General features: G+C 49.1%; 44 protein-coding genes and 3 pseudogenes (1 of these 47 only partly in view). 24 read left to right on the top strand and 23 right to left on the bottom strand.

Annotation, left to right across the window (positions count from 1 at the left end):
• From nusG to rpoC, 7 genes are all read left to right on the top strand, one after another.
• A protein-coding gene (gene nusG, locus ACFPK9_RS05370; RefSeq protein WP_377093789.1) for a transcription termination/antitermination protein NusG crosses the window boundary here: on the top strand, positions 1 to 413 show its 3' portion. It extends 160 nt beyond the left edge of the window; the window shows 413 of its 573 coding nt (coding positions 161–573); its start codon lies beyond the left edge, outside the window; its stop codon occupies positions 411 to 413.
• An 83-nt stretch (positions 414 to 496) separates the two neighbouring features.
• The gene (gene rplK, locus ACFPK9_RS05365; protein WP_377093787.1) at positions 497 to 925 is read left to right on the top strand and encodes a 50S ribosomal protein L11; all 429 of its coding nucleotides are present in this window, start codon (positions 497 to 499) and stop codon (positions 923 to 925) included.
• A 169-nt stretch (positions 926 to 1,094) separates the two neighbouring features.
• Positions 1,095 to 1,799, top strand: a complete 705-nt coding sequence (gene rplA / locus ACFPK9_RS05360) for a 50S ribosomal protein L1 (protein WP_377093784.1) — start codon at positions 1,095 to 1,097, stop codon at positions 1,797 to 1,799.
• A 23-nt stretch (positions 1,800 to 1,822) separates the two neighbouring features.
• The gene (rplJ, locus tag ACFPK9_RS05355) at positions 1,823 to 2,347 is read left to right on the top strand and encodes a 50S ribosomal protein L10 (protein ID WP_377093782.1); all 525 of its coding nucleotides are present in this window, start codon (positions 1,823 to 1,825) and stop codon (positions 2,345 to 2,347) included.
• A gap of 143 nt (positions 2,348 to 2,490) precedes the next feature.
• Positions 2,491 to 2,862 (top strand): 50S ribosomal protein L7/L12, encoded by a 372-nt coding sequence (rplL, locus tag ACFPK9_RS05350; RefSeq protein ID WP_377093780.1) that lies wholly within the window; start codon positions 2,491 to 2,493, stop codon positions 2,860 to 2,862.
• A 237-nt stretch (positions 2,863 to 3,099) separates the two neighbouring features.
• Positions 3,100 to 6,990 (top strand): DNA-directed RNA polymerase subunit beta, encoded by a 3,891-nt coding sequence (gene rpoB, locus ACFPK9_RS05345; protein ID WP_377093778.1) that lies wholly within the window; start codon positions 3,100 to 3,102, stop codon positions 6,988 to 6,990.
• Between the two features lie 76 nt (positions 6,991 to 7,066).
• On the top strand, positions 7,067 to 11,212 hold the full coding sequence (gene rpoC, locus ACFPK9_RS05340) for a DNA-directed RNA polymerase subunit beta' (protein ID WP_377093776.1): 4,146 nt from the start codon (positions 7,067 to 7,069) through the stop codon (positions 11,210 to 11,212).
• 242 nt (positions 11,213 to 11,454) lie between these two features.
• Here rpoC and ACFPK9_RS05335 read toward each other — a convergent pair.
• The 7 genes and pseudogenes from ACFPK9_RS05335 to gspG all read right to left on the bottom strand — a co-directional run bounded on the left by ACFPK9_RS05335 (position 11,455) and on the right by gspG (position 17,598).
• Positions 11,455 to 13,024: pseudogene (locus tag ACFPK9_RS05335) on the bottom strand (arylsulfatase).
• A gap of 315 nt (positions 13,025 to 13,339) precedes the next feature.
• A complete protein-coding gene (locus ACFPK9_RS05330; protein WP_377093774.1) occupies positions 13,340 to 14,173 on the bottom strand; it encodes a patatin-like phospholipase family protein in 834 nt (277 codons plus the stop codon).
• 19 nt (positions 14,174 to 14,192) lie between these two features.
• The gene (locus ACFPK9_RS05325) at positions 14,193 to 15,029 is read right to left on the bottom strand and encodes a transporter family protein (protein WP_377093772.1); all 837 of its coding nucleotides are present in this window, start codon (positions 15,027 to 15,029) and stop codon (positions 14,193 to 14,195) included.
• 542 nt (positions 15,030 to 15,571) lie between these two features.
• A complete protein-coding gene (locus tag ACFPK9_RS05320) occupies positions 15,572 to 16,231 on the bottom strand; it encodes a prepilin-type N-terminal cleavage/methylation domain-containing protein (RefSeq protein ID WP_377093769.1) in 660 nt (219 codons plus the stop codon).
• Positions 16,232 to 16,234: 3 nt separating this feature from the next.
• Entirely contained in the window at positions 16,235 to 16,651 is a 417-nt protein-coding gene (locus ACFPK9_RS05315; RefSeq protein WP_377093767.1) for a type IV pilus modification PilV family protein, read from the bottom strand.
• Complete coding sequence (locus ACFPK9_RS05310; protein ID WP_377096555.1) at positions 16,641 to 17,168, bottom strand: type II secretion system protein; 528 nt, start codon at positions 17,166 to 17,168, stop codon at positions 16,641 to 16,643. Before ACFPK9_RS05310 ends, ACFPK9_RS05315 begins: the two co-directional genes overlap by 11 nt.
• On the bottom strand, positions 17,137 to 17,598 hold the full coding sequence (gspG, locus tag ACFPK9_RS05305; protein ID WP_377093766.1) for a type II secretion system major pseudopilin GspG: 462 nt from the start codon (positions 17,596 to 17,598) through the stop codon (positions 17,137 to 17,139). The genes ACFPK9_RS05310 and gspG overlap by 32 nt, the downstream gene beginning before the upstream one ends.
• Before the next feature lie 195 nt (positions 17,599 to 17,793).
• Here gspG and ACFPK9_RS05300 point away from each other — a divergent pair, with 195 nt between their 5' ends.
• The 7 genes from ACFPK9_RS05300 to ACFPK9_RS05270 are packed head-to-tail and all read left to right on the top strand — an operon-like array spanning position 17,794 to position 26,445.
• Positions 17,794 to 19,536 (top strand): GspE/PulE family protein, encoded by a 1,743-nt coding sequence (locus ACFPK9_RS05300; protein ID WP_377093764.1) that lies wholly within the window; start codon positions 17,794 to 17,796, stop codon positions 19,534 to 19,536.
• Positions 19,536 to 20,771, top strand: a complete 1,236-nt coding sequence (locus ACFPK9_RS05295) for a type II secretion system F family protein (RefSeq protein ID WP_377093762.1) — start codon at positions 19,536 to 19,538, stop codon at positions 20,769 to 20,771. The genes ACFPK9_RS05300 and ACFPK9_RS05295 overlap by 1 nt, the downstream gene beginning before the upstream one ends.
• Positions 20,771 to 21,718 (top strand): type II secretion system minor pseudopilin, encoded by a 948-nt coding sequence (locus tag ACFPK9_RS05290; RefSeq protein ID WP_377093760.1) that lies wholly within the window; start codon positions 20,771 to 20,773, stop codon positions 21,716 to 21,718. The genes ACFPK9_RS05295 and ACFPK9_RS05290 overlap by 1 nt, the downstream gene beginning before the upstream one ends.
• Positions 21,711 to 22,940, top strand: a complete 1,230-nt coding sequence (locus tag ACFPK9_RS05285) for a hypothetical protein (protein ID WP_377093758.1) — start codon at positions 21,711 to 21,713, stop codon at positions 22,938 to 22,940. The genes ACFPK9_RS05290 and ACFPK9_RS05285 overlap by 8 nt, the downstream gene beginning before the upstream one ends.
• Positions 22,940 to 23,473, top strand: a complete 534-nt coding sequence (locus ACFPK9_RS05280; protein WP_377093756.1) for a hypothetical protein — start codon at positions 22,940 to 22,942, stop codon at positions 23,471 to 23,473. The genes ACFPK9_RS05285 and ACFPK9_RS05280 overlap by 1 nt, the downstream gene beginning before the upstream one ends.
• A 47-nt stretch (positions 23,474 to 23,520) precedes the next feature.
• Entirely contained in the window at positions 23,521 to 24,054 is a 534-nt protein-coding gene (locus ACFPK9_RS05275) for a hypothetical protein (protein ID WP_377093754.1), read from the top strand.
• Between the two features lie 12 nt (positions 24,055 to 24,066).
• Positions 24,067 to 26,445 carry a secretin N-terminal domain-containing protein gene (locus tag ACFPK9_RS05270; RefSeq protein WP_377093752.1) on the top strand — a complete coding sequence of 793 codons (2,379 nt, stop codon included), beginning with the start codon at positions 24,067 to 24,069 and terminating at the stop codon, positions 26,443 to 26,445.
• A gap of 82 nt (positions 26,446 to 26,527) precedes the next feature.
• Here the strand turns inward: ACFPK9_RS05270 and ACFPK9_RS05265 are convergent, their stop codons facing one another.
• Together ACFPK9_RS05265 and ACFPK9_RS05260 are read right to left on the bottom strand one after the other, a co-directional pair.
• A complete protein-coding gene (locus ACFPK9_RS05265; RefSeq protein WP_377093750.1) occupies positions 26,528 to 27,826 on the bottom strand; it encodes an argininosuccinate synthase in 1,299 nt (432 codons plus the stop codon).
• 229 nt (positions 27,827 to 28,055) lie between these two features.
• The gene (locus ACFPK9_RS05260; protein ID WP_377093748.1) at positions 28,056 to 28,955 is read right to left on the bottom strand and encodes a nucleotidyltransferase family protein; all 900 of its coding nucleotides are present in this window, start codon (positions 28,953 to 28,955) and stop codon (positions 28,056 to 28,058) included.
• A 194-nt stretch (positions 28,956 to 29,149) separates the two neighbouring features.
• Between ACFPK9_RS05260 and ACFPK9_RS05255 the strand changes: the two genes are divergently transcribed.
• The 4 genes from ACFPK9_RS05255 (at position 29,150) to ACFPK9_RS05240 (ending at position 32,946) form a co-directional block, all read left to right on the top strand.
• On the top strand, positions 29,150 to 30,163 hold the full coding sequence (locus tag ACFPK9_RS05255) for a thiamine pyrophosphate-dependent dehydrogenase E1 component subunit alpha (protein WP_377093746.1): 1,014 nt from the start codon (positions 29,150 to 29,152) through the stop codon (positions 30,161 to 30,163).
• A gap of 14 nt (positions 30,164 to 30,177) precedes the next feature.
• Positions 30,178 to 31,146, top strand: a complete 969-nt coding sequence (locus ACFPK9_RS05250) for an alpha-ketoacid dehydrogenase subunit beta (RefSeq protein ID WP_377093744.1) — start codon at positions 30,178 to 30,180, stop codon at positions 31,144 to 31,146.
• 18 nt (positions 31,147 to 31,164) lie between these two features.
• Positions 31,165 to 32,394 carry a dihydrolipoamide acetyltransferase family protein gene (locus ACFPK9_RS05245; protein WP_377093742.1) on the top strand — a complete coding sequence of 410 codons (1,230 nt, stop codon included), beginning with the start codon at positions 31,165 to 31,167 and terminating at the stop codon, positions 32,392 to 32,394.
• A gap of 165 nt (positions 32,395 to 32,559) precedes the next feature.
• Positions 32,560 to 32,946, top strand: coding sequence for a helix-turn-helix domain-containing protein (locus ACFPK9_RS05240; protein ID WP_377093740.1), 387 nt, complete (start codon positions 32,560 to 32,562; stop codon positions 32,944 to 32,946).
• On the opposite strand, the gene ACFPK9_RS05235 is transcribed toward ACFPK9_RS05240, so the two are convergent.
• From ACFPK9_RS05235 to ACFPK9_RS05225, 3 genes are read right to left on the bottom strand one after another with little or no spacing between them, the layout of a single operon-like run.
• Positions 32,943 to 33,398, bottom strand: a complete 456-nt coding sequence (locus tag ACFPK9_RS05235; RefSeq protein WP_377093738.1) for a hypothetical protein — start codon at positions 33,396 to 33,398, stop codon at positions 32,943 to 32,945. The two genes, ACFPK9_RS05240 and ACFPK9_RS05235, sit on opposite strands and share 4 nt — an antisense overlap.
• Complete coding sequence (gene dtd / locus ACFPK9_RS05230; protein ID WP_377093736.1) at positions 33,391 to 33,843, bottom strand: D-aminoacyl-tRNA deacylase; 453 nt, start codon at positions 33,841 to 33,843, stop codon at positions 33,391 to 33,393. The genes ACFPK9_RS05235 and dtd overlap by 8 nt, the downstream gene beginning before the upstream one ends.
• Positions 33,844 to 33,854: 11 nt before the next feature.
• The gene (locus ACFPK9_RS05225; protein ID WP_377093734.1) at positions 33,855 to 34,418 is read right to left on the bottom strand and encodes a YqgE/AlgH family protein; all 564 of its coding nucleotides are present in this window, start codon (positions 34,416 to 34,418) and stop codon (positions 33,855 to 33,857) included.
• Between the two features lie 111 nt (positions 34,419 to 34,529).
• Between ACFPK9_RS05225 and ACFPK9_RS05220 the strand changes: the two genes are divergently transcribed.
• Positions 34,530 to 35,990, top strand: coding sequence for an MATE family efflux transporter (locus ACFPK9_RS05220; RefSeq protein ID WP_377093733.1), 1,461 nt, complete (start codon positions 34,530 to 34,532; stop codon positions 35,988 to 35,990).
• Positions 35,991 to 35,993: 3 nt separating this feature from the next.
• Here the strand turns inward: ACFPK9_RS05220 and ACFPK9_RS05215 are convergent, their stop codons facing one another.
• The 6 genes from ACFPK9_RS05215 to gltB all read right to left on the bottom strand — a co-directional run bounded on the left by ACFPK9_RS05215 (position 35,994) and on the right by gltB (position 46,419).
• Positions 35,994 to 36,440 (bottom strand): hypothetical protein, encoded by a 447-nt coding sequence (locus ACFPK9_RS05215; protein WP_377093731.1) that lies wholly within the window; start codon positions 36,438 to 36,440, stop codon positions 35,994 to 35,996.
• A gap of 112 nt (positions 36,441 to 36,552) precedes the next feature.
• A complete protein-coding gene (locus ACFPK9_RS05210; protein WP_377093730.1) occupies positions 36,553 to 37,251 on the bottom strand; it encodes a hypothetical protein in 699 nt (232 codons plus the stop codon).
• A gap of 47 nt (positions 37,252 to 37,298) precedes the next feature.
• Positions 37,299 to 38,447 (bottom strand): MalY/PatB family protein, encoded by a 1,149-nt coding sequence (locus ACFPK9_RS05205; protein WP_377093729.1) that lies wholly within the window; start codon positions 38,445 to 38,447, stop codon positions 37,299 to 37,301.
• A gap of 53 nt (positions 38,448 to 38,500) precedes the next feature.
• Positions 38,501 to 38,890, bottom strand: a complete 390-nt coding sequence (locus tag ACFPK9_RS05200) for a DUF4870 domain-containing protein (protein WP_377093727.1) — start codon at positions 38,888 to 38,890, stop codon at positions 38,501 to 38,503.
• A 147-nt stretch (positions 38,891 to 39,037) separates the two neighbouring features.
• Positions 39,038 to 41,542 (bottom strand): protein translocase subunit SecD, encoded by a 2,505-nt coding sequence (gene secD, locus ACFPK9_RS05195; RefSeq protein ID WP_377093726.1) that lies wholly within the window; start codon positions 41,540 to 41,542, stop codon positions 39,038 to 39,040.
• Between the two features lie 266 nt (positions 41,543 to 41,808).
• On the bottom strand, positions 41,809 to 46,419 hold the full coding sequence (gene gltB, locus ACFPK9_RS05190; protein WP_377093725.1) for a glutamate synthase large subunit: 4,611 nt from the start codon (positions 46,417 to 46,419) through the stop codon (positions 41,809 to 41,811).
• 297 nt (positions 46,420 to 46,716) lie between these two features.
• Here gltB and ACFPK9_RS05185 point away from each other — a divergent pair, with 297 nt between their 5' ends.
• The 4 genes and pseudogenes from ACFPK9_RS05185 (at position 46,717) to ACFPK9_RS05170 (ending at position 51,025) form a co-directional block, all read left to right on the top strand.
• Positions 46,717 to 47,412 carry a YggS family pyridoxal phosphate-dependent enzyme gene (locus ACFPK9_RS05185; protein ID WP_377093724.1) on the top strand — a complete coding sequence of 232 codons (696 nt, stop codon included), beginning with the start codon at positions 46,717 to 46,719 and terminating at the stop codon, positions 47,410 to 47,412.
• A gap of 114 nt (positions 47,413 to 47,526) precedes the next feature.
• Positions 47,527 to 48,180: pseudogene (locus tag ACFPK9_RS05180) on the top strand (IS1595 family transposase).
• A gap of 24 nt (positions 48,181 to 48,204) precedes the next feature.
• Positions 48,205 to 49,293 carry a Gfo/Idh/MocA family protein gene (locus ACFPK9_RS05175; RefSeq protein ID WP_377096552.1) on the top strand — a complete coding sequence of 363 codons (1,089 nt, stop codon included), beginning with the start codon at positions 48,205 to 48,207 and terminating at the stop codon, positions 49,291 to 49,293.
• A 211-nt stretch (positions 49,294 to 49,504) separates the two neighbouring features.
• Positions 49,505 to 51,025: a sulfatase family protein gene (locus tag ACFPK9_RS05170; protein ID WP_377093723.1), complete on the top strand. Its 1,521-nt coding sequence runs from the start codon at positions 49,505 to 49,507 to the stop codon at positions 51,023 to 51,025.
• Positions 51,026 to 51,120: 95 nt separating this feature from the next.
• Here the strand turns inward: ACFPK9_RS05170 and ACFPK9_RS05165 are convergent.
• Together ACFPK9_RS05165 and ACFPK9_RS05160 are read right to left on the bottom strand one after the other, a co-directional pair.
• Positions 51,121 to 51,252, bottom strand: a pseudogene (locus ACFPK9_RS05165) (hypothetical protein); the annotation flags it as partial.
• 500 nt (positions 51,253 to 51,752) lie between these two features.
• Entirely contained in the window at positions 51,753 to 53,945 is a 2,193-nt protein-coding gene (locus ACFPK9_RS05160) for an NADP-dependent isocitrate dehydrogenase (RefSeq protein WP_377093722.1), read from the bottom strand.
• Positions 53,946 to 54,128: 183 nt separating this feature from the next.
• On the opposite strand from ACFPK9_RS05160, the gene ACFPK9_RS05155 reads away from it, so the two are divergent.
• Entirely contained in the window at positions 54,129 to 54,869 is a 741-nt protein-coding gene (locus tag ACFPK9_RS05155) for a hypothetical protein (RefSeq protein ID WP_377093721.1), read from the top strand.
• Positions 54,870 to 55,417: 548 nt separating this feature from the next.
• Here ACFPK9_RS05155 and ACFPK9_RS05150 read toward each other — a convergent pair.
• The 3 genes from ACFPK9_RS05150 to tal all read right to left on the bottom strand — a co-directional run bounded on the left by ACFPK9_RS05150 (position 55,418) and on the right by tal (position 57,571).
• The gene (locus ACFPK9_RS05150; protein ID WP_377093719.1) at positions 55,418 to 55,768 is read right to left on the bottom strand and encodes a DUF2288 family protein; all 351 of its coding nucleotides are present in this window, start codon (positions 55,766 to 55,768) and stop codon (positions 55,418 to 55,420) included.
• A 71-nt stretch (positions 55,769 to 55,839) separates the two neighbouring features.
• The gene (locus ACFPK9_RS05145) at positions 55,840 to 56,586 is read right to left on the bottom strand and encodes a metallophosphoesterase (RefSeq protein ID WP_377093717.1); all 747 of its coding nucleotides are present in this window, start codon (positions 56,584 to 56,586) and stop codon (positions 55,840 to 55,842) included.
• A gap of 28 nt (positions 56,587 to 56,614) precedes the next feature.
• Positions 56,615 to 57,571, bottom strand: a complete 957-nt coding sequence (tal, locus tag ACFPK9_RS05140; protein WP_377093715.1) for a transaldolase — start codon at positions 57,569 to 57,571, stop codon at positions 56,615 to 56,617.
• Between the last annotated feature and the right edge of the window lie 100 nt (positions 57,572 to 57,671).

Raw genomic sequence — 57,671 nt, 5'->3', positions numbered from 1 at the left:
TTAAAAAGGGTAAAAAAACAGAGAGAAAACGTAAGTTCTACCCTGGCTACATTCTCATCAATATGGATCTTCTTACTGAAGACGGCGGCCTTGTTGAGGATACATGGTACTTCATCAAAGAGATGGAGGGGGTCATTGGTTTCGCTGGTACGAAGGTGCGTCCCATCCCAATGCGTCAACGTGAAGTTGAGGCAATGCTCGGGCAAATTAAGGAGCGCGAAGAAAGTGTGCGTCCAGCAGTTGCATTCGAGGTTGGTGATACGGTTCTCGTTAATGATGGTCCATTCCAGAGCCAGAACGGCGTGGTGGAGGAAATCGATGCAGAACGTGGTAAGCTCCGCGTGGCTGTAACTATCTTTGGTCGCTCTACTCCGGTTGAGCTTGAATTTTGGCAGGTCGAACAAGGCGAGTAAGTCCTGCATTTGCAGAGTAGGGGAGGACCCTTTCTGCCGCATATATCGCAACTAATCACTAACTACTAACCCTATAGCAAATTATGGCTAAGGAAATTAAACAAGTTCTCAAGCTCCAGATTCAAGCTGGACAAGCAAATCCATCCCCACCAGTGGGTCCTGCACTCGGTCAAGCAGGTGTAAATATCATGGCTTTCTGTAAGGATTTCAACGCTGCTACACAAAAGCAAGCGGGTGATCTTCTTCCAGTAGTAATCACAGTTTACAAGGATGCTTCTTTCGAATTCATTACCAAGCAGCCACCAGCAGCAGTTCTTATCAAGAAGGCAGCAGGTATCGCTTCTGGTTCAGGTGAGCCAAACAAGAAGAAAGTAGCACACCTTACAAAAGAGCAGCTTATGTCAGTTGTTGAGCAGAAGATGCCAGATCTTAATGCTAACGACCCAGAAGCAGCAGCGAATATTATTGCTGGTACAGCTCGTCAGATGGGTATCACTGTTGAGGGTTACTAAGTTGCTCTGAGTGATTTCTCACTAAAAATACAAATTTAGCACAGCAAGTGCTTGACAAAGGGGGCTCCTTCTGCGAGTCCCCTTTCCCGCCTTTGCATCTAATGTGTAAAGGCGAAATTAACGCAGGAGAGTCAGAAGGCTCATTTGCACTGCAAACTAAGATAAAACAATGGCAAAACGTAGTAATCGTTACAATAAAGCCGCAGAATTGGTGGATCGCACCAAGACATACGGCCTCGACGAAGCTGTGAATATTCTCAAGAAGTTCCCAGCTCCTAAATTTGACTCCACAGTCACTCTTTCTTTCGCTCTCGGAGTTGATCCGCGTAAGAGCGATCAAATGGTTCGTGGTTCTGTAGCTCTTCCACACGGTACTGGTAAGAAAGTACGCGTAGTTGTGTTCGCAACTGGTGATGCAGCAAAAGCAGCTGAGGCAGCTGGCGCTGACAAAGTGGGTATGGCTGATCTTATCAAAGAAGTTCAAGGTGGTTTTACTGACTTCGACGTAGCTATCGCAACACCGGATGCAATGGCTGAAGTTCGTAAGATTGCACGTGTTCTCGGACCGCGTGGTCTTATGCCTAACCCGAAGACAGGTACAGTAACTGACGATACAGCTAAGGCGATTGACGCAGTGAAAGCTGGTCGTATTGACTACAAGATCGACAAGAACGGTAACGTTTCTGCTGCGATCGGTAAAGGTTCATTCGATGAAGCTAAGCTTGTTGAGAACGCTCAGGCGCTCGTTGATAGCATCGTTAAGGCGAAGCCAGCATCCGCTAAGGGTAACTACATCAAGGCTGCTACCGTAGCATCTTCAATGAACCCAGGCGTGAAGCTCGACTCTTCAGTGTACACCGCAGCTACTGCATAATTTAACGAAAGGAACCATCTATTATGAATCCTAATAAATCTTTCATCATCGACGAACTTTATGAGCGTGTGAACAGCTCTCCGTTCGTTATCGTAGTTGACTACACAGGCACAACTGTTCCTCAGTTTGCTGGACTTCGTGATAAGCTTCGCGAATCTGGTGCTGAGTGTCACGTTGCTAAAAATACATACATGCGCGCTGCTCTTAACAAAGCAGGTCTTCCAGATATCGGTTCTGAGCTTAAGGGTCAGACAGCATTCATTACTGGTGAGAACGACGTGTGTGCAGCAGCTGGTGCTGTTAAGGCATTTGCTAAAGACGCGGACAAGAAGGACGTGTTCAAGGCAGGTATCCTCGACGGTGAAGCGCTCGACGTTGCTAAGCTCACTACTCTTGCAAGTCTTCCATCCCGCGAAGTACTCCTCGCTCAACTCCTCGGAGTTATCAACGAGCCAGGTACACAGATCGCGCGTGTGCTTAACGAAAAAGTTAAAGCAGACGGTGGCGAAGGTGCATCCGCTCCAGCAGAAGAAGTATCTGCTGAATAAACAATCTGAACTGATAGCGGCGTAGGGTAACTTGCGCTGCTTGATAACCAACCTTGGTTCCTCGTCGGACCTCCGGTCTGGAGACTGAAATGCCCCTGATGCTCAGGGCGCGACGAAACCTAACAAATAGAAAATATATAAAAATGGCTGATTTAGAAAAAATCGCAGAAGAACTCGGTAAGCTTACAGTAATTGAAGCTGCTGAACTCGTTAAGAATCTCGAAGAAGCATGGGGCGTATCCGCTGCTGCTGCTGTTGCTGTTGCTGGCCCTGCTGCTGGTGGCGAAGCTGCTGAAGAGAAAACTGACTTTGACGTAGAGCTCACTGAAGCTGGTGGTAACAAGATTGCTGTTATTAAGGCAGTACGTGGCGTTGCATCCGGTCTTGGTCTTGCTGAAGCTAAGAAGCTCGTTGAAAGCGCTCCAGTGGTTATCGCTGAAGCTCTTGACAAAGACGCAGCTGAAGAAGCTAAGAAGGCTCTCGAAGAAGCAGGTGCTAAAATTACTCTTAAGTAATTTGAGACTTTCCTTACGAGGTGACTCCGTTTTGACGGAGTCACCTTTTTGCGCCTAATTTGACTAGACTTCAGATTTGTGTTAGAGACACGCCAAGTCTGAAGTCTGATCAAAGAAAAGAGAGCTGAAGACGTTCTAGCTCTCCGCTTGGAAATCAGAAACAGGATCCTAAACAACGTACGCCCGAACCGGTAACGGTATCGGGTTTAACCGCCTAATAAATACTAGAAATCTACCATGGCCGAAAGACGCTACTTCGGAACGATTGATGAGGTGATTGAACCACCAAACCTTATTGAAGTTCAATCCAAGTCCTACGAAGACTTCCTACAAAAAGATGTGCCTGCTACGCAGCGTATTGAGACTGGCTTACAAGCCGTCCTCAAGGAAGTTTTCCCGATCAAAAGCTACGACGAAACAATCGAGCTCGATTTCAACGCATATGATATCGAAGACCCGAAGGCAACCGCCCTCGAATCACTCCAGACTGGAGAAAGCTTTAGTGCTGCCCTATATGTCACCTTCAAATTGAAGGATGAAACAGGCACCAAAAAAGAGCGTGTCTACATGGGTGAACTCCCAATGATGACTCGCCGTGGTACTTTCGTGATAAACGGAGCTGAGCGCGTGATCGTATCTCAGCTTCACCGTTCACCAGGTATTTGCTTTGAAAAATCTCTTCACCTCAACGGTAAGGAGCTTTTCAGTTTCCGCATCATTCCTGACCGCGGTTCTTGGCTCGAGACTCAGTTCGATACGAACGACCTTCTTTACGTTTACCTCGACCGTCGTCGTCGTCGTCGTAAGTTTCTAGCAACTACATTCCTTCGCGCACTTGGTTACCCAAGCAACCGCGAACTCTGTGAGCAATTCTACGCAATCAAAGAGCTCAAGCTCGCTGACGAAATGGACGAGGAAGAACTTTCTTCCATGGTTCCTTTCGAAGATATCATGGATGGTGAAGTTGTCGTAGCTAAACGCTATGAGCCACTCACAATCGGTGTTGTACGTCAGCTGCTCGCTCTCGACCTCAAGAAGATCGAAGTAATCGATTCTCGCGAAGACGAAATCCTTCTCAAGTCACTTAAGAAAGACCCATCTCACGATGAAGAGTCTGCGCTTAAGGACATTTACAAAAAGCTTCGCCCTGGTGATCCTCCAACTGCAGCGAATGCTAAGGCTCTACTCAAGCGTCTCTTCTTTGATCCTAAGAAGTACGACCTCACTCGTGTAGGCCGTTACAAGATTAACCAGAAGCTAGGTATCGATGTCGATTCCCACGAGCGCACAATGGTTGGTCAAGATTTCCTTCACGCTACTAAGTACCTTCTTAAGCTTAAGAAGGGCGAGGGAGTTCTCGATGACATCGATCACCTTGGTTCACGCCGAGTGCGTGCTGTAGGTGAGCTTCTCGCGAACCAGTGCCGCGTAGGTCTTGCCCGTACCGAGCGTCTCGTGAAAGAGCGCATGACTCTCTTTGATGTGAACATCGAAGGCATGACTCCACAGAAGTTGATCAACCCTAAGGCTCTCTCAGCGGTTGTTCGTGACTTCTTCGGGCGTTCCCAGCTTTCCCAGTTCATGGATCAGACCAACCCACTTGCAGAGCTTACGCACAAGCGTCGTCTCTCCGCGCTTGGACCTGGTGGTTTGAACCGTGACCGTGCAGGTTTCGAAGTTCGTGACGTTCATCCATCTCACTACGGTCGTATTTGTCCGATTGAGACTCCGGAAGGTCCGAACATTGGTCTTATTAACTCCATGTGTACTTATGCGCGTATTAACGAGTTCGGTTTCATCGAGACTCCATACCGCAAAGTAGTAGATGGTAAGGTAACAAATCAAATTGAGTACGTCACTGCTGACCAAGAAGAAAGCTTCCTCATTGCTCAGGCGAATAACCCGATCGACGGATCTGGTACCTTCCTCAATGAGCGTGTGACTGCTCGTGAGAGCGGTGGTGAGTTCATCGAAGTTGACCCAAGTACCGTCGACTACATGGACGTTTCTCCTAAGCAGCTCGTTTCTGTTGCAGCTGGTCTCATTCCATTCCTTGAGCACGATGATGCCAACCGCGCATTGATGGGCTCAAACATGCAACGCCAGGGTGTGCCACTTCTCGTGTCTGAAGCTCCATTCGTCGGTACTGGTCTCGAGGCAAAAGCAGCTCAGGATTCCCGCGCTGTTATCGTTTCTGAATCCGAAGGTATTGTCGCTGCATCTACAGGTGAAGTGATCATCGTCACTAAAGACGGTGAGCTTCCAGTCAGTGATGAGAAATTCCTTTCTGACTCTAGCGCAGTAACTACTGATTTCGACAAGGGCGTATTCGTATACCCACTTCGTAAGTTCATGCGTTCCAATGCTGGTACTTGTATGAACCAGAAGCCTGTTGTCCATCGCGGCGACAAGGTGAAGATCGGTTCTGTACTCGCAGACGGACCTAACACCCAAGGTGGTGAGCTGGCACTTGGACGTAACGTTCTCGTAGCATTCATGCCTTGGAACGGATACAACTTCGAGGATGCTATCGTCATTTCCGAGCGAGTAGTGAAAGAAGATGTTTATACATCCATTCACATCTCTGAGTACGAATGTGCTGCTCGTGATACTAAGCTTGGGCCAGAAGAGATCACTCGTGATATTCCGAATATCGGTGAAGAGGCACTTAAGAACCTCGACCATGATGGTATCGTACGTATCGGTGCGGAAGTGAAGCCTGGCGACATCCTAGTCGGTAAAATCACTCCTAAGTCCGAGACTGAACTGGCTCCTGAAGAGCGCCTTCTTCGCGCAATCTTCGGTGAGAAAGCTGCAGACGTGAAGGATACTTCACTCCGTGTACCATCCGGTACTATTGGTATCGTTCAGGATATTCGTATTTCTACTCATGGTGTTGCTCGTCGTAAGGGGGATGTAGACCCTGCGGAAATGAAGAAGCAGCTCAAGAAAATCAACGACGACTACAAGAAGAAGGTCGATGCTCTCACTGACCAGCTCACTGAGAAGCTCTCTGATATCCTTCTTGGTGAGAAGATTCCACTCGACGTAGTGAATGCACAGTCTGGTGAGATCATCATCCCTGCGAACCGTAAGATTACGAAGACACTTCTTCGCAAGCTTGCTGCGATCCACGACCACATTGAAATCGATCCATCACCGATCCGTAACAAGATCCTTGAAATCATTTCATCTTTCGAGAGCCGCTTCCAGGAGCTCGACACTGACCGTGAACGCCGCCTCGACCAAATGGAGTCAGGCGACGAGATCGACCCAGGTGTGATCAAGGAAGTAAAAGTCTATGTCGCCAAGAAGCGTAAGCTTTCTGTCGGTGATAAGATGGCTGGTCGTCACGGTAACAAAGGTGTTGTCGCGACAATCGTTCCTGAAGAAGATATGCCATTCCTTGACGACGGTACTCCAGTTGACATTTGTCTTAACCCACTCGGTGTTCCATCTCGTATGAACGTCGGACAGGTTCTCGAAACCCACCTCGGTGTGGCAGCGAAGGCACTTGGCTTCAATGTAGCAACTCCAATTTTCGACGGTATTCCGGAAGATAAAGTTTGGGAGTTCATGTCTGAAGCGAAGAAGGTCGACGGTTATACATGGATCGGTGACGGCAAAGACGGCTCCACTGGTGGTAAGTCTACTCTCTATGATGGACGTACCGGTGAAGCATTCCACCAGCCAGTGGTTGTTGGTCAAATCTACATGCTGAAACTCGGTCACCTAGTGGCTGATAAGATTCACGCTCGTGCTGTGGGACCATACTCACTTGTTACTCAGCAGCCACTCGGTGGTAAAGCTCAGTATGGTGGTCAGCGCTTCGGTGAGATGGAAGTTTGGGCACTCGAAGCATACGGTGCTGCATACACACTCCAGGAAATGCTCACAGTGAAGTCTGATGATGTTCAAGGCCGTACTCGCATCTACGAGGCTATCGTCAAAGGCGATAACAACCTCGAAGCTGGTACTCCTGAATCCTTCAACGTTCTCATGAAAGAAATGCAGTCACTCGGCCTCGATGTGCGTCCTGGTAAAGGACATGCAGCCGTGCCAGATCCTGACGCAACTCCAGGTGACATCGGTTCTGATGATTTCTCACTCGACGATCTCACACTGTAATCAACACGAAACAATCGGCGCTACTTCGGTAGCGCCATCTCTTAACTAAAAACTAAAAAACGATTTACTTTAAAATATGAGTGTTGAAACAAATCTGCGCGAGCTTTTCGGAGTCGACGAAAAGCCAGATTCCTTCGATCACGTCGCTATCACTGTTGCTAACCCGGAAACAATCCGTAGTTGGTCAAAAGGTGAGGTGAAGAATCCTGAAACCATTAACTACCGTACTTTCAAACCAGAGAAAGGCGGTCTCTTCTGTGAGCGTATCTTCGGTCCTACTCGTGACTGGGAATGTGCTTGTGGTAAGTACAAACGTATCAAGCACAAAGGCGTAGTCTGTGACCGCTGTGGTGTTGAAGTGACTCTTTCTCGCGTACGTCGCGAGCGCATGGGCCACATCGAGCTTGCTGTACCAGTGACACACATCTGGTTCTACAAGTGCATGCCATCACGTATCGGTCTTATGCTCGATATGTCTGCGCGTCACCTCGAGCGTGTTATTTACTACGAAGATTTCATCGTAACTGAGCCGGGTGATACACCACTCGAGCGCGGTCAGCTTCTTACTGAAGTTGAGCTTCGCGATGCAGAAGACGATTACGGCGAAGAATCATTCCGTGCGGCAATGGGTGCAGAAGCTCTTCAAGATCTTCTTTCCCAGTGCAAACTTGCTGAGCTCATCGAGCAGCTTCAGGAAGAAATGGAGAACACACGTTCTAAGCAAACCATGAAGAAGCTCGCTAAGCGTCTCAAGCTTGCGCAAGGCTTCCTTACATCAAACACTCGTCCAGAGTGGATGATCATGAGCGTGCTTCCAGTGATTCCACCAGACCTTCGTCCTCTCGTTCCACTTGAAGGTGGACGTTTCGCGACATCTGACCTTAACGACCTTTACCGTCGTGTGATTAACCGTAACAACCGCTTGATGAACCTCCTTCAGCTGAAGACTCCAGAGGTGATCATTCGAAACGAGAAGCGTATGCTACAGGAAGCTGTAGATGCTCTCTTCGATAACGGCCGTCACGGTCGTGCTGTTACGGGTGCTGGCAACCGCGCACTCAAGTCGCTTTCTGATATGCTCAAGGGTAAAGGTGGACGTTTCCGTCAGAACCTTCTTGGTAAGCGTGTGGATTACTCCGGCCGTTCTGTGATCGTTGTCGGGCCTGAGCTCAAGCTCGGTCAGTGTGGTCTTCCTAAGAAGATGGCACTCACACTTTTCGAACCATTCATTATCCGTCGACTCAAAGAACTCGGTTACTGTCACACAGTGCGTTCTGCGAAGAAGATGATCGATCGCAAGACTACAGAAGTGTGGGACATCCTCGCTGAAGTGACCAAAGGTCATCCAGTGATGTTGAACCGTGCTCCGACTCTTCACAGACTTTCCATTCAGGCATTCGAGCCTGTGTTGATTGAGGGTTCTGCGATCCGTGTTCACCCACTCGTATGTACAGCATACAATGCTGACTTTGATGGTGACCAAATGGCGGTTCACGTTCCACTTTCTGTGGAAGCTCAGATGGAAACTCGCCAGCTCATGCTTGCGCCGAATAACATCTTCTCGCCTTCCTCTGGTAAGCCGATCACGACTCCGTCACAGGATATTATTCTCGGTAACTATTACCTCACATATAGCCGTACACGTACTGCTGTAGAAGTAGAAGCAAACAGAGAAGTTCACTTCCCACTCTTCGAGAACACTACTGAGGTAGAATTCGCAATCGCTTCTCGTAAGCTTCGTTACCACGACTTGATTCGCCTCCGTAACCCAGATTACGGTAAGAAATCAGTCTTCGGTAACCCTGAGCTAAAAATCATTGAAACCACACCTGGTCGTGTGCGCTTCAACGAGATCTGGCCAGAAGGCGTTGGCTTCATTAACTTCAACGTTGGTAAGAAGCAGATCGGAGACATCATTTGGCGTTGTTACCAGGTTGCTGGTAAAAATGGCACTGTCGAAGCTCTTGATAGCCTTAAGACACTCGGGTTCACCGAAGCGACTCGCTCCGGTACTTCTATTGGTCTTGTCGATATGGTGATTCCTAAGGAAAAACCTGCTGAACTTAAGAAGGCGTACGATGAAATTGAAAAAGTAGACAAGCTCTACCGCAACGGTGTCATCACCAACAACGAACGCTATCAGAAGGTTGTTGATATCTGGACACATGCTACCGACAACATTGCGAATGCGGTTTACCGCCAGATGGAGCATAAAGGTGGTGATTACCTCCCGAACCCGCTCTTCATGATGGTTGACTCTGGTGCTCGTGGTAACAAGGCACAGATTAAGCAGCTTGCAGGTATGCGTGGTTTGATGGCTAAGCCGTCCGGTGAAATTATCGAACGCCCAATTACTTCAAACTTCCGTGAAGGTCTTTCAGTACTCGAGTACTTCATTTCTACTCACGGTGCGCGTAAAGGTCTCGCTGATACAGCGCTGAAGACTGCTGACTCCGGTTACATGACTCGTAAGCTCGTTGACGTATCACAGGACGTGATCATTAACGAAAGCGACTGTGGAACAGTAAACGGCATCACAGTAGCTCCTATCTATGATGGTGACGAAGAAGTTGCGACACTTCCAATGCGTATATACGGCCGTACTTCCTGTGAGGAAGTGAAAGACCCTGTATCTGGTGAAGTGATCGTGAGAGTTAACGACATCGTTAGCGAAGAGCAAGCTAACAAGATCGAAAACATCGGTCGTCAGACTCTTAAGATTCGTTCCGTCCTTACTTGTGAAGCTGAGCGTGGTTGCTGTGCACACTGTTACGGTCTCAACCTTGCTACTGGCAAGATTGGTCAAGCCGGTGAAGCTGTTGGTATCATTGCCGCACAGTCCATTGGTGAGCCAGGTACACAGCTTACAATGCGTACATTCCACGTTGGTGGTGTGGCGACAGCATCCTTCAAACAGCCTGAAATCAAAGCGAAAGCTAGCGGACGTATCGTCTACAAAGACCTTCGTACTGTTAAAGACGCTGAAGGAAACTATGTTGTTCTGAACAAGAAAGGCTCTGTATCGATCCAAGATAAGAATGGTCTCGAAGTCGAAGATCACAATGTAATCATCGGTTCTGTTATCTCTGTCCAAGATGGAGACAATGTGAAGAAAGGTGAAACCTTCGTAACTTGGGATCCATATAACGTACCAATTCTCACTGAGAAGCCTGGTAAGATCGAATTCCGCGACATGATCACTGGTATTACAGTTGCCAATGAGACTGACAAGGAAACAGGTAAGAAGGGTATGGTCATTACTGAGCACAAAGAAGATCTTCACCCAGCGGTAGTAATCGTTGATGAATCTACTTCTGAAGTTCTCGCGTCCTACCCAATTCCAGTCGGTGCTCACCTTTCTGTAAAAGAAGGAGCAAAAGTCGGCGGTGGTACTCAGCTTGCACGTACACCACGTAAAGCTGAGAAAACTAAGGATATTACTGGTGGTCTTCCACGTATCGCGGAACTCTTCGAAGCTCGTCGCCCGAAAGACGCTTGTACGATCGCTAAGATCGACGGTGAAGTTTCCTTCGGTCCTAACGTTCGCGGTAAGAAGAAGGTGATCGTTTCTAACCTTGAGACTGGTGAGTCAGCTGACCATCTCGTCCCAATGGGTAAACACGTCATCGTTGCAGAAGGTGATATTCTGAAGTCTGGTGACCAGATCACAGAAGGCCCAGTAGCTCCTGAAGATCTTCTTGAAGCTTGTGGTGCTCAGCAACTCCAGGAACACCTCGTGAACGAAGTTCAAGAAGTTTACCGAGTCCAAGGTGTTGAGATTAACGACAAGCACATCGAGATCATCATCCGTCAGATGCTTCGCAAGGTGAAAATCACTGAGCCAGGCGACAGTGATTTCCTCTGGGGTGACCAAGTTGATCGCACAGCGTTCAACATTGCCAACCGCAAGGTGGCTGAGCAAGGTGGTAAGCCAGCAGAAGGCGAAGCTGTTCTTCTCGGTATCACCAAAGCATCTCTTGAGACTGATTCCTTCATCTCTGCAGCATCCTTCCAGGACACCACACGTGTTCTTACAGAAGCTGCAACACTTGGCCGCGTAGATACGCTCCAAGGCTTCAAGGAAAACGTCATCATGGGTCACCTCATCCCAGCAGGTACCGGCTTCCCAACTCACAAAAACTCACGATTCGAGTTCACCGTGGAGGAGCCAGCACCAGTCGAAGAGCCTACTGAAGGCGAAGAAGTCGCTGAAGCGAACTAATCAGCTTCAGTAAGATCCTGAAAATATTCCAACCCGGCTTCACTTTGTGTGGAGTCGGGTTTTTTTGTGTTTTTTCGATAGTACCGCGAACCAAATCTTGTAGGTCATTTTTTAAATTTGCTGGTAACAATTCGGAGTAAGCCCCTTTCGAGGGCGCTTACGGCATAAAAAATGCCCACACCCCTAAGAGTTAGAAATGCAGGCAGAGAATGTGTGGCAGAGAAGACTCTGCGACGATAGAATTACTTGTTTAGTTCTTCTCTGAGTTCTTTAATATCGACACCCTTCTTTTGAAGGATCTTTTTGATGTCGTCGATCTTGCGGTAGCGTTCGATAGTCATTGGACCAGAGTAGACTTCACTCTGAAGCTTACGTGGTGGGTTTATTTCATAAGATTTCATCAACTCAGCAACAGCCATGTTAAAGGAAACCAGTGTCCACGTTTTCTCAGTGAAGCTATTCATGAAGAGGTCATAACGCTCCTGTGGATCAGCCCATAGGTCATAGACGGCAGGGACTGTCGCAATGTACTTAGAAAGCACCACGCCAGCCGAGCTCTGAACCTGGGGCATCTGAGCCTGCTTGAGCACCATTGTCTCCGCGCAGGTTGAAGGTAGCCTTGTATTTGCCTACACGGATCGCACCTGGCGAAAGCTCAGATTCTGTGAAATAGAACCAGTTGTCTCTGGTCCAACCTTCTTTACCTGTGAGGAGCGGCATCATGTCGTGACTGTCAAATACGATAGGTTTGCCTTCTCGGTCTTCTTTTGGAAGCTCAACACCGGCCACTGAGGCGAAGGTGGCAAGTAGGTCGAGGCCGCCCGCAATTTCGTGTGTTTCTGTGCCTGGTGCGATTTTTCCGGGCCACCAAGCTAGAGCTGGAACACGGCTGCCGCCTTCGCGGTCAGTTCCTTTTGTACCACGGAATGGAGTGTAGCCAGCATCTGGATATACGTCCTGCCATGCGCCGTTATCCACGGTGTAGATCACGAGGGTGTTTTTATCGATTCCCAGTTCACGGATCTTATCCATGATCTTTCCGACGTGGGCATCGAGCTCTACAACGCAGTCTGCGTACTTGTTCTTGCCTGTAGATTTATTCACGAATTCCTTGGCTGGGAGGTTTGGTTGGTGGTTTTTGCCAAAGTTGATACTCATCAAGAAGGGTTTATCTTCCTTGGCAAACTTTTCCATGTACTCGAGAGAGACACGGGTGGTCTCGACATCAATTTCAGCAATGTTGTCGTCAGTGATCTTGGTAACTTCACGTACGGGTTTGCCTGCTTCACCTTCTAATAAGCCGGTGGTTGCTTTTTTGAAATATGCTCTCAATTTTGGGCTCATATCCGCGTTCCACGACTCTAGCGGGTAGGTGTATGCATTTAAGTGGTACAGGAAGGTATTCCGCATCACGTCAAAACCATGAGCGATCGGCATAGCATAATCCGCTTCGCCCAAATGCCATTTGCCGGCGTAGAAAGTATTATATCCCGCCTTTTTCAAGACGGATGCGTAGGTCCATTCTGCTGCGGGGAGTCCGCCGCCTTGACCTTGGAATGCCACTGTGGTCATTCCACTACGGTTAGGGATACGCCCGGTGAGCATCGCTGCGCGTCCCGGTGTGCAGCTAGGTTGGCCGTAAAATGACCAGAACTGCATGCCTTCTTTAGCAATTTTATCAAAATTTGGTGTCGGCATGCCGCGACCTGCGCCACCACCATAGGGACCTAAGTCGCCCCAGGCTGTGTCATCCGATATCAGAACGACTATGTTAGGTTTATCTGCAGCTAGAGCAGAGCTCGGAAAGCTCACTCATAAGAGGTAGAAGTAATTTATGTGCTTTCCTTATCAGGTACTATTACGAGTAGCCTCTGACTTGTTCCTATAGCTGAATGGGCACACGAGTGGCTCATCCAGCGGATGCAAATACAAAGGTTAATCTAATTGTTAGATCGTCAAAACGATTACCTTACCAATAACTGTACGGGTGTTTTATCACAAGAAGATTTTATGCAATAAGGAGTGTGGTGGTTGAGCGTCTTACGTAACTATAGTTAGAAGTTAATATAGTTTGAGAGAGAGGGGGAGAAGAACGCCTTCTAACAACCAGAAAATAGATCAGATGAATTAACGCGTAAGCTGGGGGAAATGGCGCTTTAGTTCTGCGCGGAAGCGTTCGGTTTCAGCTTCTGCTTGGGCGAAGACTTCTGGGATACGAGCAAAGTCGAGGCCTCGGATATTAGAGAGCTTGGGTTTGAAATAGAGGACAGGTGGGTCGATGGCACGGCGCTGGATCGTCTGACGTGCGATCATGCGCTGGAAAATCGAAACGAAAGTAGAAATTGCATCGGGTTCCAGTTCTGTGTCTTCGTTGGTTCCTGCTACATCAATGGCGATGACTGCATCGCAACTCGCGTCGAGCGTTGACCATGGGACATTGTCTGCAACACCTCCATCGACTAGGAGACGGCCTTGGTGCCTTACAGGTTCAAATACACCTGGGATAGCCATGCTGGCCTTCAAGGCGGGAAGTAAGGGGCCTTCAGAGAAGACTACTTTGTTGCAGGTCTGAAAATCTGCAGCGACAGCATAAAAGGGGGTGAGGAGTTCTTCGAAATTGGTAGTTTCGAGATCTTGCAATAAAAAACTGAGAAAACCATCGGCGGAAAGGAAAGCACCTTTTTCGATTGTTGGGCGAAAAAATTTGAGCCATTGCGACAGGTCTTTGCCTTTTCTCCAGAACTCAGAAATGCCTTTCTCGGGAAGAAAGACATGGTTCTCGACTTGATTGCGTAGTTGTTCCGAATTGCGACCGCAGGCGATACAAGCTCCCACTAGGGCTCCCATGCTGGAACCTGAGATAGCAGTGGGGACGATTCCTTCTTCCTCGAGCACTCGAAGGAGAGAGATGTGGGCGAGACCACGGACTCCGCCTCCGCCTAGTGCTAATCCAATTTTCATCGCGAATGGTTATTCTTTACTAGAATTGGAAATTGAGACCAGTGAAAATTTGCCATTGAGGGTAGGCGTCGCCACGGTCCAATACGGAATATTGAGGTTCGACGAAGAGGTTGATAACGGCTTGATCCGTGGGGATTACTTTACCAAAACCCAAACCGAGTGGAATGGTGTAGTCATCGGATTCAAAGTCGTAGACCATGACAGCTGAGCTACGCAGGTAGTTGCCACCACCGAGTTGGAGGAAGGTGAATGGCTGGAAGGCTCCAGCATTAACGTCGCGGCGTGAATCTTCCCCAGCAAAGCTAGCTTGCCATGTCAGTAAGTAGCCGTATTGGATTTTTTTAGATTTACCATTGAACAGGACGTGAGCGAAACCGGCTGACCATTTTTCTGATCCTAGATTGTCTTCGGTTGCAGTGGGTGCAGTGATCTGAGGGCCAAGGCCAATACTGAGCGCTGGGTCTCCCGTGTCGAATAGATAGGCTGCAAAGGCATTAAAATCTCCAATACCTGTGTCGTGGTTAGTTCCGTTAGGGTAGGTGTTGATAGGTAAAGTCGCACGCATGAGCCAGAGGCTTTCTCCAATGGAGAATGGTTGGGCGTAACGGACGAAGACTTGGTCGCCATATTCATCGAGTCCGGTAAACTCACCAATGTAGTAATTATGAAAATTGAGCGCTTTGGTATTTGCTAGCGGATTGTTAGCTTGGGCTGCGGCATTGCCTTCGGCAGTGGGTTGGTCGCTTTGAATTGCGTGTTCAGCAGCGGTGACTTGAGGGAGTTGTCCTTCTTGGGCTGAGGCGTAATTCGCAAAAGCGAGGATCAAAAGTGAAAGTCTAGAGCGCGCGGTTTTCATAGTTAAGCTATGTTTTCGTTTGTCAATAAATGTAAATGATTAGAATGCTAAATCTAACATATCGTGGTTAGAATGCTATCTCTAAAGTGTTATGGTGTGAGTGCTCTTTGAAAGGGAATAGTCCGTAGTCGTAGAGTGAAAAAATGGCCCCCCCAACTGTCGAGTCAGAGGGACTATGCTTTAGCAAACAACATACAATATGAAAAAACAACATATACGCGTTGCGACGTCGGAGGCTTAAGCTGAGGTGAGCGCTCCGAGGAAATTTTATGAGGGAGATTAGTATTCGCAAAACGCAGCGGGGGGAGTACTTTTCCCGTAATCCAGTGCTGTTTGGGAGGGCGCTCTATATAAACTAGTAAAGATTCTTAGAACATATTGCTCTGAGAGATGCAAAAAAGTTTAGTAGGGGAACTTAAGTTAGCTTAATGACTTATCTGTTAGATGAGGAAATTCGGGATGTTGATCTACATTAAAATTCTCTCTGCAGGTGCGAGAAAGCATAAATAAAGAATTTAATAGAACTTAACTAGAGAGGCAAGTCACTGATTTGGAATCTGTGGTGACTGGTTGTTGTTGCCGGTTTGTTGTGCCGGGGGAGTGCGATTCGGAATCCAGAAGTAAAGCATGTGTTCTTCTGGGTAGTCTGGGAAACTGTAGTAGAATTTGATTTGAGTGGGGCGTCCCATTTCAGGAGTCCACTCTGGGCTCCATTCATCGCGTGATGGATTGTAAAAGTCCCAGCGGATGTAGGCGAGCTGGTTGATGAGCTCCGCTCGGTAGTAGGAGGGCTCTGTGGTGCTTGCTTCATCTTCAAATTGGTTAGATATCTCAAGCACAAGGCTTACGAGGCCGTCGCGGTCCTTGGCTCCGCTGAGCCAGAGTTGCTTGGCAACTTGTTGGCGACCATTTGAAGGAAACTCAGTGTTAGGATTTTCAATCATCAGAGTCATCAGCTGAAAATCATTTTCGAAGAGCGTGACTCGGGCTTCGGATGGAATGTTTGTCAGCACTTCTTGAAGGTAATCGCGGAGTGCGGCTTGTTGGCGGCTTTGAGCTTGCACGCCGATGATAGTTTGGCTGAGACCAATTGAACTGTGGGTGATCGCGAAAATGACGGACATAATCGTCGCAAGAATCGCCATTGCTAGAATTGTTTCTAACAAGGTGAAGCCATTTCGTATGGTGGTAGGAAGCTTCATCTATCAACGATTTGTAAACATCCCATCGAGGTGGACGATGGTAAAGGTTTCTTCGGCTGGATTGCCATTGTCGTCCCAATAAATGGTGACACTCACGCGATAGAGGTTCTCGAGGAGTTCTTCATCTTGGTTAGATACATCTTCGATGAGTTCGATAGAGATGAGCGCTTCGGTTCCTCCGTCGATAGTCACAGTTTCTTCGCGAGCGAATCCATTTCCTGTGTCAGGAGCAGTGATGATCTCAGTTAGGAGATTGTGGGCTTCCTGAGTGACCCATTGTTCGTGAATGACTGCTTGGCTGAGTTCAGCGGTACGATGCAGAGCGATGATGATGCCAGTAGCGGCGATGCCAAAAATGCTGAAAGCGATTAATGCTTCCATCAGCATAAAGCCGTTTCGGTTATGGCGATTAGTTTTCATCAATTAATTTGCCAGCAGTGAGCGGGTGGAAGGTCACTTCGTCTACCGCTATGTTATTTTCAAACCGCAAAGTGAGTGGTTCGCATAAGCCGGTTTGCGAAAAACTCCAGACGAAAGGCGAGTCGTTGTTTGTAATTCTCTGCCAGCCAGTTTCTTCATCGAGGAGATATGAAATGGTAATATCCTTATCAACAGGGATAGCGATGGTGCTTGTTTCGGCTTCTTCTAGGTTGAGCATTTCGGGTTCAGCCCAGACAGATTTTGAAGTGATGATGATCGAGTATGCACGTTGCTGGTCCTTGGCCGAGCGCATGGTTTTTTTCGCGAGTAACTGTGTCTCGCGTGAGAGTTTTTCGATGGCTTCGTCGCTGGAGCCCACGAAAAAAAGCGCTGCTGAGCCTAACAAAACAGAGATAATCACCATGGTGATGACTATCTCCAGAAGGGTAAAGCCGCGCTGAAAATCGTGCCGCGGAGATGGCGAATTATTGCACAGGATCTTGTGAGCTAATGTCATCATCACCCCCAGGTTGGCCATCAGCTCCGTAGCTTAGAACTTCATAGGTAGTAGGGTCTTGCGAGCCTGGCATTTTGTAGGCGTAAGGGTTACCCCATGGGTCCATTGGGATGGCTTTTAAAAATGGTTTGGATGGGTAGCGTCTTGGCTTAGGAGCGGTAGTTGGCTTAGTGACAAGCGCTTCGAGACCTTGTTCGGTCGTAGGGTAACGACCAGCGAGAGTGTTGTAGTTCATTAGGGCTGCATCAATGGTTTTGATGTCTGTTTCAGCACGTTGGATTTTAGCGCCTTCACCGAAGTTACCGAGTAGGCCTATGACGCCACCTGCGAGCACCGCGATGATAGCCATGACCATGACCATTTCCAAGAGGGTGAAGCCGCTTGAAGAGCGTCGTGAATGTGGGGATGCTGAAAGGTTTACAATTTTCATGACTTAGTTGACTACGTCAAGTTATGTGCTTTGTCAAATATACGACTCGAGTCATTTCATTAACATTAGGTTACAATAAATATTACCTTCTTGAAGTCTGAGAAACTTTCGTTAATTAGTTTGCACCATTCGTGACTTTAGGTGGTTAAAGGCCGGAGGGAACCGTGCACAAACCCAGCGTACACAAACCCATATATGAGTGAAATTTTAGAAAGAAGCCCAATTGTGCAGCAACTTTACGAGTTGGCCTGTGCATGTAGTCGTGCCGAAGATGAGGCTGTGGCTGAGGTCGTGGATAGTGCTGTGCAGCTGCAGCTCCCAGTGATTGACGCCTTGATTGATGCGGGTTTGGTGAATGAAGACGAGTTTTATAAAGGGCTGGCGCAGATGATGAAGATGCCTCTCGTATCTGGCGAGATAGAGGCTGAAGAGGTGAGCGAACTTAAAGGAGTTCTCGGAGCTGCATTGGCGATTCGTTACCAAGTTGTGCCATTGAAGTTAGAGGAAAACATTTTAACGGTTGCCTGTTACGATCCGTTCAAAATGGATGTGCGTCAGACGCTTTCTCGTAAGCTCCAGATGACGATTAAATGGGTGCTCGCTGAGCGCAGGCATGTCCGCAATAGTTTGAGTGCTATTTATGGTGTGGGAGCGGATACATTTGAGAAAATTCTCGCAGGCCGTGATCTGAATGCGGATCAGCTAGCTGAAAAAGATGAAGCTTCTGTGCTCGATGACGATGAGTCTGATGAGGCTTCTGTGTTGCGTTTTGTGAACCAAATTTTACGGGAAGCATTACTGCAGAAAGCGACGGATATTCACATCGAACCGCAATCTGATATCTTACGCATTCGCTATCGTGTGGATGGTCAGTTGTTAGATGTGCCGGTGCCTGATCGAATCAATGCGCTGCAGTCTTCAGTGGTGGCTCGTCTCAAGATCATGTCACGCCTGGATGTGGCTGAACGTCGTCTACCTCAAGATGGACGTATTCATTTGCGCAACAAAGGGAAGAGCATTGATGTTCGTGTGGCGACCATTCCTTCAGTGGAAGGTGAAACCGTGAGCCTGCGTTTGCTCAACCAAGAGAAGTTTGATCTGGGCGCGCTGGAGTTAGAAGATACTGTTAGAGATAGAATTCATGAAGTACTGTCACTTTCTCATGGGGTTATTCTCGCCACTGGCCCTACGGGTTCTGGTAAATCTACGAGTCTGTATTGTTTCCTAGACCATTTAAATAAACCTGAAACTCGCACGGTGACGATTGAAGATCCGGTGGAGAATAAGCTTCCAGGGATTGTGCAGATTGCGGTGCGTCCTGAGGTCGGGTTGACTTTTGCAAAGGGCTTACGTTCGATTCTACGTGCTGATCCTAACAATGTGATGATTGGTGAGATTCGCGATACCGAGACTGCTGAGATTGCGATTCGCGCCTCCTTAACTGGTCACTTAGTGTTCTCAACACTACATACCAACACAGCGATTGGTGGAATTAGCCGTCTGCTGGATATGGATATCGAGCCATTCTTGGTGTCTGCTTCCGTACGCGCATTTTTGGCGCAACGTTTGGTGAGAAGACTCTGCAAACACTGTGCCGAACCAGTGGATGATTGGTCAACTGAGCGAGCGAGAGAATTAGGTATCCCTAATGAAATTGCTCAAATTGGTCAGCCTCACCATGCCGTTGGCTGCCCTGAGTGTCGTCATACTGGCTATCAAGGTCGAATCGCTATTTATGAATTGTGCCAGATTACAGATGCTATTCAAAATATGATCGCGAAAGGTGCTGATGAAAATGCTATATTGCATCAAGCGATGCGTGAAGGTTTTGAGAGTATGCGCGACTATGGCTGGCGCAAGGTGATGAAGGGCGTCACCAGCATAGAAGAAGTGCTGTCTTGCACGCACGCGCATTCAGAGGGAGATAATTTTGATTAATGGCTAAAGCATTTCAATATATAGCGATTGATGCTTCGGGCAAAAAGCAAACTGGCGAGCTTCAGTTTAATGCTCGCAGTGAAGTGATTCGTCATTTGCAGTCTCAAGGGATGCGGCCGGCATCGATCAAGGAGGTGAATGCTTCTAGTGCTAAAAAGAAGAAGTCCGAAGAGCTGCCTGACGGTCCGCTGATACTCAAACAAAAAGATGTCATCGCATTTACAGAAGAATTGAGCGAGCTACTAGAAGCTGGCCTTCCGCTAGAGCCGGCATTGGCTTCGATGGAGAACCGTGATGAATCAGGTGTGCTGAAGGAGGCGTCAGCGCGTTTGCGCCAATGGGTGACTGAAGGTGAGCAAATGTATCAAGCTCTGCCGCGGATCTCTCCATCGTTCGATCAATTATATTGCAACTTGGTCAAAGCGGGTGAGGCATCTGGCAGTCTTCAGACTATTTTGAAGCAGCATTGTTCTTACTTGAAGGAGCAAGTTGAGTTGCGTGCAAGGTTGCAGCAGGCGTTGATTTATCCTTCGTTTTTGGTTCTTGCCTGTGTGATCGTTACTTTCGTTTTCATCTTTTACCTGTTGCCTAAAATTACCCTGTTGCTGGATGGGATGCCTGGGTCAGAAATGCCAGTGGGTGTGCAGCTCGCGACATGGATCGGCGATACTCTGCGCGGCCAGTGGGTGTTGATTCTTATCTTTATTGTAACGGCGATAGCTGGGGTGAAGCTTTGGTATCAGCGCGAAGAAAATAAAGCGAAGTGGGACGAGTGGAAGCTTAAGTTGCCATTGTTCGGCAAGGTGATTAATTACGGCCTCTATGTGCAATGGCTACAGACTTTAAGTAACTTGTTAGAAAATGGTGTGCCATTGGTGCAGGGCTTGCAGTTGACTTCGGAGACGATGACGAATCGCTATTTCCACGAAAAACTGGTTAAGATCACCGACCAAGTGGGAGACGGTTATCGGCTTACTCGTTGTATGCGTCAGACTGAAATGTTCCCACCGAATATGGTGGATTTGATAGGAGTCGGGGAAAGTACAGGGAAGCTTTCACGCGCGCTTTCGCGGGCGGCCATTTATTACGATAAGAAACTAAGCGTCCTAATTAAAGGGCTGTTAGGTTTGATCTCACCATTGATTCTTCTGGCGATGTCGGTGCTAGTAGCACTGCTTTCGTACACAATGATTCAAGCTATCTACGAAACGATTAACAATTTGAACGACCAGTAGTGAAAGCCCGCAAGTACAGTTCTCAGAGGCAGCCAGCAGGAGTCGCATTGATTGCGGTGCTCTGGGTGGTTGCCTTTTTGTCGGCTGTGCTGGTGGTGACGCTGACGTTGCTAAAAGTGGATGTGGATGAAAACATCACTGAGGTGCAAAGCTTCAGAGCGTGGCAGCAAGCGCACACAGGTCTGAGTGTGGGAATTCATCCGAACGTGGAACGCGACGATCCTCTCTTGTACAGCCAAGATACTGGTTATGATGAAGGGTATCAGGTGAAAATTGAACCTGAGTCGACTCGCTTAAATATCAATACAGCTCTGCAAGATGGAGACACAGATTTGCTCTTTAACCTCTTTAAAAATTGGGGGATGGAAGACAAGCCAACGGATCAATTGATAGATGCTTTAATTGATTGGGTTGATGCGGATGAAATTATGAGCCTGAATGGAGCTGAGCGCGAATACTATGAAGATATCGGCTATACTGACCGTCCATTTAATCGTCCATTTAATGAACTTGATGAGCTTCCATTAGTGCGAGGTTTTGGGGTGTTAGAGCGGTTGCAACCGAATTGGCGCGAATTTTTCACTGTATGGACGAGTGGCGGATTAGACATTCATGAAGCAGAACCTGAATTGATCGCGGCAGCTGCGGAGGTGGAGCTTTCGGTTGCGCAGGAGCATCGGAGTTTTGTGATGGGCGACGATGGGATCATGGGGACGGAGGATGACGCTCGTTTCTCTGATGTGAATGAAGCTTTAGACGATATGCTCTCGCCAGCCGAGAGACGAGATTTGATATCGGAGAGATTTAGTATTGGCGACTCGGTGATTCGGATCGAAAGCATTGGTTATTCAGGGACCTACCGCTATGCAATTACCGCGATTAGTAGTGGTAAAGGTACAAATAGCAACCTATTAGACTATCAAGAAAAACGTTTAGAACGTGAGTAAATTAGAAAAAACAGTAATTCTACCATCTGAAGAAGATGGTTGGGAAGTATGGAAGTTGCGTGACAGTGTGGCCACGCACGACCGTTTTCTTGAGGGGGCCGTGTGCAAAGCGGATAAACAGCAAGATAGCTGTGTAGCATTCTCAATTACACGTGTGGCTACTTTGCCCGTTCTAGTGCCGTCGACGGATCCCGAAATTTATCGTGGTGCAGCTGAGTTAGAGTTAGAGAATGCGGGACTCTTAGTTGATGTAGAAAATTACCAAGGCTGGGATTGTATTCTGGTAGAGAAGAGGGAGGAAGAGTCATTTATTTCAGCAGTTTACTTGCTAGAGGACGAACTCAATGAGGCGAACGATCTACGGCAACATACTTTTGATTACTCCGCGCGATACTATCGGCCATCGGTTGAAGGGGATTGCATTGCGCTTTGGCGTGAACGTCATCGCTGGTGTATGACCTGTTACCGCAATGGTATTCCTTTTCTCACTGAGCCATTGGGCGAGGAGCTTGTGGACTTAACGCTATCGCTACATTTGACGATCTCGCAGCTTTCCTTGAAAGGTATTCAGTTCAAGCCAGCGGAGGTGTTCTTATGGTCGGTCTGTGAACAGGCTGAAAATGTAGCAGCTCAAGTCATGGCAGCAGGTTTGGTCCTGACCGAGGAGGATCGACCCGCTCCGAGTGTGCCGGCTGGCGAGGTGAACCTTGAGCCTTCTGTTGTCAGCGAATGGCGCAAACAGGTGGCGAACCGTAAGCGTCTGAAGGGGATAGGTATTGGAGTTGCTGCTATTTATTTAATCATTCTCGGCGTGTTGTGGTGGAAGCTTTTTGAGCTCGATAGTCAGGCATCAGATTTAAAAGAGGAAGTGGCGCTTCATGCTCCTTCTTGGGAAATGAATAGTGAGCATTTCAAAGCTTGGGATGAGCTCTACCCAGTGGTTACCGACAAGTGGCCGCTACAGATTTACAAGGAATGTGTGATGGCGATGCCCGCTGGGCAAACCATTCGTTACACGAATGTGAATGTGCAGAATGGCTTTATCGAGCTGCGAGGTAATGCCTTGGGAAACCAGTATCTTAACCTCTATAAACCGAAACTTAAAAACGCAGAGATGTTTACGGATTTTGAATGGGATCATCCACCGGCGATCCGCGATCCTAAAACACAACTTTGGAGATTCACCTATAAAGCAATGCCTGCAGGCTACCAAGAGTACTAATGAATAAGCGCGAAAAATCCTTATTAACGATGATTCTTGTGATGGTAGTGCTGTTCGCACACATCTTAGGAATCAAGTGGTATATGACGGCCTATCGTCAAAAAGAGCAGACAGTCAATGAACTAGGTATTCGTGCGGCGAGTTATCGTTCTAGCACTGAGACTGCGGCAATGATAGCGGATGAAGTCAAGTGGCTGAGTGAACATGAGCCAGAGCCGAGTACTGTTGAAAGCAGTGAGAGTGAGTTGCTGAAGTTCTTAGAAAGCTCCAGCAGTGAGGTCGGACTTTCAGCTACTGGTCAGAAATTGATTCCGATAGAGGATAGCGGAGAAGTGTATCGTCGGGTGAAGATCGAGGTCTCGGCGAATGGTACAGAAGAGCAAATCTACAAATGGTTAGTGGCTATTCACCAGCCAACGGAGTTTAGAGCAGTGACTCAGATCTTGATGAAGCCTGTTTCTAACGATGAAAGCTTAGTGTCGTGCACGCTTACTGCTGAAAAGTGGCTAATAGAGAAGGAGGTAGAGCTCTAATGAGGTTCTATCAAACATTCACAATTCTCAGCCTGTTCTTATGCGGGATGGTTTCAGCGGCACCACCGAAGTCGCCTTCGATCAATGAATACCAAGCGCTGCTTTTGCGTTCGCCATTTATTATCAAAAAGCCGGAGGTGAAAACTCCTGAGGTAGTGGTGAATAGTGCGCTGGCTCTGCGTGGAGTCGCGGCCTTAGATGATGGCTGGTACGTGGTTGTCGTGGATCGCAAGAATCCGAATCAAAATATCATTTTGAGAGAAGGTGAAGCTGCAAATGATCAAGGATTGCGGCTCGTTCGGGTGAATCAAAACAAGTCAGATTATAATAAGACAACTGTCCAAGTGATGAGTGGTGGGCGCACGCAAACTGTGGGTTACAACCCAGCGGATATCCAAAAGAGCATCGCAGCAGCGAAAGCTCCAGTGACGCGACCAGCCGTCAAACCAGCAACTACCACCCGTCCTCCTTTGCCGACAACTCAAACTAATTCAACCCCATCATCCACACCAGATTCTAGCACTCGTCGTCCACGCGTACGGCGCACTGTGACTGCACCACCGGCGTCAAAAACTAAATAAACAGAACACACTATGAAAATTTCCAATCAACTTAAAGGATTCTCAGTATTTGCTGCGATGACTAGTGCTGCTCTCGCACAGGCGCCTCAGCCTCCAGCAGCGCCACCTGAACTACCTCAACCCAATCCACCTGTCGACCGCCTCAACGGTGTCGACCCCAATACACCGATTAATAACAATCTTGAGTTCCCGGCTGGGATGACTGGTGACATTATCGCTGATCTGTATAGTAAATGGACTGGTAAGCGTGTGATTGTTTCAAAGGCTGCGATGGGTGTGGATATTAGCTTTAAAGCAAAAGCTCCTATTACATATGGTGAGGCATCGGAACTTTTGGTGAAGACATGTTTCTTAGAAGGCTTGGTGTTTGTGCCGTCGGGGCCTGATGAGGTGAAATTATTGCCAGCGCCAAACGTGCGTAAAGCGGGTGGTTACCCCTTGATCACAGATCCTGAGCTCCTTCCTGAAGATGAGCAGCTTGTTACCTACGTGATGGCCTTTGATAATATTAAGCCTGAAGAGGCGATGAGCATTTTTACGGGTGTGATTTCCCAAGTAGACCCTCACGGTTCTATTGTGCCGGTGGCAAACGCAAATGCCTTATTGATCACAGAAAACTCACAACTGATTCGGACCTTGGTGCAGTTGAAGGATCGCATTGATATTCCACAAGAGCTTTCGATGCAGAAATGGTTTAGCCTCGAGCACGCAGATGCGGAAGAAACGGCGGAAAGTGTGCGTGGAATTTTAGAATTCAGTGCGCAGCAAAACACTCCGCTTTCTGCGGGAAGCGGTAGTTCAGTTTCTGTTACCGTAAATAATGCTGGTGGCGGCAACAATGCAGGTGGTGGAAACCGTGGTAATAATAATGCAGGAAACCGCCCGAACACTTCGTCTCAAAGGACTGGTAATAGCTCAAATTCGAGTACGGTACAGGTGATTTCCGATATTCGCACCAACCGGATATTCGTGATTGGAAGGCCAATTGATGTGGAGGTGGCCGAAGGGCTCATCGCAGGATTCGACTCCCCACTTTCGAAGCGTAATTATTTCAAGCATAAGCTTAGCTTCCTTTCGGTTTCAGATTTTATGTCGATTGCGGAAAATGCGATCTCGCAAGTGTCGCCGCAATCAGAAAGCTCTGGTGGCGGCGGAGGTGGTAATGCGACCACTCGCGGTGGCGAAGTGGTACGAAATGCTGGAACTAATAACGAATCGATCGGTGGAGGTTCTGGCATTAGCCTAGACCCGACGACGCGGAAAGAAGGGCCAGAAGCGATGATTATCGGCAAGACTTTGTTAGTGGCGGATAACAGCAACAATACCTTGATTATTCAGGGGCCTCCCCAAGCGATTAAAGTGGTGCAAGATCTGATTGCGGAAATGGATGTTCCATCCGAGCAGGTGCAGATTACGGCTATTTTTGGTCGATATAACCTCGGCGACTCGCTCGATTTTGGTGTGGATTTTGCAAAAACTTATCCAGCTGGATCGGACCAAGGCTATGCTGCTCAGAATAGGACAGGTTTTCCTAACTTATTAGATCCTACTAGTTTAACTGATGTTGGAGCTTTTCCCGACGTGACAGGGTTTTCCCTTTATGGACAATTGGGGAAAGAAGTTGCAGCAACTCTAACAGCTCTAGAGTCGACTGGTAAGTTCCACTTGATGGCTCGACCGACCGTATTTACGACCAATAACCGAGTGGCGACATTGAACTCTGGCCAGCAGGTTGCGGTGCCGACAAATACCTTCACTCAGGGTGGTTCTGGTGATAATGGAACGCAGTCCACCAACATTGGCTATCGCGACATTTTGCTCGAACTTGAAGTGATTCCTCTGGTAAATTCTGACGATGAAGTGACCTTGCAAATCGCATTCACGAATAGAAATATCGTGGGTGAAGATGTCATTGATGGGAATGCTATCCCGCGTATTGGTCAAGAAGAGATTAAGACAACCGTTACTGTGCCAAATGGCGAGACGATTGTTCTTGGTGGCTTGATCACTGAGCGCAACGAGTCTAGCGAGAGTGGTATTCCTGTCTTAATGCATATCCCTGGCTTGAAACGCTTGTTTTCAACGATTCAGGAAGACGTAGTACGTGAAGAGTTGCTAATCTTTATCCAGCCAAGAATTGTGAGCGATAGGGCTGCCCTAAGAGATTTGCAGAATTTGAATGCGAACAAGTCACAGTTGGCGAGAGATATTCAAACCAAAGCGAGTATTTTACCACCGAAGTATGGCGATCCAGACCAACAAGACGGGGTTTCGTCCGCAGTCATTGCTCGCCCTTGGTATTTACCAGAGCCACGCCAGTTCAATGTTCCTTCGAACAATAACGCAGATTCTTCGAAAAAACGGAATGAATATCGCGGTGTTCGACGCTAATTCTTTTTCAAATTAAGCAATAAAAAGGCCCTGCGTGAATATCACGCAGGGCCTTTTCTTTGAGTGGTTTTGTCTCTGAGGATTAGAGGGCTTCACGTTGGCGAGCATTTGCCTTAAGGCGGAGCGCATTGAGGGCGATGAAGCCGGATGCGTCGTTCTGGTTGTAGGCTTCTTCTTTGCCTTCTCCAGCGCCTTCCATGGAAGCGACGTCTTCGTCGTAGAGTGAAAGTGGGGAGCGGCGACCTGCTTGAAGGCAGTTGCCTTTGTACAGCTTGAGACGAACTTCACCGCTGACTGTGCGCTGAGTGGATGTGATGAGGTCTTGCAGAGCCTCGCGCTCAGGAGCGTACCAAAAGCCGTTGTAGATAAGTTGTGCGTACTTAGGAATGAGGCTGTCACGGAGTGCTTGAGCTTCGCGATCGAGTGTGAGTGTTTCGAGGTCTTGGTGCGCCGCGAGGAGAATAGTGCCGCCTGGTGTTTCGTAGACGCCGCGTGACTTCATGCCAACGAAGCGGTTTTCTACGAGGTCAACACGACCGATGCCGTGCTTGCCACCAAGCGCATTTAGCACACGCATGACGCCGTATGGGTTGAGAAGGGTGTAACCATCTTGTTCACCTTGTGCTGCAATGTCACCGAGTTCGGAGATTAGGGCATCGAGGCCGTCGTACTTGAGACCGATAACGTTACCTTTTTCAAAGAGGAATTGGACGTACTCGGCTTGATCTGGAGCGTCTTCAGGGGAGACGGAGAGAACGTACATGTCTTTGTCGTCTTCTGCTGTAGCATCGTGCCAAGTGTCTTCCATTGCTCCAGCTTCGAAGGAAATGTGAAGGAGGTTGCGGTCCATTGAGTATGGCTTCTTCATGGAAGCTTTCACTGGGATGTTGTTTTCCTCGGCGTAGGCAATCATTTCTGCACGGCCGGGGAATTGTGCGCGGAATTCATCGTCACGCCAAGGAGCGATACATTTGATGTGGGGAGCGAGAGCTGCAACGGAAAGTTCGAAGCGGACTTGGTCGTTTCCTTTGCCTGTAGCACCATGAGCGATAGCGTCTGCTCCTTCTTTGATGGCAACTTCCACCATGCCTTTAGAAATACATGGGCGTGCGATCGAAGTTCCGAGTAGGTAGCGGCCTTCGTAAAGAGCGTTGCCTTGGAACATTGGGAAGATAAAGTCTGATGCGAATTCTTCTTTGAGATCGCCGATGTAGCACTTGGAGGCGCCAGTCGCGAGAGCCTTGGCTTCGAGGCCGTCGAGTTCTTCCGCTTGGCCGACATCTGCACAGTAGGCGATGATTTCAGCGTTGTACTTGTCCTTGAGCCACTTCAAGAGAACTGAAGTGTCGAGGCCACCAGAGTATGCTACTACGATTTTCATAAATAATAAAATGCTTGGTTTGCGCTGGCTCTTCGTTGAGCACTGAGCGTGTATCTAGAGAGGAAATAAACAGGTTCCATGCCTATGGGCAAGTGGAATACCAGTTGGATATTTGGGGCCTGTTGACAATAACCGTAGGAGGACTTTGGAGTGTCGGAAGTCAGAAGGGTCGGGTTAGCATTGCGTGATCGCGATGGATTATTTTGGTAATAGTTAGGTGGCTCTAGCGTTAATCCCAAAGTTGGTCTGGGTAGGCGCCTTCTTTGACGAGTTCTTTAATGCTGTCTACGCAGCTTTGTTTGTCTTCTGGGTAGGTGACGCCAAACCAACTGCTCGATGTTTCAAGGATTTTACAATCGGCGTTTCCGCTATGAATCATGGTGTCGACGACGGTTGGGATGTAGCATTCGGATTTAAGTTCGGTGCCGCGCTCGCTGAGGAATTTTTCAAATTCGCTGGCAAGCTCTTGCATGATACTTGGCGGGAAACCCCAGAAGTTCATCGAAACGAGGGTGTTTGGCGAGAGTTCGACGCGTTCTCCAGCGAGGTTTTCTCCGCGACAGATCCCATCGGCTTCCACTTGAATTTCGAGGTGTTCTTCGACGGTGTCGAGTAGTGCATTTTCACCCGAACAAACACCACGGTTGACTGTGCCATTTTCAGAAAGGGTGTTCTGGAGCGGATAGCCGACCATGCAGTAGTGTGACTGGCTGAGCTGGTCGTAGTACTTGCTGAATTGTTGGTACGCATCAGCTCCGTAGAAGTCATCGGCATTGATGACGGCGAAGGGAGTGTCGACAAGATCTCGAGCTGCGAGGATGGCGTGGGTGGTTCCCCACGGTTTGATTCGACCTTCTGGAAGGCTGTGGCCAGCGGGGAGGTCGGTGAGTTCTTGGTAGGCGTATTCGACTTTAATTCTACCCGAGAATTTATCGCCGACAGCAGCCTTAAAGTTATCCGCAAAGTCGCGGCGGATGATGAAGATGACTTTGCCAAATCCTGCGCGGATGGCATCGTAGACGGAGTAATCGAGGACAGTTTCTCCGTTCGGACCCATTGGATCCATTTGTTTGAGGCCGCCGTATCGGCTACCCATGCCTGCTGCTAAAACGAGTAAAGTAGGTTTCATGAAAAGATATTTCGTGGGGGTGAATGTGTTAGGTGGCTTATGGCGAGAGGTGTCTTACAAAGCAAATTGATTTTGGTGAACAAAGCGAGCGCAAATACTATGGCGGAGTTAATTGTAAAGAATTGCTGAAAAATTCAGTGAAGAAGCAAGGAAACCAGTTGCTAGATGGGGGGGCTTGTCTATAGGCTTGGGGCGTGGCAGAGCAGACAACGATTGATATTAGCAGTAAAGAACATGCGCTTGCAGTGTATAGAGCCATGCTGCGTGCTCGTATTTTAGAGACCAAGTTAGGCAATCTCTACAAGGCTGGCAAAATTGTTGGAGGAGTCTATTTGGGTAAAGGGCAAGAAGCGGTTAGCGCGTCGTTAGGAACATGCTTAGAATGGGGGAAGGATGTTTTTGCTCCTTTGATCCGTGATCAAGCTGGGCGTATGGCCTTTGGAGAAGATCCATTGGATACGACACGAACATATTTAGGATCTGCAAAGGGGCCGATGCGTGGACGCGACGGGAATATCCATCGCGGAAGACCGCAGGATGGAATGTTTGCAATGATTAGTCATCTCGGTGCAGCTGTGGCGCAAGTCGGAGGTGCTTTGTTGGCGAAGCGTTTGAAAGGGGAACTTGATGGACGCGTGGGGGCGACTTGTATTGGCGATGGTGCGACATCGACTGGAGCATTTCACGAAGGTCTAAATTTTGTGGCAGTAGAGAAGTTGCCAATGGTGGTGGTCGTGGCGGATAACCAATTCGCGTATTCGACTCCGAGCGAGCGTCAATACGCTTGTGAGAATTTGATAGACCGAGCAAAAGGCTACGGCGTGGGCGGCCATTTCGTTGATGGCACAGATGTGCTAACTTGTATTGAAGTGATTGGCCATGCCGTGGAGCAGGCTCGTGCAGGCGGTGGTCCGCAGCTAGTGGTTGCGAAGTTACTTCGTTTGTCAGGTCATGGTGAGCACGATGATGGCTCCTACGTTCCGCAGCAAATTCGAGAAGGCTTGTACGGACGAGACTGTATTGAAGTCGGGCGTGAGCAGCTGATTGAAAAGGGCTGGCTCAGCGAGGAAGAATACCAACAATGGGTGGAAGAGATCAATGCGGAGGCACAGGAAGCGGTAGCTGTGGCGCAACGCGAGGATGCTCCGAATCCGTATAAAGAGGATTGGTCGGCTACAGCGAGCGAAAGTCTTCGAGGTCTCCAATAAGAAATATTTGTACCATGGCAGTTACGTATATCGACGCGATTAAAGACGCTCAGGAAAAGGCATTGGAAGACAATCCAAAGGTTTTTCTTTATGGTCAGGATATTGGTAAATTTGGTGGAGCTTTTAAAGCAACTAAAGGTTTGCAAGAGCGCTGGCCAGATCGAGTCCTAGATGCTCCGATCAGTGAGGATGCAATGATTGGTATGGCTGTGGGTGCAGCGATCGAAGGGATGCGGCCGATTGTGGAAATGCAATTTGCTGACTTCTCGTCTGTTGCATTTAACCAAATTGTGAACCAAGCGGCGACTCACTATTATCGGACGGGAGTTCCTGTGCCAATAGTGGTGCGGATGCCATCTGGTGGAACTCCTGGTTCTGGACCATTTCACAGTCAGAGCATGGAGACGATTTATGCGCACTATCCGGGAACGGTAGTTGTGACTCCAGCGACTGTGGCTGATGCGTATTCGATGTTATTGCAAGCGGTCGATCTGGATGATCCCGTGATCTACTGTGAGCACAAATTTCTTTATCGTTGGCTGAAGAGCGACGATTACAAGGGTGACAACTTACCGATTGGTAAAGCCCGGATCACTCGCAGTGGCAAGCACGCCACAGTGGTGACCTACAGTGCGATGGTGCACGAAGCCGTGCGCGCGGCAGATATGCTTTACAAGGAAGGTGGTTGGGAAATCGAAGTGGTGGACTTGCGTTCAGTGAAACCGCTAGATACGGACACAGTGATGGCATCGGTAGCTCGCACAGGGCGCTTGCTCGCGCTAGGCGAAGCGTTTCCGTGGGGAGGCGTGACTGCTGAGGTTGTATCGCGAGTGTGTGCTGATGGCTTCCATTTGCTCGACGCGCCGCCAATGCGCTTGAACTCTAAAGACACACCTGTCCCTTATCATCCTAAACTTTGGGCAATGCATCGCCCGACGCCTGAGTCTATTTGCGAAGCTCTTCGCAATCTCCTCGCTTATTAAATTTACTTTAGAACTATTATGCCAGAAGTCCCAATTGTAATGCCCCAGCTTGGCGAATCGATCGCCGAAGCAACCATTCTCACGTTTAACGTGGCGGTCGGCGATACTGTCGAGGCCGAGCAAGATCTCATCGAAGTAGAGACTAATAAGGCCACTATGAGTGTGCCGACTCTCTGTGGTGGAGTGATTAAGGAAATTTGTGCTGAAGAGGGTGAAAGTTACGCCGTTGGCAGTGTGCTTGGAGTGATCGATGTCACCGAGGAAGAAATTCAGCGAACGGGGGTGAGTACCTTAGCTCAAGCGCAGGAGGAAGGTTCTGATGAAGATTCTTCAGATGAAGAAGAGGCGAATTTACATTTCAAACAGGATGGAGAAGCTTATTTTGAGCCGAAGGCAATCGAGCCAAACGTCAAGGGTCTTCCTGTGCCTATGGGAAAAAAGGGGGCGCATTATATCTCACCTAGAATGCGTGCTCGGATGAATGAACTGGGTCTGCAAGCGGCGGATATTTCTGCGATTAATGGTAGTGGAGCTGGTGGTCGTGTGACGGTAGCGGATTTAGAAAGTTTCCTAGAGTACATTAATGCATGGCCGTCGTCACCGGCTTCGCCTATGCGTAGAGCTGTAGCAGATGCGATGCGGCGTTCTTGGAGTCGACCGCTGGCAACAGTGGCTCGTCCGGTGGTGATGGACAAACTGTTGAAGTATCGCTCTGAGCAAAACCCTAAACCTGGACTTACGCTTTATGTGTTACGCGCACTCGCGCTGGCACTGGCTGAACACCCGGAAGCTGCTGGTTATTTGATCGGTGGACACATTGTGCACCCTCGCGCCTTTGATATCGGACTTGCTGTTCAAGTTGAAGACGGGGTGATGGTTCCAGTCGTGCGAGATGTCGATACGAAATCGGTCGCGGATCTGGCGAAAGACTATGCGAATCTTGTCGATTTAGCGCGAGCTCGGAAGCTGACTGAGGAGCACACGAAGGGGGGAATCGCTACTGTGACGAACTTTGGAACGTTTGGCCTAACATGGGGGACGCCAATTCCTTTGCCAAACGAAACATTGATTCTTGGAATTAGTGCAGGAGTGAAGAAGCCTGTGTGGTCTGAGCAGGTAGAGGCTTTTATACCTGTGACCGAAGCTGAGTTGAATTTGACCTTCGACCACAGGGTGATCGACGGGGGGGATGCTGGGCGCGTTTTAAATCGCGTGGCAGAATTATTAGAGCGTCCTGAACAGCTGTAAATAAAGGCTTATCTGGGGATGTTTAAAAAACAGTGAGTTGTATCATAAAAGTTCTGGTCGAGAGAGATAGTTTACACTATGATGCTGCCTACTGGAAACTACGTTAGTTGGAAATTTCAGTTGCTATACAATATATTGTAGTCTGAATAGAACGCACAGAGCCCTATGAAAGGAGAAAAAAATACGACCTCAGGATCAGAACTCAGCAAGCCATTGCTGAAGCGACTGACTGATTATATGTGGGGTAAGCTTCATTCTCCTATTTACGTAGAGGATTTAGCGTCTGAGTCGAACATGTCGACCTTCCACTTTGCACGTAGTTTTAAAAAGACGACTGGTCACTCACCGCATAAGTATTTGACTACGATGCGTTTGGAGAAGGCTATGACGATGATGTCTACAGATATCACTTTAGCTGAAGTGGCGTCCGAGTCAGGTTTTTCTGATCAAGCGCACTTTACGCGCGTGTTCAAAAAGAAAATGGGCATCACACCGGCGGCTTATCGACGTAAGTTGAAGAAGGAAGCTGCAAGTCGCGCCAAGGAGGCTTAGATCTCATTGCTCATCGCTTCTAGTCGACGTGTTTGTTCATCGACTAAGAAGATAGAGCGTTTGAAGTCGATTAAGGATTCGAGCTTTTTGGCTTCGTCGCGCGAGCGATCATCGATTTCGAGTCCCATTTTTCCCATTTCGACGCCCGGAATTTGTTCTACTAGAGTTGGGTCGCTGATACGTAGAATAATGGAACGAAGTTTCCACCAGCGTTTTTTTAGTTCAACGTGTTCGATATCTCCGTAGCTGAGTGAAACGGTTTCGACTTCTAGCTGTCCACCGCGGAAGACATTGCCTTTGAGGCGCCAGTCGAGTTCGACGCTGTCGGGGAGAAAACGGACTTTGCCTTCGACTTCATTTTTGCCGAGGTGATCGGAAGCTGGGATGCGGAACTGAATAGAAATGGGATCGTTACTGAGCATAGGAAGAAATTCTACGGTGCGTCTATTCACGGTTTTTACTATCGATAATGATGGTGACTGGGCCATCGTTGACAAGATTAACTTGCATGTCGGCACCAAATTCGCCGGATTGGCAAGGAATTTCAATGAGGTTGCCGAGTGCTTGCATGAAGTCTTCATACATTGGTTTTGCTTGTTCTGGTCTGGCGGCGCGGATGAAGGATGGGCGATTTCCTTTTTTAGTATTGGCGTGCAGGGTGAACTGAGAGACGACGAGGGCCGAGCCACTGATGTCAGTGATGGATAGGTTCATCAGTCCTGCGTCATCGGCGAAGACGCGCATACGGGCGATTTTACCAGTGAGCCAGTCGATATCTTCTTGGGTGTCAGCTGCTTCAATACCGAGGAGAATGAGGAAGCCTTGTTGGATTTCTCCAGAGATCTCGCCAGCAATGGTGACAGAGGCTGAGGATACGCGTTGGATGACAGCTCGCATGGTGGAAAATATTAGTTTAAGAATGGATCTTTAGGGGTGAGGGAAATGATGTGGTGGAAAGGCGAGAGGTCTTGAAGCAATTCTTGCCAGATTATTTCATTGTTAGATTCGAGTGTTAATCTCGCCGGGGCATTACGCAAGAACCATGCGTGTCGTTCGAATTCTTCCTCTAATTGACCCACAGTCCATGCCGAGTGGCCGACGAATGCGCGGATGTGTGCATTTGGTTTCCCGATGAGTTCTGTGGCCCGTTCTGCTGAGAGTCGAAACTCACAGCTCAGCTGATTGGGCTCGATGCATTCAAAGTTGGCGAAGAACATCTGGTCGTTATCTACTGGTCCACCCATATGAATGGGGAGGTGGGCTAGTTTTTTGAATTGTTCGCTACTGATGAGATCTCCAACGGTGCGTGGGGTGGGCTTGTTGAGGATGAGGCCAAGAGAGCCTTGGTCGATGCTGTGATCGACCATGTAGATAACACTGCGATCGAAGTACCCATCTCTGAGCGAGGGATCAGCGAGAAGTAAATTTTCAGCGATGTTAGCATCTGAAAACGTAGTGATCGGCGTGTGCATTTCTGGATGATTATTCAAGCTGGATGAGGGTATTCGCAACTGCAAACTTCTAAAAATAGTTAGCTTTTCATTCTAACAGCGGTTATGAGTCGTTGCTTCCCCGAAATTGACATGAGTAATCCAGCCAATGCCATTGATCCACCGAGCCATCCGAGAAAGTCGGTGGTATTGGGAGGTCGGTTAGCAGGTATTTCTTTAACGAAGCAGATAGTGACGCTGGCACTGTGGCCGTTTTTGCAGAATTTAATGGGTACGGTAGTGTCGTTTGCTGATCGGATCATTGCCGGGAACACGATGTCGGCGGAGGTGCATAGCGCGGTGTTTGATGCGATGGGCTTGGCGATGTACGTGGCTTGGCTGATGATGATTTTACAGGGAGCTGTGGCGACGGGAGCTCAGGCTTTGGTATCGCGAGCTTTTGGTGCGCACGATGCGGAATTAACGGAGAAAGCAACTGGGCAGTCATTAATTTTAGGTGCTATTTCAGGAGCTTTGTCTGGTATCATCGTATGGTTTTTGGCTCCGTTGTTGATTCAAGGTTTTGGACTGAGTGGAGTATCTGAGGAATACGCGATGCAGTATTTAAGGATCGTGTCTTTGTCGTCGCCGTTGTGCGGTTTGCTCTTTGTGGCGAATGCTTGTTTGAGAGCGGGCGGGGACACGAGGACGCCTTTTTACGCGATGTTGGTGGTGAACATTGTGAATGTGAGTTTGAGCATTTTATTCATGACCAAGTGGATGCCGCCTGGGAATGGAGTGGATGGCGTTTACACGAGTGGAATGGCTGGTTTGGCTTGGGGGACTGTCGGTGGTTGGTTGGCTGGCGCAGTTGTGATTTTATGGACGATGCTGCCACGGAATTGGCGGCCGGCAGTGGTGACTATCAGTAAAGAGGCATTGACTTGGGATTGGAAGATTGGTTACCGGATTGTCCGAGTGGGATTTCCACAGGTAATAGAGATCATCGGCATGTGGAGTATTCACGCGTATGGAGTGTGGATGGTGGCGAAGCAATTGACTCAAGAAGGGGCTTTAGGAGCTCACGGCATGGTGGTGCAGATTGAATCGATGAGCTTCATGCCTGGCTTTGCTCTAGGGATGGCTGCTTCGACGCTTGCTGGGCAGTATTTAGGGGCTCAATCGAAAGAGTTGGCGGCACATGCCGTGCGCGTGTGTTGGTACGTCGCGATTGTGGTGATGGGCCTGACTGGAATTTGTCTGGTTGTATTTGCTCCGCAGTTGGTTGGCTTGATGAGTCCAGAGGGTGGTAAGCAGGCGGAGATGGCGATTTTTGTATTGCGTTATGTGGGCTGGGTGCAGCCATTTTTTGCCACAGCAATGGTGATGAAGATGTCGATGCGTGGTGCAGGAGCGACAGTATTGGTGATGGTTTCTTCCTTCGGAACGATGTTAATTATCAGAGTGGGCTTACTCTCCGCTGGTTTCTACTATTTTGGCGACCAGATGACTTTAACCAAGGTGTGGTTGATCATGATGACTGACTTGGTGGTTCAGGCATTAGTGTTCGCGGCATTGCATTTCAGAGGCAAATGGCTCGACGCGGAAGTTTGAAGTTCATTTATTAGGTGAAGCGTTTAATTCGCTAGTTTCTTTGCGCTCGTAGCGTGCCCGATACAGCTTGGTGCCGCCGTCAGTGACAGGAAGGCGCTGAGAAAGCCAGAAGCCTTTGTCGTCCCATTGTAGGTAGAAATCATTGGGCAGTTCTTCACCATTTAAGGAAATCGTCGAAAGGAGTTTTACGTAGTCAGGAGTGACTTCGAGCGTGGTGATGGCGATTTTTTTCTCGGGGGAATCGCGCCAGAGATGGTGGCCATCGAAGTTATAAACCTGTTGGAGCAATTGGTTTTCTTTGAAGCGAGCTCGGTCATCGTCGGAGAGACGGGAGTCACTAGCGTGCCAAGCGTCGGTGGCGCTTTGGTTTAAGAGGAAAGACCCCAGGACTTCGCTGGGGAGCCCGTGAGGATTAATCTTCGTTCCCTCGGCGTCGGGCTTTTTGGTCATAGTTTTGACGTCGGGGGATTTCGTCTCAATGAGGAACACGATCCCGAAAAACGAAGCCGCAGATACAATGAGAATAAGAAATATGCGAATCACATAGGATTCTTACTGAATTCTAGAAGGTCACGGCAAGGTAAATACCTCCATAAAGACTATCTCTGCCGGATTCTTTGTTGTCGAGGAGGATGGATGTACCGATGTAGGGGCTAATCGAGAGAGATTGGTTGATATTGTAGGTGTAGCTAATTTTGCCAAAAGCATCATTGAGGCCGTCTCTCGAGTAGTAATCTTCTACGGCGCTGACACCGATATCGAAGTTTAGGAAGGAATCGTCGTTAATACGATGGTAGAAACTGGATTCGATGCTGCTGTACCACGCTTCAGCACCGGTATCGTATGCGATGTGGGCGCTGGATTGGAATTGAGTATTCCATTGGTAAAAAGCTGCGGCTTCTATGTTGGCACCATTTTCAAAAAAGGAATTCGAATAAGAGCGGTAGCTGCCAGAGAGTGACAGTGTCCATTGTTCGATGTCTTTGCGAAGATCGGCGAGGAATCCCGCTTCGGAGAAATCGCCGTCGCTGGCTTCTGTGCCAAACCAAGCAGCACCAGTTAGGTACGTGGTTTTATTGAATGCGAGCTGTGAGCTGACTTGCAGGTCGAGAGTGTCTTGCGCGAGGATGAAGCCTCGGTAGTTGTATTCGCTGCGGTATTGAGCGAGAAATTCGATGCCGTAGGGGATTTCCTCACTAGCGTTGGCAGAACAAAGGGAAATGAGGCTGAGAGCGCAGATTATGGAGCGTTGGCGAGACATACTGGAGGCTTGGTTAATTGAGCTTTGAGAAAAGTTTAGGGGGTAAATCAAGCTTTTGCTGAGTGAAGTGCGGCTTTGATTTTGTCCAGACCTTCGAGGACGCGAGCATGGGCGCAGCCATAGTTGAAACGGAATTGGCCAGGTGCGCCGAAGGCTGTACCATCATTGACCCAGACCTTAGCCTGTTTTTCGATGACTTGAGCTGGGTGGTTAATCTTAGCGTCTCGGGTGTCGACGAGCGCGAGATATGTAGCCTCGATATCTGGAATGGTGCAGCCTGCTGGTAACTCACTACGAACGAAGTCGGTGACGGTGTCGCGGTTTTTCTTGAGGTAGGTGAGTAGTTCTTGGCGCCATGGTTCACCGTGTTTGTAAGCGGCTTCGGCTGAGTAAAAGGCTAAGCAATTGATTTCGGAGAGGGTGTGCCCGCGGGTGGCGCAGAAGGTTTTGCGGATTTCCGGGTTCTCAATGATGGCGAATGCGTAGCCCATTCCAGCGATGTTGTAAGTTTTGCTGGGAGCTTGGAGGACGATGAGTTTCTGACGTAGGTGCTCTGGGAGATGGAGTGCTGAGTAGAAGGGTTGAGTTTCTTCGTTGAAGACGAGGTCGCAGTGGATTTCGTCTGATACGAGAAGGAGGTCGTGGCGATTACAGAATTCGGCGACTCGAATGATTTCTGCCTTGGTGAAGTTACGTCCGAGTGGGTTCTGCGGGTTACAGAGAATGAAGAGTTTGGTCTTCGCGGAGACTTGTTTCTCCATTTCTTCCCAATCGAAAGTCCAGATTCCGTCGATTTGCACGTGAGGGACAGCGACGGTTTCGCACTTGGCGTCATTTCCTACATGAAGAAATGGGTAATAGACCGGAGTGCAGATCATGAGGTTTTCGCCAGGCCTTACAAAGCCGCGAGCGGAGAGCGAAAGAGCTGGGACGAGGCCGCCGAGGTGGATCAGAGATTCCTCGGTTGCGGTTGCGTCGTGGCGAGATTGAAGATAGTTGAGAATTGATTCGGTGACACCTTCGTGGGCGTGAGCATAGCCGAGTACGCCGTGAGCGAGCCGCTTCTGGACTGCATCGAGAATGCAATCTGGAGAAGCGAAATCCATGTCGGCCACCCAGAACGGATCGAGTTCTGGGCGACGGTCCCATTTGATTGATCCAGTGCCACGGCGAGTGATGATGGTGTCAAAATTCATACAGGCGATACTGTGGCTCTGAGCGGGATAGTCAAATGTAAGAATGATGGAATCTACTTAATCAGGCGGATGGTCATCGGGTAGCGGTAAGCGACGCCGTCATTGGCTTTGATCGCAGCAATGATAGTGAAGAGGATCTGAATGATATAGAGGGCTACGAGTCCGATGATACCGATGAAGATTAAGGTGAGGGCTGCGCAGATCAGAGCGGCGATAGAGAGTGTGATCTGGAAGTTGAGTGCTTCTTTAGCCTGGTCAGAGGTAAAGGGCATGGTGTCTTTTTTTACCTGCCAAATGATCAGAGGAGCGATGATGTTGGCTAAGGGAATGCCGATCCAGCCGAGAAAGGTAGATAGATGAGCGAACATTGCCCAATTTTTCTGTTCGGTAGTGAGTGTTTGGGGGACTTCGGGTTGTGGGATTTGGTTAGTTTCAGTGTCCATGAAGAGGAATCTAGCAGAAATTTTTGTTAGAATCTATTATAGAAGTGTGTGGATTTCGTAATTAAGAGAGACAAAGAAAAAGCGCAGCCTCGTGTGAGGACTGCGCTTTGGTAATTGCTTGTTATTTGAAGAGCCGGGAAGCTTCTTTTACACTTTTGCTGGATTGATCTCAGATTCGAGATCGGATTCTAGGACTTCGCGGCGGAGATTGATGCCGCGAGCCTTTGAGTAAATGTAAACGATTGGTGAAGCGATGAAGATGGAGGAGTAGGTACCTACAATCACACCGATCATGATGGTGAAGGAGAATGCCTTGAGTGATGCTCCACCGAAGATGAAGAGTACGAGTACGGAAACGAAAGTGGTTACCGAGGTAATAATGGTACGTGATAGTGTGGTGCTGATAGCATCATTCATGACATCGCGGATATCGCCACGCTTGGTTTTTAGGTTTTCACGGAGGCGGTCGAATACGACGATGGTGTCATTGATGGAGTAACCAGCAATTGTGAGGAAAGCACCGACATGGATGAGGGAGAATTCCTGACCAGAGAGAACCAAAATTCCGAGTGTGATGAGGATGTCGTGGGCGAGTGCGAGGAAGGCACCGAGTGCGAATGCGAACTCGTAGCGTAGTGTGATGTAGATAAGTACACAGAAGATACCTAGCCCGAGCGCCCAGACTGCGTTTCCGAGGAATTCTCCACCGAGGGTTGGTGAAACGGCGGAAACGGACGCTTCTACAACCCACTCAGTCCCGTCGCCATCGATGTTCTCAGCAATGGTGGACTCGTGGGTTTTCTTCTCTCCGAAGCCTGGGATGTTGGCGCGGATAGCGGCTTCACATGCTTCCTTGTCTTCACGAGAAGATTTTACAGTGAGGAAGGCGTTACCTTCAGCAGGTTGTTCGATTTGTGCGCTTACAGCCTTGGTGGTTTCTACCTTGTTGAGGATCTCTTGTGCTTGTTGGCGAGTGACATTTTGTCCTTCTGGGATTTCGTAGCGGACAACGCTACCACCGACGAAGTCGATACCGAGGCGCTTGTCGCCTTCGATCATTGTTTCGGCGATGCCTCCAGCAATAAGTACTCCAGAGAGGACGAATGCGATTTTGCGTTTGCCGATGAAATTAAAGGTGCGCTCAGGAATGAGGTTCATGAATTTGACCTTCTTGAGAACGCCTGTGTCTTCAGACCAAGCAAACATGACTCGGGTACAAAGGAGTGCTGCGAGCAGTGTTCCAAGAATACCGATGGTGAGTGTTACGGCAAAGCCTTTGACTGAACCGGTGGCTTTCCAGAAAAGGATGAGCGCTGTGAGGAGGGTGGTGATGTTGGCATCAAAAATCGCGGAGAATGCTTTGTCGTATGCAGCTTTAATCGCTGCGTGGACAGATTTTCCAGTAGCGAGTTCTTCACGCATGCGCTCGTAGATGAGTACGTTGGCGTCGACTGCCACACCAATGGTGAGAATGATACCGGCAATACCTGGGAGGGTGAAGGACGCTCCGAAGAGTGCCATTGCTCCGAAGAGAATGAGGATGTTGAGTGCGAGGCCGATGATGGCGACGATTCCTGAAAAACGGTAGTAGAGGAGGACAAATACGACGGTAAGAGCGAGACCAGCGAGGCCAGCGTTGATGCCTTGTTTGACTGTAGCTTCACCGAGTGTTGCTGAAATGGTGCGTTCATCGATTACCTCGATATCGTTCTCCATCGGGTTGGAGAGGCCTTTTGAGAGTTCTTCACACTCTTCAATGTTGTCGAGTCCGCTGATGACGAATCTCTTGGATAGGACTTCAGCGTTGAGGACGGCGCTGTTGATTACTTTGCCATCGAGAATGGATACAATGAAATCTTGTCCCGCTGTAAGTGAGCGGGTGAAGGTTTCCATTTGGCGTGCGCCTGTGGACGTGAGTTCGATCTGAACCTGGGTATTGGTTTGGCGGTCAGGGTACGCGGCTGCGACTTCTTTACCGGTGAGTGCTGGCTTGCGTTTTACAAGAACGTAACGTTCTCCGAGGATTTCGCCAGTGTCCGGATCTTTGAGTTCTTGTGGGTAAGCGCGGTAGCCGGGGATGTGTTCTTCACCTTCGTGGACGAGGCGGGCGAGCTGGTCGGACTGAGGGTGGCGCTCGTGAATGGTAAGTTTCGCGGTGGTAGTGAGGATCTTTTTAAGAGCTGCCGCGTCTGCTGGGTCGATTTTAGGGATTTGGATTTCGATGCGGTTACCTTGGACTGTGACTGGTGCGTCGAGAGTTCCGGCTTCGTTGAGACGTTTTTCAAGAATCGTCTTCGCGGTGTCCATGGCTGAAGGAGTGAGTGGAATCACTTCTTGCGTGTCTTGGTCGACATTTGGCTGAACTTCTACGATGAACGCTGAACCACCAACAATTTCAATACCGCCGCTGAGGTTGTGCGCTTTTGAGAGTTCTTTCTTCCCTTGAATCACCTGCATGAGGTTGTTCGGAGAAATGATCGCACAGAATGAGAATACTGCGATCAAGAGAACGATAGCGGAACCGACATTGCGCTTAACACGATCTTTGTCTGTGGCGAGGTACCAAAACAGAAGAACGAGCAGAGTTACTCCAGAGAAGAGTACCATTGTTGTGTCGCTGCCGGGTGCGGATGCTAGTTGTGAAGTTATCATGAGTTTATGCGTCTGCCATTTCTACTACGCGAGCGAAGGAAATCCTTCATCCAAATGAAGTAATAAAATGGTCGGAAGTTCATGAACTGTATAAGGCGTCACGTCAACCGCTAGTTCGTGAAATGACGCGCTTGTGTGTGGTGAATCTGAGTTTTGACTGTGGGGGGTTATGTTTCAGATAGAAAAATGAAAAAGCCCGCGGGATTTCTCCTCGCGGGCTTGGGTGATTTTTCACTTATTCAAAGCGGCGGGATGCCACCTTTTCGTTATGCTTTCGGTGTGGATGCCGCTTCGTGTTGCTCTTCTGCTCTTTCGAGAGATGCGCGTGTTTTTGGGATGACGCGGATGAACTTTTTCACAGCGTTGTCCCAATCGTCGAGGAATGCTTTGGCGCGAGATGAGCTGGTTTGCTCGTAGTGTTTCTCGATGAGGCCTTTGAGCTCGGCGATGTCGCGATTGCGTTTGATTGGAAGTGGGGCGACCATCTCGGTGTTGATGCGTGACTGGAAGCGCCCGTCTTCATCGTAGACATAAGCGGTACCGCCAGACATACCTGCACCGAAGTTTTGACCAGTGAGACCGAGGATGGCGACGAGACCGTTGGTCATGTACTCACAACCGTGGTCACCGACGCCTTCGACGACTGCTGTGGCACCTGAATTACGTACACAGAAGCGTTCACCAGCACGGCCATTGACGAAGAGCTCACCACCAGTGGCGCCATAGAGACAGGTGTTACCGACGATGGAGTTTTCGTATGCCTTGAACTTGTGGTCTGGTACTGGACGAACTTTGATACTGCCAGCGGCCATACCTTTACCGACGTAGTCGTTACCTTCACCGATGAGGTCGAGTGTGACTCCGCCAGCGAGGAAGGTTCCGAAGGATTGGCCTGCAGAGCCTTTGAGGGTGAGGTTGACTGTGCCTGCGGGAAGTCCGCGGTTTTCGAAGACTTCTGCGATACGGCCGGAGAGGCGGGTACCGATGTTGCGGTCGGTGTTGACCACATCGTAGCTGAAGTTCATTGGAGCGCGATCCATGAGGAGGCTGAGGTCTTCGCTGCCGAGCTCTTTGTATAGATCTTCGAGGATCTGGATGTCGAGCGCTGGCTTATCGATGCCGTCATTGCGGTCTTGTGTACAAATACGTGTGATCTCAGCAGCTGGTACGCCAGTGAGTCTTTCCATTTCTGGAGTCACGTCTTTAAGAACGGTGGAGAGGTCGACGAGATTTGCTTTCGGGTGCTCAGGGACTTCGCGCTGGCGGAGGAATTCTGGGTGACCGATGAGGTCATCAAGTTTCTTCACGCCGAGTTCAGCCATGATCTCACGCGCTTCTTGGGAAACAGCATTGAAGAAGTTGATGACTTGTTCTGGAGTTCCTTTGAATTTCGCACGCCATTTTGGATCCGTGGTCGCCACACCGACTGGGCAGTTGTTGAGGTGGCACTTACGGACGTAAACACAGCCCATTGCGATCATTGCGATGGTTCCGAAGTTGTATTCTTCTGCACCGAGGATAGCTGCTGTAACGATGTCCTTACCGTTTCGGAGACCACCGTCAGTACGAAGGGTCACCTTGTTGCGGAGGTTGTTCACGAGAAGTGTTTGCTGCGCTTCAGCGAGACCGAGTTCCCACGGGAGACCACAGTGTTTTGTGGAAGAAAGTGGGGATGCGCCGGTTCCACCATCGTGACCGGAAATGAGGATCACGTCAGCAGATGCTTTGGCTACACCGGAAGCCACGGTGCCAACACCGCTGGAAGCAACGAGCTTTACGGTGACTTTGGCTCTCGGGTTGATTTCCTTGAGATCGTGAATGAGCTGAGCAAGGTCCTCAATGGAGTAAATGTCGTGGTGCGGTGGTGGTGAAATGAGCTGGACACCTGGCTGCGTGTTACGCAGACGTGCGATGATGCCATTCACTTTGTGACCAGGGAGCTGGCCACCTTCACCAGGTTTCGCGCCTTGAGCCATCTTGATTTCAAGCTCATCAGCATTAACCAAGTAATGGGCGGAAACGCCGAAACGGCCAGATGCGATCTGCTTGATGCGTGACTTCGCGAGGTCGCCGTTCGGGTATTTTGTGAAGCGAACAGGGTCTTCACCACCTTCACCGGAATCGGATTTCGCGCCGATGCGGTTCATCGCGATAGCGAGAGTTTCGTGTGCTTCTGGAGAGAGAGCACCCATGGACATCGCTGCGGTGGTGAAACGGCGGCGGATGTCTTCGATCGGCTCCACTTCTTCGATCGGTATCGGGCCGTTTGAGGATGGCACGAACTCGAAGAGGTCCTTGATGGTGACTGGTGTTGTTTCGAGAGAAGCTTTGACGTAATCGTCGTAATCTTCTGCATTGCCAGTTTTGACGAAGGTGTGGAAGTTCTTGATCACATCGGTGGTTAGAGCGTGGCGCTCACCTGTCTTACGGTAGCGGTTGTAACCTGGGTCACCGAGCTTGAGTGGCTCGTTATCGGTGAGGTCGCTGTGCGCTGATGCGTGACGAACGAGGGACTCGGCTGCGATTTCGGCAAAGCCGACACCAGCGATACGGGTCTTAGTCGCTGTGAAGCATGTATCGACCACTTCCTTAGAAATGCCGACGGCTTCGAAAATTTGTGCACCTTGGTAGGAGTTGAGTACGGATATACCCATCTTAGACATGATCTTCAATAGACCTTTTTCGAGTGCCTTGCGGTAGTTTTTCATACCGAGTTCAGGGGTCATGTCTTCACCGAGTTTGCCTTTTGTATCGTTTGTGATGACTTGGCGAACTGTAGCGTACCCGAGGTATGGGCAGACAGCGGTGGCACCGAAGCCGAAGAGACATGCGATCTGGTGGGTGTCGCGCGCTTCGGCAGTTTCGATCACGAGGGATGCGCGCATGCGTTTACGTGAACGGTTGAGGTGGTGGTGAACTGCGCCAGTGATGAGAAGTGTAGGGATGGCGACGCGATCCTTGCTGGAGGCCTTATCGGTGAGGATGAGGACGGTAGTGCCAGCATCGGCTGCGGCTTCAGCTTCTGCGCAGACGCGCTCGACTGCTTTAAGCATGCCGTCAGCGCCTTCACTTGCTGGCCAGGTGATGTCGAGATCTTTGGACGGGAAGCCGTACTCGTGCATCTGCTTGATTTTCTCGAGCTCTTGTTCGAGCAGGATAGCAGATTCGAGGTTGATGACTTTTGCGTGCTCTGGAGTTTCAGTGAGTACGTTGCGTTCTGCACCAAGGCCAGCATTGAGGGACATAACTGCCCACTCACGGATCGGATCGATCGGTGGGTTAGTGACTTGAGCAAAGAGCTGCTTGAAGTATGTGTAGAGCAGACGTGGGTATGTGGAGAGAACTGCGAGTGGGATGTCGTCACCCATGGAGAAGACTGCTTCTTGAGCGCCTTTGACCATTGGTGGGAATACCATGTCGAGGTCTTCGTCACTGATGCCGTTCATGATCTGAAGGCGGGTGAGCGTGGTCGCATCAAAGTCTTCAGCAGGAACTTGTGGTTCAGGTGAAATGTAGTCGCGGAGTTTGAGTTGATTTTCGTCAACCCAGCGGCGGTACGGAGCTTGCTTAGCAAGACCTTCTTTGATTTCACGATCCTTAGTGAGGGTGCCTTCGGCGAGGTTTGCGAGCAACATCTGACCAGGTCCAAGGCGGCCTTTAGAAATCACGGATGTTTCATCTACTTTGATAGCGCCTGCTTCAGAACCGATGTAGAGGAGTCCGTCTTCAGTGAGGATGTAGCGGGATGGGCGGAGGCCGTTACGGTCGAGGGAAGCACAAACTTTCGTGCCATCAGTGTAGACGAGACCTGCTGGTCCGTCCCATGGCTCAGCGAAGGAGCTGTGGTACTCGTAGAAGCCTTGGAGTTCCTCAGATATGTCATTGTCGTTGAGGAATGCTGGTGGAACGAGCATGCACATGGAGTGCTCAATGGAGCGTCCAGAGAGAGCGAGGAGCTCGAGCGCATGGTCGAGTGATGCAGAATCGGACTCGTTATCTGAAGTGAGGTCGCGGAGGAGTTGTACGTCGTCGCCCCAGATGTCGGATTCAAAGAGTTGTTCGCGGGATGCGAGCCAGTTGCGGTTACCGCGGACAGTGTTGATTTCACCGTTGTGCGCCATCATACGGAATGGCTGACCGAGTGGCCACGCTGGGAAAGTGTTTGTAGAGAAACGCTGGTGGTAGAGAGCGATAGCTGTTTGGAAGTCTTCGTCCTGCATATCGAGGTAGAAGGCTTGGAGAGTTGCTGGCATTGCGAGGCCTTTGTAGGAAATAAGGCGGCAGGAGAATGTCGGCATGTAGAAGCCTTCGACGTCGCCGTGAGCGAGCTCGATGGTACGGCGGCAGAGGTAAAGCTGGCGCTCAAATTGGAGTTCATCCCAGCCAGATGGCTTGGACATGAGGAAGTGGAGAATGTGTGGGCGGGACTTTTGAGCGAGTTCGCCGAGTTCTTCCGGTTTGACCGGAACTTCGCGCCAACCGATGACATTGATGCCACGTTCTGCGACTGTCTTTTCAGCGAGTGCTTTGATTTCAGTGTGAGCCGCTTCGTTGTCACGAGGAAGAAAGAATACGCCGACTGCAATGTCTTCAGCGGCGACGTCTGAGCCGAGCTTTTTCGCTTCGCGCGCGAAGAGTGGACGCGGGATTTGTGAAAGGATGCCTGACCCGTCACCGGTTTTCATATCGGCATCTACCGCACCACGGTGAGTCATGTTGCAAACGGACTCTACTGCGAGATCGAGAATTTTCTTCGAGGCTTTGCCGTGGATCTGAACGATGGCGCCCATGCCACAGTTGTCGCGCTCGTTGTCAAAAGAGTGAAGGGACCCCGAGGTGTTCGGAGTGAATTGTTGGTCGTATGGGCTAGTCTTCATTTGCTAATGATTGATGGTGAAAAGTTTAAGTGGTTCAGTGAGATGCTGATCCTTTACCTGTCAGCGTTTGAGCGCTGAAGGGCGAGGCATTTAAGGTGCTCACTGCCTGCTTGGAAAGCGTGAAATGTGGCAGCAAGTCAAATGTCTCTGTACAGACGAGAAATGCAAGCAACGATCAACGGAAATTTAGTGGTAGTTGGCTAGAACTGTTTAAGCTGGGTGAAAGAGAGTGGTGTCGAAGCTCTGTTATAGTTAAAAGGAATTGCCTTTTTAGAGTGAGCTGGAGAGGATGTGGGTATGACTGATGTGGCGCAGAATTTGGTTGAGGTGCAAGGGCTAGTGAAGGCGGCCGCGGAACGTGTCGGGCGTTCTGTAGATGAAGTGACGCTGGTGGCAGTTTCTAAGACGTGGCCGGTGGAGCATGTTCAGCTTGCTGTCGATGCGGGTCAGAAAATTTTAGGTGAAAATAAGCTACAAGAGGGGCAGGTAAAGATTCCAGCGATGGATCAGAGTCTCGAGTGGCATTTTATCGGCGGTCTACAGCGTAATAAGGTCCGTAAGGTTTTAGGTTTGTTTCAGTGTGTGCATAGTATCGATTCGCTTAAACTCGCGCGTTATGCCGATGGTGTGGCGGCGGATATGGGCGTGAAGCCAAAAGTGCTCTTGCAGGTCAATATTGGTGCTGAGTTAAGTAAAGGGGGGTTCGAACTTGATGAGATTCGCGAGAGTTTCGCGGAGGTTATGCAATTAGGGAATCTGGATGTGAAAGGGCTCATGTGTATTCCTCCAGCAGTTTCTACGCCAGATCAGGCGCGGCCATTTTTCAAGGCGATGGTGACGCTGCGCGATGAGCTTGCGAGCCAGCACGGTGTGGATTTGCCTGAACTAAGCATGGGAATGAGTGGCGATTTTGAAGTCGCTATTGAGGAAGGGGCGACGATGGTGCGCGTGGGGAGCTCGATCTTTGGAGGTCGGAGTTATCCTGTTGGTTGAGGTTTGCTCAGTTTCGGATGTACTTCGGGAATGCGGGTTCCTAGTTTTTGGAATGGAAAAGAAATTGGGGCTGTCCTAGCTAAGCGGGTTTAAATACGTTAAATAGGACAGAAAATGTATCAGAGAAAAAGTAGACTATCTCCACGCAAACAAGGAGAGTTGATAAAGCTATTTGTAGCTGGCGCAACGGCTCATGCTTCGGCTGAAATAGTTGGTGTTCATCGTAATACTGCAGCTACTTTTTTTATGAGATTACGACAGCTTATTGCATCTAAATTACCGAGCTATGAATTAGATGGAGAAGTCGAAGTAGATGAGAGTTACTTCGGCTGAGTTCGAAAAGGTAAGCGAGGTCGAGGCGCAGGTGGGAAAGTTGATGTATTTGGCTTACTTAAAAGAGGTTGCAAGGTTTTAGGTGCCATTATCAATAATGCTAAGACTGATACTTTAATGCCTATTATGCGCGAAAAAGTGAAGCCTGATAGCGTTGTTTATACAGATCAATTTAAGGCTTATAATGCATTAGATGTTAGCGAATTTCATCACCATAGAATCAATCATTCTAAACTCTTTGCGAATGAGAAGAATCACATCAACGGTATTGAGAATTTTTGGAACCAAGCTAAGAGGCACTTACGCCGTTTCAACGGTATCAAAAAAGAGAATTTTTATTGGTTTTTAAAAGAGTGCGAATGGCGCTTCAATGGAGGAGACCATAAAAGTCTCCTCAACCAGCTTAAATACTGGTGTAAACAATCTCACCACTAGCGCTTAGCTAGGACAGCACCAAGAATCTTTATTGCTCGTCGTCCGTTCATTAAAACAGCCATAAGAGCTGGGCTTGCCACGTCATTTGCTCATGGGGCAGCAGCTGAGCGAAAGAAGTTAGGTTGGGCATTGGTCGGGCTGAGCCGATTGAGCGCGAGCCGGATTGCTCCCGCGTTGCTTAAGACGCAGCATGCGCACTTGATTGGTATTGTGACTGGTACTAAGGAGAAGGCGGCGGAGTGGCAGAAGAAGTATGGGATCGCAGACAGTGGTGTGTACGACTATGACAGTCTTGACCGTATCGTAGAGAATCCTGCGATTGATGTCGTGTTTATCGTTTTGCCGAACTCGATGTATTGTGAGTTTGCATTGCGGGCGGCGAAGGCTGGGAAGCATGTGTTTATGGAGAAGCCGATGGCGACTTCGTCAGAAGAATGTCGGAAGATGATAGCGGCTAGTGAAGAGGCGGGAGTGAAGCTCGGAATGGGATATCAATTGCAGTTCGAGCCGTATCACATTGAGGCGATTCGGTTTGCGAATGATGAGGTTTTTGGCAAAGTCCAGCATATGGAAGCAGGGTTTGGTGTGCGCATGCGTGGTGGTGACGAATGGCGGCTGAAGAAGGCGATGGGAGGTGGAGATCTGTTAGGTCTGGGAGTGTGCGTGATTCAGGCAGCACGTTATATTTTTGGAGAAGAGCCGAGTGAGGTGAGTGCGATGGAGACGAAGACGGATCCTAACAAATTCTCGGAAGTGGATGAGACAATCACTTGGATGATGCGCTTTCCGTCGGGCAAGACGGCAAATCTATACACTTCCTTTAACATGCCGGGGTATAATCGACTGACTGTCTTTGCCGAGAAAGGGCGCTTTGGCATTGAACCTTGTTTTGCGATTGGGAAGCAACGCGGGTGGACGTCGGATACGAAGGTGCCTTTCGAATTTCCTCAGACGGACCATTTCGAGGTGCAGATGGATTTATTTTCTGAATCAATTTTGCAGGGTAAAGAGTGGAAGGTCGATGGCAGCGAAGGGCTCAAGGATCACTTGGTGATGGATGCGATTTTTCAATCGATTCAGAGCGGGAAAGTGGAGTCGGTGGGGAAGGCGTGAGACGTATTTTGTCTAATGAAAAAGCGCTGCCGATTTCTCGACAGCGCTTTTTGATCTAGAAGCTATGGCTGCTTGCAGAAGTGACAATGAAGAGGGCGCTAGAGCTGAGCATACGGGGAAAGCGACTGTATTTAATGGATTTTGCAGATATGGATTTATGTTGCTCAGCAAGATAGATCGGATCGCCTATTCCTGTACATAGAGATGAGATATGAAACATAAGAGAATCTATCAAATCGCAGCTATTGGGCTGGTGCTTAGCTGTAAAGTTGCTGCGAATCAAACTTCATCTGTTGAATCGCCAAAACCGAATGTCGTATTTATCTTTGCTGATGATATGGGTTATGGAGAAGTTCAAGCTCTTAATCCGCAGTGGGGTAAGATCCCAACACCCAATCTTGACCGTTTGGTCAAGGAGGGAATGACTTTTACAGATGCTCACACGACCTCATCTGTCTGTACTCCTTCGCGCTACGGCTTGTTGTCGGGGCGCTATAGCTGGAGAACGACTCTGCAGACCTTCGTTTTGGGGGATGGAGATGCACCGTTAATCGCTGAAGATAGAATGACATTGGGTCACCTATTTCGTGAGCAAGGCTATCACACTGCGATTTTGGGTAAATGGCATCTAGGTTTTACGAATGTTGTTCCGGATGAGCTCAAAGGAGTGCCGAAGCCTAAGAAAACGGCAGAGCGATATGTTGGACCAGTACCGGTTGGTAGCAAAGTGCCTGATGGCCCTATTACACGGGGCTTTGATGAATACTTTGGCTGGCACCATGCTCGTAGTATGTCGAGTTTGATTAGTGGTGACACCTACATTGAAGAAGTCGACATCGTGGATGTGTTGCCTCGACAGAATAAGGAAGTGAGTCGCTACATCGACCAGAAATCTGCCGATGCCAAAGCAGGGAATCCGTTTTTTCTGTATGTGCCGATCAGCTCTCCACACGCACCCATTGTTCCCGCTGCTAAGTGGAAGGGAAAAGGCGGGCTCGGTGATGACTATAGTGACTTTATCGCCCAGACTGATAGTTTCATCGGAGATGTGTCTGCTGCACTGGAGCGCAACGGTTTAACAGAGAATACAATTCTTATTTTTAGTGCAGATAATGGAAGTTCTGCGAATAGGGCGTCTTCTGAGAAGTTGGGGCATCGTTCGCATGCGCAATTTAGAGGAGCGAAGGGGGCTTTAGAAGAAGGAGGGCATCGCGTGCCGTTTATCGTTCGCTGGCCAGCACAGGTGAAGGAGGGTTCGATTTCGAATCAATTGATTTGCTTATCAGACATGATGGAAACATTTGCTGAAATGTTTGCGGTCGAGCTTCCTGACACGGCTGCCGAAGATAGTATCAGCTTTCTGCCAGTTTTTTATGGGAAGCCTGTAGAGAGCCCACGGGTGGATGTCGTGCATCACTCGAAAGATGGTTTTTTCGGGATCCGTCAAGGGGACTGGAAGCTATTGCTTCAAAAGCCAAAAGGTGGTGATCAAGATGTGTCGATGCAGCTGTACAACTTGAAAGACGATATTGCTGAAAAATACAACCTGATTACGCAGCATCCGGAGAAGGCTGAGAGTATGCTCGCTCTTCTAAAAACCTATGTAGCAGACGGGCGCAGTACCCCAGGTGAGGCACAGGAAAATGATGCAGAGATTGATCTGTGGAAGAAAAAAAAGGTGAAGTCCTCGCAGAGTAAAGAAAAGCGCAACAATAAAAATAAGGAAAAGTAGGTTACTTATTTTGGTGCAGAAAACGAAAAAGTGAAGGCGCGGCTGGGTAATGTGAATCACATGTCAATAAAGTTCAGTATGGGGGTGAGCGGCGATTATGAGGTCTCAATAGAAGAAGGTGCGATGATAGCGTTGTAGGTCGCGGATGGGCGCATGATGGCGGAAGTTTTTTCGTCGTCGAAGAGGTAGTAATCGCCGAGATTGGTTGCTGGTTTTTGCGTAGAGTTATCTATCGATCTAACAGATTTGTTTGACGTTCGGCATGTTAGGTTATATCTGATTTGAGTAATTCAACGTTTTGCAATTATGATCGACGATAAAGCTAGAGCTGAAATTCTCAAGATGGTGAAGAAAGGGATGACTGCTGAAACTATTCATCTCTAACTTCAGAAAAAAGGGTATGATCATCCAATGTTCATGGTGAGCGAGGAGGTGAATCGTTCAGGTTTTACTGGTGCTCTGATTGAGAATAGTACTCGGAAGTTGTTACACCTTTGGGTGAAAATTCCTCTCGCTCTCTTTTGTGCGTACGTAATTTTATTATACCAATGCCGAAAATTATTATTTATCCTATAGGTTTTGGTCTTCTTATCTCAGCTTGGTATAATTGTTAGTTGATGAATAAAAAAGCGCTGCCGATTGCTCGACAGCGCTTTTTGAAAATTCTTAGAAGAGGCTTCCAGCCTCTTGATGAAACTGAAAAGCGGCTGGATGCCGCTTTTACGGTTTAGCCAAGCTTAGCGATGATCGCGTTGTAGGTCGCGGATGGGCGCATGATGGCGGAAGTCTTTTCGTCGTCGAAGAGGTAGTAACCACCGAGGTCGGCTGCTGGGCCTTGTGCGGAGTTGAGTTCGTTTACGATAGTTTCTTCGTTGTCGGCGAGCTCTTTAGCGATTGGAGCGAATGCTGCTTGGAGGTCAGCGTCTTCGGTTTGTGCAGCGAGTGCTTCTGCCCAGTATGTCGCGAGGTAGAAGTGGGAACCACGATTGTCGAGTTCGCCTACTTTGCGTGATGGTGACTTGTCGTTTTGAAGGAACTTCTCAGTTGCTTCGTCGAGTGTTTTACCAAGTACTGCCGCTTTCGGGTTGTTGTACGCGGTAGCGAGGTGCTCGTAAGAAACGGCTGTGGCGAGGAACTCACCGAGGGAGTCCCAGCGGAGGTGGTTTTCCTTTTCAACTTGCTGGACGTGCTTAGGAGCGGAGCCGCCTGCACCGGTTTCGAAGAGGCCGCCGCCGTTCATGAGAGGAACGATGGAGAGCATTTTCGCTGATGTGCCGAGTTCGAGGATCGGGAAGAGGTCAGTGAGGTAGTCGCGGAGGACGTTGCCTGTGACAGAGATGGTGTCTTGGCCAGCCTTGGTGCGCGCGAGGGTGAACTCGGTTGCTTCGGTAGGTGCCATGATGTGGATTTCGAGGCCTTCGGTGTCGTGATCGAGAAGGTAGGTGCCGACTTTTTTGATGAGTTCAGCGTCGTGTGCACGAGTTTCGTCGAGCCAGAAGACGGCAGGTGTGTCGGTAGCGCGAGCGCGTGTGACAGCGAGTTTGACCCAGTCTTTGATCGGTGCGTCTTTGGCTTGGCATGCACGCCAGATGTCGCCTTCTTCTACGCTGTGTTCGGTGAGGACATTGCCATCAGAATCGATGACTTTGACGACGCCGTCAGCTGGGATTTCAAATGTTTTGTCGTGGGAACCGTATTCTTCTGCTTTTTGCGCCATGAGACCAACGTTAGGGACGGTGCCCATAGTGGTTGGGTCGAATGCGCCGTGCTCGCGGCAGAAGTCGATAGTGGCAGCGTAGACGCCTGCATAGGAGGAGTCAGGGATGACTGCTTTGGTGTCCTGTTGCTCGCCGGCTGCGTTCCACATTTGGCCAGATGTACGGATCATGGCTGGCATAGAGGCGTCGATGATGACGTCGGATGGAACGTGGAGGTTGGTGATGCCTTTGTCGGAATCAACCATGGCAACTGCTGGAGCGGCGGCGTAGCATGCTTCGATGTCGGCTTCGATTTCAGCCTTTTTCTCAGCAGGAAGGGAGTCGAGCTTGGAGACGAGGTCGCCGAAGCCGTTCTTGGTGTTGACGCCGAGTTCGGCGATGGTGTCAGCGTGCTTGGTAAAGACTGGCTTGTAGAATACTTCAACGCCGTGGCCGAAGATGATTGGGTCAGAGACCTTCATCATGGTGGCTTTCATATGGAGTGAGAAGAGGACGTCTTTTGCTTTCGCGTCTGCGACTTCTTGCTCGAGGAAGGAGATAAGCGCCTTCTTGCTCATGAATGTGGAGTCGAATACTTCACCTTCTAGAAGTGGGATGGATGGCTTGAGTACTGTTTCAGTGCCGTCAGTAGCTGTGAAAACGATTTTTGCGTCTGTTGCTTTTTCGAGAGTGACGGATTGCTCGTTTGCTCGGAAGTCATTTTCACTCATGGTGGAGACGTGAGACTTAGAGTCTTTTGACCAGGCGCCCATGCGGTGTGGGTTTACCTTAGCGTAGTTTTTTACTGCTTTTGGTGCGCGGCGGTCGGAGTTGCCTTCGCGGAGGACTGGGTTGACTGCGGAGCCTTTGATTTTTGAGTAGCGTTCTTCTGCGTCTTCGTAGTTTGGGATGTCGTATCCAGCTGCTTGAAGTTCAGCGATGGCTGCTTTCAGCTGTGGCACAGATGCGGAAATGTTAGGAAGCTTGATGATGTTGGCTTCAGGAGTCTTGGCGAGTTCGCCGAGCTCGGCGAGCGCGTCTCCGATTTTTTGATCTTCCGTGAGATTTTCGGGGAAAGTAGCAATGATGCGGCCAGCGAGTGAGATGTCGCGAGTTTCAACGCCGACGCCTGCTGTCTTTGAAAATGCTTCGATGACGGGGAGGAGTGAGTAGGTCGCGAGTGCTGGAGCCTCGTCTGTCTTGGTGTAAATAATAGTAGACATAAGAAATGATCAATTGATGGCGCGGGGTTTAGAATATTCTGATGGGAACCACAAGGGGGAATTGAGACTGCCAAATGATTTGTGAATGAGAGGAATTCATAATTTTGGTGAAAGCATAGGGAATTCCAGAAAAACGCTGATAAAGTAATGGGCTAGGTCGTTTGAATTTGTTTAAAAATGCTTATGCAAGCTGTTAGCACGCGTAAATCAATTATCCCAAAGTCGTGGAATGTGTCGCCGACTATCCGGCATCGAGTTGGCGAAGATGTAGGGCGTCAGAGGTTAATAGAGGAAGATGGGCAGATTTTAGTGATCTTGCATCAGGTTCCCAATGTTGAGGAGAAGAGTCTGCGTGAAGCTGCATTATTTTGGTGTGATGAGGCGGGGGATTGGAAATCCTTGCCTAGCTCAGGAGGGAAATCTGAATTAAAGACTTTGGTGAATGATTATCAGCGCAAGTTTGCGGAGTTAGATCAGTTGTTAGAATCCGCAGAAGATCCAGCTGTGATCCACGATGTTATTGATAATGCGACTCCAGTGTTGCGAGCGGGGCGACATGCGACTCAAGTTTTGAGCGAGTTGCGTAAGGCTTTAAGGGACGATTTAGATATCTTGGCCACGCGAGATTTAGCGGTGAATATGGAGCGGAATGGGGACTTGTTGTTGCAAGATGCGAAGTCGAGTTTGGAATATCTCATTGCTAAGAACGCAGCGGCTCAGGCGAAGGATGCTCAAAAGGCGGCGAAGGAGGCGCAAAAACTAAATCGCTTAGCGGCGTTCTTTTTTCCATTGATGACATTGGCTGCGATTTTGGGAATGAATGCTCCTTCCACCATGTTAGGGAATGGGAATATTTGGTTGGTTGTGGTGGTTGGATTAGCCCTCGGTGGAATTGTCCGCGCTGTGTTAAAAGGGTCTGAATGAGTTTAAATTGTAACTTAGTTAGAGATGTATAATTGTTAGCGCTGGTGATTTTGGTTGGAAGCTTGGTAGCCGTGCTATGTTTCCAAAATGAATGCTTTGGAACCTCAGAATAAATCACTTAACTATGAAAATTTTTACGTGTTTTCAGCTTCGACGATCGATAATCGAAACTTTTTCGGAAACAGCCATCAGGGGAGTTTCCTGCACGACTCGTTGCTAAAGTTATCGCAATAATATGGTTGGACATTGCATACGTGGTCGGTTTTGCCGATCAATGTGGCTTTGTCGCCAAGACTTCAGAGTTGGGCGCAGCGAACCTGAAGCGTTTTGAAAAACACCTTTTGAGGAGCAGTAAGAGCTTTGTTAATCTGCTAGATAACCAGCGAGGGAGAAGAGTATGGCAAGCTGGTGCGGCTCAGGCAGCGGATAAATGGTCATCGTACGAAAACTGTCTCGAAGAAGTGCACGCCATACCTATAGTGCATGGCTAGTGCATAGTGCGGAGAAGTACCCGTGGGGTTTCGTGCGAACTACGTGCTGCACGCGAGTTATGAATCGCTCTGAGCAAGTGGCTGAGCGAGTACGAATGGATTGACGACAACGGCGGTGAAGCGGGTTTTGTCATACTCCCACCAATCGGCGTGGAGAGATGAGGGCTTGACGAGGTCAGCCTTTTTCATCCAAGCGTTGACTTTCTCTTTGTCGTCATCGGTAAAGGCTTTAGCGACTTCTGCGAGTTCGAGCGTGGGGTCGACGTAGATCATGGCGCCTGACTTGTAGTGAGGGCGAAGGTAGGACCAATCGACATCGCCGGTGTACTTTGCCACTTTTTCTTCTTGGCTCATGGCGTCATCGCCGAGCATTCCATATTCCATTGGGCCTGTATTTTTTTCGCTCATGGTGTGGTGTGCTAAAATAGTTGATTGGTGTGAGTTATAGGAATCTTATAACTCGGTGGAGAAAGTTGTCGCTACAATGCGGGGAGTGGTGGGAGGACACTACGTTTGACGTATTCCCAAGCTTCGAGTTCGGCGCAGCAGCGGTAGCGAATGGGGCCAACGTTACTTTCGAGTGGGACGTGGTAATGGCCAAAAGCAATAGTGCGGGCCTGGCTAGCAACGAGTATGTCGCTGAGGAGTTGACGTTCAGCGAGGACGTCAGTTTTGAGCGAGGGGTCATTTTTCTGATAGAACTCAAAGGTTTCAGTGTCTCGCTCGGGTCCAGGCTTGGCCTCGATAGGTCCAGCGTGGGTGATTAGGATGTCTGCGCGACCGTATGAGTCGACTATGCGTTCTACCTGTTCAAGAGCGGAGGCTTGGACGCCTTCTTTGTTCCACCAATTGTGGCCGTCAAGTCTGTCGGGGTGGCTACGGTCGAGAGAGATCGCGCCGCCGACGAGGATGGCGTGGACGTTGCCAATTTTTAAGCGGTCGACATCACGTGCAATACGGATGTTTCTGAGTTGTGAGTTCCATTCCTCACGTTGGGTTTGCCAGATGTCTGGGTTGTCGTGGTTGCCACGAATGAGCCAGACTTGCTGGCCGCGTTCCGTGGCAACTTGATCGACATCTGAAAGGCACTCTGCAGTGCGCGAGTCAGGGAATCCTAGCCCGATATCGCCAACGCAGATGATTTGTGCTCCGGTCGGGAGCTCATTGAGTTTGTTGGCGAGCTTGGAAAATTTTCCATGGATGTCGCCTATTGTGTAGAGTGCCATTGTGGTATCTTTTAATCGATGTGTTCGATTAGATACGGTCGGTGATGAGCTTTTCTAGCTTAACAATGTCAGCTGAGAATGCGCGAATGCCTTCGGCAGTTTTTTCAGTAGCCATTGCGTCTTCATTGAACATGAAGCGGAATGCTTTTTCATCGAGGGAGATTTTTTCGATGTCAGCTTCGGCTGCTTTTGCTGGGTCGAGTTTCAGTTCAACTTCACCGCTCGCATCTTTTAGTTGTTGGAGGAGTGCTGGACTAATTGTGAGTAGATCGCAACCAGATAGTTCAATGATTTGGCTCACATTTCTGAATGATGCGCCCATGACCTCGGTCTTGTAGCCGAACTTTTTGTAGTAGTTGAAAATTTGGGAGACGGATTGTACGCCTGGATCTTCTGCGCCTGTGTACTCAACGCCGTTTTTAGCTTTGTACCAATCGTAAATGCGGCCCACGAATGGGGAGATGAGTTGAACATTAGCTTCTGCACATGCGACTGCTTGAGCCATGGAGAAGAGGAGAGTGAGGTTGCAGCGGATGCCTTCTTTTTCAAGTTCTTCAGCAGCTTTGATGCCTTCCCAGGTGGAAGCGATCTTAATGAGTACGCGCTCGCGGCTGATGCCTTCTGCTTCGTACGCTGCGATGAGTTGGTGTGCTTTGGCAACTGTGCTTGCAGCGTCGAATGAGAGACGTGCATCAACTTCTGTGGAGACGCGGCCTGGGACGACTTTGAGGATTTCAAGGCCGAAGAGAATGAGTAGGCGGTCGATGATCGCTTCAGTCTTAGCATCGCCAGAGAGGTCTGAGTCTGCAAATTCTGCTACAGCCTTGTCTACGAGGGCGGAGTACTCAGCTTGCTGAGATGCTTTAAGGATGAGGGATGGGTTAGTTGTCGCGTCTTGTGGTGTGTATTCAGCGATGGATTGGAAGTCACCAGTGTCAGCTACGATGGTGGTGTAGCCCTTTAGAGATTCGAGTTGGTTGGACATAGAGCGTTCTTTTTCAGTATAGTGTTCAATAAGTCAAGCACTGCTAGGGAGTGCGGTAGTTGAATTGCGGAGCATTCCTGTTGGATTGCGCTGCAGGAAG

The organism is Rubritalea spongiae, from assembly GCF_042652385.1.
In the GTDB taxonomy this organism is placed as follows: domain Bacteria; phylum Verrucomicrobiota; class Verrucomicrobiia; order Verrucomicrobiales; family Akkermansiaceae; genus Rubritalea; species Rubritalea spongiae.
This window is presented reverse-complemented; position numbering and strand designations above follow the sequence as displayed.

Excerpts from the sequence above, each read along its gene's own strand:
- ACFPK9_RS05315 (WP_377093767.1), bottom strand. The coding sequence starts at position 16,651 with ATGAAAACTAATCGCCATAACCGAAACGGCTTTATGCTGATGGAAGCA.
- ACFPK9_RS05185 (WP_377093724.1), top strand. The coding sequence starts at position 46,717 with ATGACTGATGTGGCGCAGAATTTGGTTGAGGTGCAAGGGCTAGTGAAG.
- rpoC (WP_377093776.1), top strand. The coding sequence starts at position 7,067 with ATGAGTGTTGAAACAAATCTGCGCGAGCTTTTCGGAGTCGACGAAAAG.
- ACFPK9_RS05325 (WP_377093772.1), bottom strand. The coding sequence starts at position 15,029 with ATGAAAACCGCGCGCTCTAGACTTTCACTTTTGATCCTCGCTTTTGCG.
- ACFPK9_RS05250 (WP_377093744.1), top strand. The coding sequence starts at position 30,178 with ATGGCAGTTACGTATATCGACGCGATTAAAGACGCTCAGGAAAAGGCA.
- ACFPK9_RS05145 (WP_377093717.1), bottom strand. The coding sequence starts at position 56,586 with ATGGCACTCTACACAATAGGCGACATCCATGGAAAATTTTCCAAGCTC.
- ACFPK9_RS05265 (WP_377093750.1), bottom strand. The coding sequence starts at position 27,826 with ATGAAAATCGTAGTAGCATACTCTGGTGGCCTCGACACTTCAGTTCTC.
- gspG (WP_377093766.1), bottom strand. The coding sequence starts at position 17,598 with ATGAAAATTGTAAACCTTTCAGCATCCCCACATTCACGACGCTCTTCA.
- ACFPK9_RS05270 (WP_377093752.1), top strand. The coding sequence starts at position 24,067 with ATGAAAATTTCCAATCAACTTAAAGGATTCTCAGTATTTGCTGCGATG.
- ACFPK9_RS05245 (WP_377093742.1), top strand. The coding sequence starts at position 31,165 with ATGCCAGAAGTCCCAATTGTAATGCCCCAGCTTGGCGAATCGATCGCC.
- ACFPK9_RS05280 (WP_377093756.1), top strand. The coding sequence starts at position 22,940 with ATGAATAAGCGCGAAAAATCCTTATTAACGATGATTCTTGTGATGGTA.
- ACFPK9_RS05275 (WP_377093754.1), top strand. The coding sequence starts at position 23,521 with ATGGTTTCAGCGGCACCACCGAAGTCGCCTTCGATCAATGAATACCAA.
- ACFPK9_RS05210 (WP_377093730.1), bottom strand. The coding sequence starts at position 37,251 with ATGTCTCGCCAACGCTCCATAATCTGCGCTCTCAGCCTCATTTCCCTT.
- ACFPK9_RS05160 (WP_377093722.1), bottom strand. The coding sequence starts at position 53,945 with ATGTCTACTATTATTTACACCAAGACAGACGAGGCTCCAGCACTCGCG.
- ACFPK9_RS05220 (WP_377093733.1), top strand. The coding sequence starts at position 34,530 with ATGAGTAATCCAGCCAATGCCATTGATCCACCGAGCCATCCGAGAAAG.
- ACFPK9_RS05215 (WP_377093731.1), bottom strand. The coding sequence starts at position 36,440 with ATGACCAAAAAGCCCGACGCCGAGGGAACGAAGATTAATCCTCACGGG.
- gltB (WP_377093725.1), bottom strand. The coding sequence starts at position 46,419 with ATGAAGACTAGCCCATACGACCAACAATTCACTCCGAACACCTCGGGG.
- rplA (WP_377093784.1), top strand. The coding sequence starts at position 1,095 with ATGGCAAAACGTAGTAATCGTTACAATAAAGCCGCAGAATTGGTGGAT.
- ACFPK9_RS05320 (WP_377093769.1), bottom strand. The coding sequence starts at position 16,231 with ATGAAGCTTCCTACCACCATACGAAATGGCTTCACCTTGTTAGAAACA.
- ACFPK9_RS05150 (WP_377093719.1), bottom strand. The coding sequence starts at position 55,768 with ATGAGCGAAAAAAATACAGGCCCAATGGAATATGGAATGCTCGGCGAT.
- ACFPK9_RS05310 (WP_377096555.1), bottom strand. The coding sequence starts at position 17,168 with ATGACATTAGCTCACAAGATCCTGTGCAATAATTCGCCATCTCCGCGG.
- ACFPK9_RS05155 (WP_377093721.1), top strand. The coding sequence starts at position 54,129 with ATGCAAGCTGTTAGCACGCGTAAATCAATTATCCCAAAGTCGTGGAAT.
- dtd (WP_377093736.1), bottom strand. The coding sequence starts at position 33,843 with ATGCGAGCTGTCATCCAACGCGTATCCTCAGCCTCTGTCACCATTGCT.
- ACFPK9_RS05240 (WP_377093740.1), top strand. The coding sequence starts at position 32,560 with ATGAAAGGAGAAAAAAATACGACCTCAGGATCAGAACTCAGCAAGCCA.
- rpoB (WP_377093778.1), top strand. The coding sequence starts at position 3,100 with ATGGCCGAAAGACGCTACTTCGGAACGATTGATGAGGTGATTGAACCA.
- rplK (WP_377093787.1), top strand. The coding sequence starts at position 497 with ATGGCTAAGGAAATTAAACAAGTTCTCAAGCTCCAGATTCAAGCTGGA.
- rplJ (WP_377093782.1), top strand. The coding sequence starts at position 1,823 with ATGAATCCTAATAAATCTTTCATCATCGACGAACTTTATGAGCGTGTG.
- secD (WP_377093726.1), bottom strand. The coding sequence starts at position 41,542 with ATGATAACTTCACAACTAGCATCCGCACCCGGCAGCGACACAACAATG.
- ACFPK9_RS05330 (WP_377093774.1), bottom strand. The coding sequence starts at position 14,173 with ATGAAAATTGGATTAGCACTAGGCGGAGGCGGAGTCCGTGGTCTCGCC.
- ACFPK9_RS05300 (WP_377093764.1), top strand. The coding sequence starts at position 17,794 with ATGAGTGAAATTTTAGAAAGAAGCCCAATTGTGCAGCAACTTTACGAG.
- ACFPK9_RS05260 (WP_377093748.1), bottom strand. The coding sequence starts at position 28,955 with ATGAAACCTACTTTACTCGTTTTAGCAGCAGGCATGGGTAGCCGATAC.
- rplL (WP_377093780.1), top strand. The coding sequence starts at position 2,491 with ATGGCTGATTTAGAAAAAATCGCAGAAGAACTCGGTAAGCTTACAGTA.
- tal (WP_377093715.1), bottom strand. The coding sequence starts at position 57,571 with ATGTCCAACCAACTCGAATCTCTAAAGGGCTACACCACCATCGTAGCT.
- ACFPK9_RS05170 (WP_377093723.1), top strand. The coding sequence starts at position 49,505 with ATGAAACATAAGAGAATCTATCAAATCGCAGCTATTGGGCTGGTGCTT.
- ACFPK9_RS05205 (WP_377093729.1), bottom strand. The coding sequence starts at position 38,447 with ATGAATTTTGACACCATCATCACTCGCCGTGGCACTGGATCAATCAAA.
- ACFPK9_RS05295 (WP_377093762.1), top strand. The coding sequence starts at position 19,536 with ATGGCTAAAGCATTTCAATATATAGCGATTGATGCTTCGGGCAAAAAG.
- ACFPK9_RS05225 (WP_377093734.1), bottom strand. The coding sequence starts at position 34,418 with ATGCACACGCCGATCACTACGTTTTCAGATGCTAACATCGCTGAAAAT.
- ACFPK9_RS05200 (WP_377093727.1), bottom strand. The coding sequence starts at position 38,890 with ATGGACACTGAAACTAACCAAATCCCACAACCCGAAGTCCCCCAAACA.